General features: G+C 61.4%; 51 protein-coding genes (2 of these 51 cut by a window edge). 16 read left to right on the top strand and 35 right to left on the bottom strand.

Features of this window, described 5'->3' with window-relative positions; all coding sequences use genetic code 11:
• Positions 1-390 carry the beginning of a DUF2167 domain-containing protein gene (locus HBR93_RS14145; protein WP_169960520.1) on the bottom strand. It extends 513 nt beyond the left edge of the window, so only the first 390 of its 903 coding nucleotides appear in the window; it begins with the start codon at positions 388-390; its stop codon lies beyond the left edge, outside the window.
• Between the two features lie 190 nt (positions 391-580).
• Positions 581-895, bottom strand: coding sequence for a helix-turn-helix transcriptional regulator (locus HBR93_RS14140; RefSeq protein WP_029298195.1), 315 nt, complete (start codon positions 893-895; stop codon positions 581-583).
• A 458-nt stretch (positions 896-1,353) separates the two neighbouring features.
• On the opposite strand from HBR93_RS14140, the gene HBR93_RS14135 reads away from it, so the two are divergent.
• Complete coding sequence (locus HBR93_RS14135; RefSeq protein ID WP_169960519.1) at positions 1,354-2,919, top strand: PAS domain-containing methyl-accepting chemotaxis protein; 1,566 nt, start codon at positions 1,354-1,356, stop codon at positions 2,917-2,919.
• Positions 2,920-2,937: 18 nt separating this feature from the next.
• Complete coding sequence (locus HBR93_RS14130; RefSeq protein WP_169960518.1) at positions 2,938-4,629, top strand: EAL domain-containing protein; 1,692 nt, start codon at positions 2,938-2,940, stop codon at positions 4,627-4,629.
• On the opposite strand, the gene HBR93_RS14125 is transcribed toward HBR93_RS14130, so the two are convergent.
• Positions 4,608-5,375 (bottom strand): transporter substrate-binding domain-containing protein, encoded by a 768-nt coding sequence (locus HBR93_RS14125; RefSeq protein WP_169960517.1) that lies wholly within the window; start codon positions 5,373-5,375, stop codon positions 4,608-4,610. The two genes, HBR93_RS14130 and HBR93_RS14125, sit on opposite strands and share 22 nt — an antisense overlap.
• A 134-nt stretch (positions 5,376-5,509) precedes the next feature.
• On the opposite strand from HBR93_RS14125, the gene dnaX reads away from it, so the two are divergent.
• From dnaX to HBR93_RS14100, 5 genes are all read left to right on the top strand, one after another.
• Positions 5,510-7,561, top strand: a complete 2,052-nt coding sequence (gene dnaX / locus HBR93_RS14120; protein ID WP_169960516.1) for a DNA polymerase III subunit gamma/tau — start codon at positions 5,510-5,512, stop codon at positions 7,559-7,561.
• A 66-nt stretch (positions 7,562-7,627) separates the two neighbouring features.
• A complete protein-coding gene (locus tag HBR93_RS14115) occupies positions 7,628-7,966 on the top strand; it encodes a YbaB/EbfC family nucleoid-associated protein (RefSeq protein ID WP_057439500.1) in 339 nt (112 codons plus the stop codon).
• Positions 7,967-8,107: 141 nt separating this feature from the next.
• Positions 8,108-9,133: an NADP-dependent oxidoreductase gene (locus tag HBR93_RS14110; protein WP_057439499.1), complete on the top strand. Its 1,026-nt coding sequence runs from the start codon at positions 8,108-8,110 to the stop codon at positions 9,131-9,133.
• A 58-nt stretch (positions 9,134-9,191) separates the two neighbouring features.
• Entirely contained in the window at positions 9,192-9,794 is a 603-nt protein-coding gene (gene recR / locus HBR93_RS14105) for a recombination mediator RecR (RefSeq protein ID WP_057439498.1), read from the top strand.
• A 188-nt stretch (positions 9,795-9,982) separates the two neighbouring features.
• Entirely contained in the window at positions 9,983-11,131 is a 1,149-nt protein-coding gene (locus HBR93_RS14100) for an acyl-CoA dehydrogenase family protein (RefSeq protein ID WP_169960515.1), read from the top strand.
• Between the two features lie 82 nt (positions 11,132-11,213).
• Here the strand turns inward: HBR93_RS14100 and HBR93_RS14095 are convergent, their stop codons facing one another.
• Complete coding sequence (locus tag HBR93_RS14095) at positions 11,214-11,762, bottom strand: adenine phosphoribosyltransferase (RefSeq protein ID WP_057439496.1); 549 nt, start codon at positions 11,760-11,762, stop codon at positions 11,214-11,216.
• Positions 11,763-11,852: 90 nt separating this feature from the next.
• Entirely contained in the window at positions 11,853-12,587 is a 735-nt protein-coding gene (gene fnr / locus HBR93_RS14090; protein ID WP_032863348.1) for a fumarate/nitrate reduction transcriptional regulator Fnr, read from the bottom strand.
• Between the two features lie 154 nt (positions 12,588-12,741).
• On the opposite strand from fnr, the gene HBR93_RS14085 reads away from it, so the two are divergent.
• Complete coding sequence (locus HBR93_RS14085; protein WP_057439494.1) at positions 12,742-13,212, top strand: hypothetical protein; 471 nt, start codon at positions 12,742-12,744, stop codon at positions 13,210-13,212.
• Positions 13,213-13,218: 6 nt separating this feature from the next.
• Here the strand turns inward: HBR93_RS14085 and hemN are convergent, their stop codons facing one another.
• The 16 genes from hemN to ccoN (HBR93_RS14005) form a co-directional block, all read right to left on the bottom strand.
• Entirely contained in the window at positions 13,219-14,601 is a 1,383-nt protein-coding gene (hemN, locus tag HBR93_RS14080; protein WP_057439493.1) for an oxygen-independent coproporphyrinogen III oxidase, read from the bottom strand.
• Positions 14,602-14,703: 102 nt separating this feature from the next.
• On the bottom strand, positions 14,704-15,387 hold the full coding sequence (locus tag HBR93_RS14075; RefSeq protein WP_057439492.1) for a sulfite exporter TauE/SafE family protein: 684 nt from the start codon (positions 15,385-15,387) through the stop codon (positions 14,704-14,706).
• A complete protein-coding gene (ccoS, locus tag HBR93_RS14070; RefSeq protein ID WP_057960320.1) occupies positions 15,380-15,607 on the bottom strand; it encodes a cbb3-type cytochrome oxidase assembly protein CcoS in 228 nt (75 codons plus the stop codon). Before ccoS ends, HBR93_RS14075 begins: the two co-directional genes overlap by 8 nt.
• A gap of 22 nt (positions 15,608-15,629) precedes the next feature.
• Positions 15,630-18,080, bottom strand: a complete 2,451-nt coding sequence (locus tag HBR93_RS14065; RefSeq protein ID WP_169960514.1) for a heavy metal translocating P-type ATPase — start codon at positions 18,078-18,080, stop codon at positions 15,630-15,632.
• A 96-nt stretch (positions 18,081-18,176) separates the two neighbouring features.
• Entirely contained in the window at positions 18,177-18,716 is a 540-nt protein-coding gene (locus HBR93_RS14060; protein WP_057960318.1) for a FixH family protein, read from the bottom strand.
• 14 nt (positions 18,717-18,730) lie between these two features.
• Complete coding sequence (ccoG, locus tag HBR93_RS14055) at positions 18,731-20,146, bottom strand: cytochrome c oxidase accessory protein CcoG (RefSeq protein ID WP_169960513.1); 1,416 nt, start codon at positions 20,144-20,146, stop codon at positions 18,731-18,733.
• A gap of 207 nt (positions 20,147-20,353) precedes the next feature.
• Entirely contained in the window at positions 20,354-20,764 is a 411-nt protein-coding gene (locus HBR93_RS14050; protein ID WP_057439489.1) for a type II toxin-antitoxin system VapC family toxin, read from the bottom strand.
• Positions 20,764-21,018, bottom strand: a complete 255-nt coding sequence (locus tag HBR93_RS14045; RefSeq protein ID WP_029300038.1) for a type II toxin-antitoxin system Phd/YefM family antitoxin — start codon at positions 21,016-21,018, stop codon at positions 20,764-20,766. The genes HBR93_RS14050 and HBR93_RS14045 overlap by 1 nt, the downstream gene beginning before the upstream one ends.
• Positions 21,019-21,160: 142 nt before the next feature.
• A complete protein-coding gene (gene ccoP, locus HBR93_RS14040) occupies positions 21,161-22,135 on the bottom strand; it encodes a cytochrome-c oxidase, cbb3-type subunit III (protein ID WP_057439488.1) in 975 nt (324 codons plus the stop codon).
• A complete protein-coding gene (locus tag HBR93_RS14035; RefSeq protein WP_003175465.1) occupies positions 22,132-22,317 on the bottom strand; it encodes a CcoQ/FixQ family Cbb3-type cytochrome c oxidase assembly chaperone in 186 nt (61 codons plus the stop codon). Before HBR93_RS14035 ends, ccoP (HBR93_RS14040) begins: the two co-directional genes overlap by 4 nt.
• 5 nt (positions 22,318-22,322) lie before the next feature.
• Entirely contained in the window at positions 22,323-22,931 is a 609-nt protein-coding gene (gene ccoO, locus HBR93_RS14030) for a cytochrome-c oxidase, cbb3-type subunit II (RefSeq protein WP_057439487.1), read from the bottom strand.
• The gene (gene ccoN, locus HBR93_RS14025) at positions 22,931-24,373 is read right to left on the bottom strand and encodes a cytochrome-c oxidase, cbb3-type subunit I (protein ID WP_057439486.1); all 1,443 of its coding nucleotides are present in this window, start codon (positions 24,371-24,373) and stop codon (positions 22,931-22,933) included. Before ccoN (HBR93_RS14025) ends, ccoO (HBR93_RS14030) begins: the two co-directional genes overlap by 1 nt.
• Before the next feature lie 523 nt (positions 24,374-24,896).
• The gene (gene ccoP / locus HBR93_RS14020; RefSeq protein ID WP_057439485.1) at positions 24,897-25,820 is read right to left on the bottom strand and encodes a cytochrome-c oxidase, cbb3-type subunit III; all 924 of its coding nucleotides are present in this window, start codon (positions 25,818-25,820) and stop codon (positions 24,897-24,899) included.
• A complete protein-coding gene (locus HBR93_RS14015) occupies positions 25,817-26,035 on the bottom strand; it encodes a cbb3-type cytochrome c oxidase subunit 3 (RefSeq protein WP_057439484.1) in 219 nt (72 codons plus the stop codon). The genes ccoP (HBR93_RS14020) and HBR93_RS14015 overlap by 4 nt, the downstream gene beginning before the upstream one ends.
• Positions 26,036-26,038: 3 nt before the next feature.
• Positions 26,039-26,647, bottom strand: a complete 609-nt coding sequence (gene ccoO / locus HBR93_RS14010; RefSeq protein ID WP_029300055.1) for a cytochrome-c oxidase, cbb3-type subunit II — start codon at positions 26,645-26,647, stop codon at positions 26,039-26,041.
• Positions 26,648-26,657: 10 nt separating this feature from the next.
• Complete coding sequence (gene ccoN, locus HBR93_RS14005; RefSeq protein WP_169960512.1) at positions 26,658-28,082, bottom strand: cytochrome-c oxidase, cbb3-type subunit I; 1,425 nt, start codon at positions 28,080-28,082, stop codon at positions 26,658-26,660.
• 79 nt (positions 28,083-28,161) lie between these two features.
• Here ccoN (HBR93_RS14005) and HBR93_RS14000 point away from each other — a divergent pair, with 79 nt between their 5' ends.
• The gene (locus HBR93_RS14000) at positions 28,162-28,854 is read left to right on the top strand and encodes an alpha/beta family hydrolase (protein ID WP_057439483.1); all 693 of its coding nucleotides are present in this window, start codon (positions 28,162-28,164) and stop codon (positions 28,852-28,854) included.
• A 103-nt stretch (positions 28,855-28,957) separates the two neighbouring features.
• Here HBR93_RS14000 and HBR93_RS13995 read toward each other — a convergent pair whose 3' ends face one another.
• The 9 genes from HBR93_RS13995 to acnA all read right to left on the bottom strand — a co-directional run bounded on the left by HBR93_RS13995 (position 28,958) and on the right by acnA (position 43,747).
• On the bottom strand, positions 28,958-30,523 hold the full coding sequence (locus HBR93_RS13995; RefSeq protein WP_057960312.1) for a PAS domain-containing methyl-accepting chemotaxis protein: 1,566 nt from the start codon (positions 30,521-30,523) through the stop codon (positions 28,958-28,960).
• An 84-nt stretch (positions 30,524-30,607) separates the two neighbouring features.
• Positions 30,608-31,780, bottom strand: coding sequence for a glycosyltransferase family 4 protein (locus HBR93_RS13990; protein WP_169960511.1), 1,173 nt, complete (start codon positions 31,778-31,780; stop codon positions 30,608-30,610).
• Positions 31,777-32,985, bottom strand: coding sequence for a glycosyltransferase family 4 protein (locus tag HBR93_RS13985; RefSeq protein WP_346266849.1), 1,209 nt, complete (start codon positions 32,983-32,985; stop codon positions 31,777-31,779). Before HBR93_RS13985 ends, HBR93_RS13990 begins: the two co-directional genes overlap by 4 nt.
• Positions 32,986-33,016: 31 nt before the next feature.
• Entirely contained in the window at positions 33,017-33,829 is an 813-nt protein-coding gene (locus HBR93_RS13980) for a hypothetical protein (protein ID WP_169960510.1), read from the bottom strand.
• Entirely contained in the window at positions 33,753-37,424 is a 3,672-nt protein-coding gene (locus tag HBR93_RS13975) for a glycosyltransferase (protein WP_169960509.1), read from the bottom strand. The genes HBR93_RS13980 and HBR93_RS13975 overlap by 77 nt, the downstream gene beginning before the upstream one ends.
• 22 nt (positions 37,425-37,446) lie before the next feature.
• On the bottom strand, positions 37,447-38,709 hold the full coding sequence (gene wecC / locus HBR93_RS13970; RefSeq protein ID WP_057438511.1) for a UDP-N-acetyl-D-mannosamine dehydrogenase: 1,263 nt from the start codon (positions 38,707-38,709) through the stop codon (positions 37,447-37,449).
• Positions 38,706-39,845, bottom strand: a complete 1,140-nt coding sequence (wecB, locus tag HBR93_RS13965) for a UDP-N-acetylglucosamine 2-epimerase (non-hydrolyzing) (RefSeq protein WP_169960508.1) — start codon at positions 39,843-39,845, stop codon at positions 38,706-38,708. Before wecB ends, wecC begins: the two co-directional genes overlap by 4 nt.
• Before the next feature lie 219 nt (positions 39,846-40,064).
• Positions 40,065-40,856 (bottom strand): CPBP family intramembrane glutamic endopeptidase, encoded by a 792-nt coding sequence (locus HBR93_RS13960; protein ID WP_169960507.1) that lies wholly within the window; start codon positions 40,854-40,856, stop codon positions 40,065-40,067.
• A gap of 149 nt (positions 40,857-41,005) precedes the next feature.
• The gene (gene acnA / locus HBR93_RS13955; RefSeq protein WP_057960305.1) at positions 41,006-43,747 is read right to left on the bottom strand and encodes an aconitate hydratase AcnA; all 2,742 of its coding nucleotides are present in this window, start codon (positions 43,745-43,747) and stop codon (positions 41,006-41,008) included.
• A gap of 190 nt (positions 43,748-43,937) precedes the next feature.
• Here acnA and rlmM point away from each other — a divergent pair, with 190 nt between their 5' ends.
• Together rlmM and tusA are read left to right on the top strand one after the other, a co-directional pair.
• A complete protein-coding gene (gene rlmM, locus HBR93_RS13950) occupies positions 43,938-45,011 on the top strand; it encodes a 23S rRNA (cytidine(2498)-2'-O)-methyltransferase RlmM (protein WP_029300064.1) in 1,074 nt (357 codons plus the stop codon).
• Positions 45,012-45,034: 23 nt separating this feature from the next.
• Complete coding sequence (gene tusA, locus HBR93_RS13945) at positions 45,035-45,286, top strand: sulfurtransferase TusA (RefSeq protein WP_057438513.1); 252 nt, start codon at positions 45,035-45,037, stop codon at positions 45,284-45,286.
• Here the strand turns inward: tusA and HBR93_RS13940 are convergent.
• Complete coding sequence (locus HBR93_RS13940) at positions 45,283-46,668, bottom strand: MATE family efflux transporter (RefSeq protein ID WP_057438638.1); 1,386 nt, start codon at positions 46,666-46,668, stop codon at positions 45,283-45,285. The two genes, tusA and HBR93_RS13940, sit on opposite strands and share 4 nt — an antisense overlap.
• Before the next feature lie 142 nt (positions 46,669-46,810).
• Here HBR93_RS13940 and pdxB point away from each other — a divergent pair, with 142 nt between their 5' ends.
• The gene (pdxB, locus tag HBR93_RS13935) at positions 46,811-47,953 is read left to right on the top strand and encodes a 4-phosphoerythronate dehydrogenase PdxB (protein WP_057438514.1); all 1,143 of its coding nucleotides are present in this window, start codon (positions 46,811-46,813) and stop codon (positions 47,951-47,953) included.
• A gap of 63 nt (positions 47,954-48,016) precedes the next feature.
• Here the strand turns inward: pdxB and HBR93_RS13930 are convergent, their stop codons facing one another.
• Positions 48,017-48,190 (bottom strand): PA1571 family protein, encoded by a 174-nt coding sequence (locus HBR93_RS13930; protein ID WP_032863322.1) that lies wholly within the window; start codon positions 48,188-48,190, stop codon positions 48,017-48,019.
• Positions 48,191-48,435: 245 nt separating this feature from the next.
• Between HBR93_RS13930 and HBR93_RS13925 the strand changes: the two genes are divergently transcribed.
• Entirely contained in the window at positions 48,436-50,211 is a 1,776-nt protein-coding gene (locus HBR93_RS13925) for an ABC transporter transmembrane domain-containing protein (protein ID WP_164844806.1), read from the top strand.
• A gap of 63 nt (positions 50,212-50,274) precedes the next feature.
• Here the strand turns inward: HBR93_RS13925 and HBR93_RS13920 are convergent, their stop codons facing one another.
• Entirely contained in the window at positions 50,275-52,203 is a 1,929-nt protein-coding gene (locus HBR93_RS13920) for a transglycosylase SLT domain-containing protein (protein WP_169960506.1), read from the bottom strand.
• Positions 52,204-52,415: 212 nt separating this feature from the next.
• Here HBR93_RS13920 and HBR93_RS13915 point away from each other — a divergent pair, with 212 nt between their 5' ends.
• Entirely contained in the window at positions 52,416-54,332 is a 1,917-nt protein-coding gene (locus HBR93_RS13915) for an ATP-binding cassette domain-containing protein (RefSeq protein ID WP_057960300.1), read from the top strand.
• Between the two features lie 178 nt (positions 54,333-54,510).
• Here HBR93_RS13915 and HBR93_RS13910 read toward each other — a convergent pair whose 3' ends face one another.
• Entirely contained in the window at positions 54,511-54,948 is a 438-nt protein-coding gene (locus HBR93_RS13910) for a universal stress protein (protein WP_057438517.1), read from the bottom strand.
• 95 nt (positions 54,949-55,043) lie between these two features.
• Between HBR93_RS13910 and HBR93_RS13905 the strand changes: the two genes are divergently transcribed.
• Positions 55,044-55,481, top strand: a complete 438-nt coding sequence (locus HBR93_RS13905; RefSeq protein ID WP_057438518.1) for a hypothetical protein — start codon at positions 55,044-55,046, stop codon at positions 55,479-55,481.
• 105 nt (positions 55,482-55,586) lie between these two features.
• On the opposite strand, the gene HBR93_RS13900 is transcribed toward HBR93_RS13905, so the two are convergent.
• Positions 55,587-55,928: a hypothetical protein gene (locus HBR93_RS13900; RefSeq protein WP_157717225.1), complete on the bottom strand. Its 342-nt coding sequence runs from the start codon at positions 55,926-55,928 to the stop codon at positions 55,587-55,589.
• Between the two features lie 17 nt (positions 55,929-55,945).
• On the opposite strand from HBR93_RS13900, the gene fadB reads away from it, so the two are divergent.
• Positions 55,946-56,853: the beginning of a fatty acid oxidation complex subunit alpha FadB gene (gene fadB, locus HBR93_RS13895; RefSeq protein ID WP_057438519.1), read on the top strand. Its footprint extends 1,240 nt past the window's final position; 908 of the gene's 2,148 nt are visible here — the first part of the coding sequence; it begins with the start codon at positions 55,946-55,948; its stop codon lies beyond the right edge, outside the window.

Raw genomic sequence — 56,853 nt, 5'->3', positions numbered from 1 at the left:
GTAGTCGATTTTTGCCGCATCTTCGTCGGAAATATGCCCGTCGTCCTTGTAGCTGACAATCACGCCCCAGCCGCGTGCCGACAGTGGGCTGACGGCCTTGGGCACGATCATGCCCAGGGTGTTGAAGCCCGGCGGGTTGCCCCAGCCGTCGGTGAGCAGACGTTCGGTGTCGTTGGGGTCCAGGTAATAGAACTCGTCGTTGAGCTTGAGCGTAGCGATGCCGCCGGGCAGGGTGACGGTGCCGGTTTGCTGCTTGAGGGAGGCGAGGAAGTGCTCGGCGGTTTCGGCGGGCGCGCTGGCTTCGACAGGCGCCGGGGCTGCGGTGGCATAGACCGGTGCGGCAGGCAGGCTCAAGGCGGCTGCCGCCACCAGCAGGCGGAGGTAGTTCATGGTAGTCCCTTACATTTTGAAATAACTTCGCGAGAGGATACCGAATCTGCCTGGGCCGCGCGAGTATGCTGGCAAAAGGCGTGGCCCAGCGCCTGCCAGGAGAGGGGCTGTCCGGTCGGATCATGTCAGTAGGCAAAGAGCAAAGAACAGGCGACGTCAGTGGCCTGCTCTTTTTTATGTCGTACGAGCTCTAAGGCTTGGACAAGGCCTGGTCTACCGCCGCTATCAGCTTTCCCAGATCCTTCGGGGTGGCTTTATGAATGACACCGAACAGATAAGCGCGCTGTTCTTCCTCATCGCCCAGATCGGCAAAAAAGACTTTCAGCTTCACTCCCAAGGCCTCCGCAAACAAGAACAGAGCGTCAACGCTGGGTGTATAGGTGCCGGTTTCGAAGCGGCTAATGGTTTTAGGGTCAAAACCGGTTTTCTCACCTAGTTCAGCCTGAGTAAGCCCCGCTACCTTTCGGTAGCGTCTGATGGCTGGACCCAAACTTGAAATTTGCATCGCTCAATTCCCATTTAGAATCAAGAACTTAACGATAAATATTGGCATTAGACAACGGCACGCACCATCACCTTTTCTTGCAAAATGTGATGTAATTCGTAGAATCGGCGTTTAGGACAAGTATTTGGCGGTGTCGTTTCACAGGGCACCTTTATGAAACAGGAAATCATTGCTTTCTCCTCACTTTCATAAAGGTAGTTGCAAAACAGTTGCTTGGCCGCAGCGCCAGGCTCGCTCTTGCGCGCCCACGCAACCCCCGTCTTTCACACCAGACGCTCGAATTAAAGCCTAGTTGATCTTCGCTAAACCGAAGGTCAGGTGCTGGGCAAAACCTGGTTTGGCCGCCCAATGGCGCCAGCCAGCCGATTGACGGTTTACCCGTCTGGAAATACCCCTCCATCTGCAGGATCTATCCGATCCTGAGCAGGTGGATCGAATGCTGTCCATGGAGCTTTAAAGTGCGCGTCAATTTGCCGGTCACCACAGTTGAACAGACTTTCGGGGAGCAGCAACGGCTCATTTCCGCAACTGACATCAATAGCCACATTACTTACTGCAATGCCGAGTTTGCCGCCATGAGCGGCTTCACCCAGGCTGAACTGATAGGCAGTACCCACAATCTGGTGCGCCACCCGGACATGCCGCCCGCGGTCTTTGAGCTGATGTGGCGCTACCTCAAGGCCGGCCAGAGCTGGATGGGCGTGGTCAAGAACCGCTGCAAAAACGGCAACTTCTATTGGGTCAGCGCCTATGTGACGCCGATCCTCGAAGACGGTCGCCTGGTAGGTTATGAGTCGGTGCGGGTCAAGCCGACGCGCGAGCAGGTGCGGCGTGCCGAAGCGCTCTACGCACGTTTGCGTGCCGGGCGTTCGGCGGTTTCGCCGTTGCAGCGCCTGGGCCAGGTCGGCAATGCCCTGGCCGTTCCCGCCCTGGCGGCAGTGCTCGCTGGCGGGGCGATGCAATGGTTGCCGGGCGGGTGGGCGCAGGCCTCTGTCGCGCTGCTGTTTCTCGGCCTCGGCGCCTGGGCGCACCTGCGTCTGGGGCGGCAGCTCAAGCAGATTGTCGAGCACACGCCCAATACCTTTTCCGACCCTATCAGCGCCATGACCTACAGCGATGCGCTGGGCCCGGCTGCGCAACTGGAAATGATCCTGATCAGCGAAGAGGCGCGCTTGAAAACCGCGCTCACGCGTCTGAGCGACCTGGCCACCCAGATGGCCGAGGCTGCTGCTCATTCCAGCATGTTATCGGGCACCACCGAGTCGGCGCTGCTGGAGCAACGCGCGGAAACCGATATGACCGCCGCCGCCATGACCGAAATGGCCGCGTCCATCGCCGAAGTGGCAACCCATGTCCAGCAGACCGCCAGCGAAGCCCGCACCGCCAATGACCTGGCTGAGCAGGGCAGCCATGTTGTCGGCACCACACGCGAGGCGATTCAACTGCTGGCCAGCACTGTCACCCAGATCAACCAGGCGGTGGGCCATCTGGCCGACCAGACCCAGGAAATCCGTGTGGCCGCGAGCATGATCCAGGCCATCGCCGACCAGACCAACCTGCTGGCCCTGAATGCTGCTATCGAAGCGGCGCGGGCCGGCGAGCAAGGTCGTGGCTTTGCTGTGGTGGCCGATGAAGTGCGGGCGCTGGCGGGCAAGACCCGACAGTCGACCGAGCAGATCCAGGGCATTATCCAGAGTTTGCGCGCCGGGGCCGATCAGGCGGTGGACATTGCCAGCACCGGTATTCAAGAGGCCGAGCAAGGCGTGCAGCAGGTACTGCAAGCGCAACAGGCACTGCTGGGCATTCGCCAGGCGGTGGAACGCATTACCGGCATGAGTCAGCAAATGGCTGCAGCCTCACAGGAACAATCCCACGTCGCAGAGGATGTTTCACAACAGATCAATAACGTCGCGGCCACGGTACAAAAGACAGCGGGCAACGCCAACGCTGCAGTCACCCGGGGCCGGGAACTTGAAAGCATCTCTTCCGGGTTGCGTGCCCTGGTCGAGCGGTTTAACCGCTAGCCACCTAGAGCCACATTCATGGATGAGAAATACCGCAGGGCCGTGGATGCCGCCGCCATTTTCTCCGAGACAGACCTCACCGGCCGCATCACCTACGTCAACGACCAATTCTGCGGCATGTCCGGCTACAGCCGCGACGAGTTGCTGGGGCGTAACCACCGGATCCTCAGCTCCGGATTGCACCCTGCCGGGTTTTTCCAGGGCATGTGGCGCACCATCACCGAAGGCCGGGTCTGGCGCGGGGAAATCTGTAACCGCGCCAAGGATGGCTCGTTGTATTGGGTCGATAGCACCATGGTGCCGCTGGTCGATCAGCGTACCGGGAAGGTGCAGAAGTACGTGTCGATTCGTTTTGACGTCAGCGAAAAGCGTCAGTTGCTGCAGACCCTGCAATGGCGGGTCGGTCACGATGTGCTGACCGGGCTGCCCAATCGCGCTTACCTCTCCGAATTGCTCGTGCAGTCCCTGGAGTTTTCCCGCAACGAGCAAATCCCCCTGGCGGTGTGCATGCTCGACCTGGATGGCTTCAAGGCCGTCAACGACGGCTATGGGCATGCCAGTGGCGACTTGTTGCTGGTGGAGGTTGCGCGTCGCCTGCGTGAGATCATTCGTGGCGAAGATGTGGTCGCCAGGCTGGCCGGTGACGAGTTTGTACTGATCCTGCGCTACGTGCGCGATGCCGATGAGCTTAACGGCGCGCTGCGGCGGATCCTCACGGCCATCTCCGAGCCGTATTCGATCCAGGGCGCGCAGATCAACGTGTTTGCCAGTATCGGTGTGACCTTGTTCCCCCTGGACGATGAGGACGCCGATACGTTGCTGCGCCATGCCGACCAGGCCATGTATGTGGCCAAGCAAAGTGGCCGCAACCGCTACCAGCTATTTGACGTGTCCCTGGAGCAGGAGGTCAAGGCCACCCACCAGACGGTCCAGCAGATTCGCCAGGCCCTGGCGGCGGGGGAGTTGTGCCTGCACTTCCACCCCAAGATCAACCTGCGCCAAGGCCAGGTGGTGGGGTTTGAAGCGTTGCTGCGCTGGCAGCATCCGATGCGCGGGTTGGTGGCGCCCAAGGATTTCCTGTCGTTGATCGAGCAGACCGACCTGATCGTGGATGTCGGCGAGTGGGTGATGGATCAGGTGCTGGCGCAGATGCGCCAGTGGCAGGAGGCTGGGCACTGCTGGCCGGTCAGCGTGAACATCGCGGCCCGGCATTTCCAGCGTGCGGATTTTGTCGAGCGCCTGCAGCAACTGCTGGCCCAGCATCCCGATGTCGCGCCACACATGCTTGATCTGGAAATTGCCGAATCGGTGGCCATCGACCATATCCAGCGGGTCACCGAGCACCTGGCGGCGTGTCAGGCGCTGGGGGTGCGGTTTTCCCTGGATGATTTCGGCACCGGCTATTCCTCCCTCAGCTACCTCAAGCGCCTGCCGACCCAGACCATCAAGATCGACAAGTCGTTTGTGCGTGACATCCTGCACGACAAGGACGACCTGGCCTTGACCCAGGCGGTGATCGGCCTGGCCCGGGCATTTGGCCGCGAAGTCATCGCCGAGGGCCTGGAAACCCTTGAACATGGCCAGTTGCTGCTGCGCATGGGCTGCGAAGTGGCCCAGGGTTATTACTTCGCCCAGCCCATGCCGGCTGACGAGGTGCCGGCCTGGGCCGCCGGGTTTGACCTGCTCAACTACGGTGCGGGCGACGATTGAGGCGGGCGCTCGCGGTCGCCGGTGTAGAGCCTGATGATGTCGTCAATCTCCCCCGACATCTTCATGCGCAGCAATGTGCGCAAAATTTGCTGCACGGGCAGGGCTGGGTCGTTACGCACGTAGCAGCCCAGGCTCTGCTCATCGATCACGGCCACTACGTGCAGCCTGCGGCCCACGGGTAGCCGCTGATTGAAGCGCTCCAGGGCCCATTCGTTGGTGACGGCATACTTGAAGCGTCCCGCCACCAGCTTGTGCAGCACTTGCTCTTCGCTGCGGGCGTCGTCGCGCTGCAGTTGGCCGTTGGCGAACAGCGGCTCGAGGGTCGGGTAGCTGTAGTTGAGCACGGTGCCGATATTCTGCGCAGCCAGCTTCGCCACATTCACCGACAGCGGCGGGACGTGGGCGCTGACCAGCACATTACGCTGCACCAGCAAGGGGATGCTCCAGACATAATCGCCGGACAGGTTACCCAGCCACGCCTGTGCGACGTAGCAGCGCACATCAACCTCGCCATGCTCCATGGCTGGGGCGATGCGGGCTCGGGCCAGTACCTGGAACTGCGCCGGATGGCCAACCTGGGTGGCCAGGCTCAACATCAGGTCATACAAAATGCCCTGGGTCGGCTGGCCGGCCTCGATCTGCACCAGGGGCATGGCCCAGCTGTCGGAAATGGCGAAGCGCAACGGGGCGGGTGCCGCCAGGCTCAGTGTGGTGATCATCCATAAAGCGCCCAGGACTACGCGCATAAACTCTCCGAGATCAGCCCTTGGGAGGGGAGGTCACTACCAGCTTAGTCAGATTAGGCGAGCGTGCCGGATGCAATTTCGCCCCTGCTCCGCTAGCATTACCGGCTTCCGCTTCCCAGTTGCGACGGTTTTCGATGAGTTATCAGGTTCTTGCACGTAAATGGCGTCCGCGCTCGTTCCGCGAAATGGTCGGCCAGACCCATGTGCTCAAGGCTCTGATCAATGCCTTGGACAGCCAGCGGCTGCACCACGCCTACCTGTTCACCGGCACTCGCGGGGTGGGCAAGACCACCATTGCGCGGATCATTGCCAAGTGCCTGAACTGTGAGACAGGCATCACCTCCACACCTTGCGGCACCTGCTCGGTGTGCCGGGAGATCGACGAGGGGCGCTTTGTCGACCTGATCGAGATCGACGCCGCGAGCCGCACCAAGGTCGAGGACACCCGCGAACTGCTCGACAACGTGCAGTACGCCCCCAGCCGTGGCCGCTTCAAGGTCTACCTGATCGACGAAGTGCACATGCTTTCCAGCCACTCCTTCAACGCCCTGTTGAAGACCCTGGAGGAGCCGCCGCCCTACGTTAAATTCATCCTGGCCACCACCGACCCGCAGAAACTTCCTGCAACGATTTTGTCGCGGTGCCTGCAGTTCTCCCTGAAGAACATGACCCCCGAGCGGGTGGTCGAGCATTTGACCCACGTGCTGGGTGTGGAGAACGTGCCGTTCGAAGACGACGCACTGTGGCTGCTGGGCCGCGCCGCCGATGGTTCGATGCGCGACGCCATGAGCCTGACCGACCAGGCCATTGCCTTCGGTGAAGGCAAAGTGATGGCCGCCGATGTGCGCGCCATGCTCGGCACCCTCGATCACGGGCAAGTGTTTGACGTGCTGCATGCGTTGATCGAAGGCGATGCCAAGGCGCTGCTCGAAGCCGTGCGCCATTTGTCGGAGCAAGGCCCGGACTGGAATGGCGTGCTCTCGGAAATTCTCAACGTGCTGCACCGCGTCGCTATCGCCCAGGCGCTGCCTGAAGGGGTCGATAACGGCCACGGCGACCGCGACCGCGTGTTGGCCCTGGCCCAGGCGTTGCCGGCCGAAGATGTGCAGTTCTACTACCAGATGGGCCTGATCGGGCGCCGAGACCTGCCCTTGGCCCCGGACCCGCGTGGCGGCTTTGAAATGGTCATGCTGCGCATGCTGGCGTTCCGCCCGGCGGACACCGCCGATGCGCCGAGACAGCCGCTAAAGCCAGTAGGGATCAGCCAGGCCACAGTTGATTCCGCCAAACCAGTGGCTGGCGCGGCGGTCGTCGCGCCAGTGATCGCGCCGGAACCTGTGGCAGTCACTGCCGCCCCGGTCGCGGTTGAGCCGGTGGCGCCTGTAGCGGTGCCGGAGCCGGTTGCCGAGCCTGAGCCCGCGCCTGTGGTCGATCTGCCCTGGAACGACCCGGTAGAGGCCGTGGCCGAGCAGGAGCCTGCAGTCGAGGCCGTGCTGGAAACCACCAGCGAGCAGCCCGAGCTCACGCCCATGCCCACGCCGACCCCCGACAGCGTAGTGCCGGACGCGCCGGAATGGGTCGCCGCCCCCGTGCCCGAGCCGACCATCGCCGAAGTGGACGCCGCTACCCCCGGCATCGACCTGGATGACGAACCGCCGCTGGACGAAGATTACATCGAGCCGGACATGGATTCGGCCTACAGCTACCTGGACGACCTGGCCAGCGAACACACCGCCGAGCCCGCGCCGGAGCCCGAGGCAGAACCTGCCGCGATGCCGGCCACCGGCCTCGCCCTGCAATGGCTGGAGCTGTTCCCGAAATTGCCGATCTCCGGCATGACCGGGAGCATCGCCGCCAACTGCACGCTGATTGCCGTCGATGGCGATCACTGGCTGTTGCACCTGGACCCGGCCCACAGTGCCCTGTTCAACGCGACCCAGCAGCGCCGCCTCAACGACGCCCTGAATCAGTTCCACGAACGCACCCTGACGGTGACCATCGAGCTGATCAAGCCCGAGCAGGAAACCCCGGCCCAGGCCGCCACCCGTCGCCGGCTCAACCGCCAGCGCGAGGCCGAGGAGTCGATCCAGGCCGATCCGCTGATCCAGCAGATGATGGAGCAGTTTGGCGCGGTGGTGCGACACGATACTATTGAACCTGTCGAAGCCCAGGCTGCAGCGGGCTGATAATTGCAGGCGCCGTGCCTTGAGGCTCGGCGCCGTATTGATCCACGTACTTTTGAGGTGATTCCCATGATGAAAGGTGGCATGGCCGGCCTGATGAAGCAGGCGCAGCAGATGCAGGAAAAAATGGCCAAGATGCAGGAAGAACTGGCCAACGCCGAAGTCACCGGTAAAGCCGGTGGCGATATGGTCAGCGTGGTGATGACCGGTCGTCACGACATCAAGCGTGTGAGCATCGACCCAAGCGTATTGCCGGGCATTGGCGAAGACGACCTGGAAATGCTCGAAGCCTTGTTCGCTGCGGCCGTCAACGACGCCGTGCGCAAGATCGAAGCCAACAGCCAGGACAAAATGTCCGGCGTGACCGCGGGCATGCAACTGCCGCCGGGCATGAAGCTGCCGTTCTGATCGACTCGCGCGACTGCAAAAATGCCAGGCATCGTGCCTGGCATTTTTGTTTGTGTCGGGCACAATCGAACGTCAGCCTTGCAATAGCTGTCTGCACTCTATACCGCTGAATTCAATCACCGATATAAAGGAGCCCCGCTGATGACCGAAGCCATGACCCTTAACCAGCGCATCGTCCTGGTATCCCGCCCGCAGGGTGCGCCCGTGCCGGAAAACTTCCGCCTGGAGCGCGTAGCGCTGCCAGACCTGGCAGATGGCCAGGTTCTGCTCAAGACCCTGTTCCTGTCCCTTGACCCCTATATGCGTGGGCGCATGAGTGACGCGCCGTCCTACGCCGCGCCGGTAGAAATCGGCGAGGTGATGACCGGCGGTGCTGTGAGCCGCATCGAACAGTCGCGCAACCCCAAGTTCGAGGTGGGCGACCTGGTAGTCGGCGCCACCGGCTGGCAAAGCCATAGCATCAGCGACGGACGCAACCTGATGCCGGTGCCCAAGGGCCTGCCGAGCCCGTCCATGGCCCTGGGTGTGCTGGGCATGCCCGGCATGACGGCCTACATGGGCCTGATGGATATCGGCCAACCCAAGGCCGGGGAAACCCTGGTGGTGGCGGCGGCCTCCGGTGCGGTGGGCTCGGTGGTCGGCCAGGTGGCCAAGCTCAAGGGCCTGCGGGTGGTCGGCGTGGCCGGCGGTGCGGACAAGTGCCGTTATGTGGTGGAGGAGCTGGGGTTTGACGCGTGCATCGACCACAAGAGCGCGGACTTTGCCGAAGAGCTGGCCCAGGCCTGCGACAAAGGGGTGGATATCTATTATGAAAACGTCGGCGGCAAGGTCTTCGACGCTGTGCTGCCCTTGCTCAATCCCAAGGCACGGATCCCCCTGTGTGGCCTGATTGCCGGCTACAACGCCCATGAGGCGCCCACCGGCCCTGATCGCCTGCCAGCGCTGCAACGCACCCTGTTGACCAAGCGCGTGCGTATCCAGGGGTTTATCGTGTTCGACGACTATGGCGACCGCCACCCGGAATTTATCAGCGCCATGGCGCCCTGGGTGCGGGACGGCAAGGTCAAGTTCCGCGAAGACGTGGTCGATGGTCTGGAGCAGGCTCCCGAGGCCTTTATCGGCCTGTTGGAAGGGCGCAACTTCGGCAAGTTGGTCGTGCGTATTTGACGCTTATCCGAGGCGCGGGTATAAACCGCGTCTCGTTGTTTTGTCGGACCTTTGCCCCATGAGCTTCAGCCCTCTGATTCGTCAACTGATCGACGCCCTGCGCACCTTGCCGGGCGTGGGCCAGAAAACCGCCCAGCGCATGGCGCTGCAACTGCTGGAGCGTGACCGCAGCGGTGGCTCGCGACTGGCCCAGGCCTTGAGCCAGGCCATGGACGGTGTGGGCCATTGCCGCCAGTGCCGCACCCTCACCGAAGAAGAACTGTGCCCGCAATGCGCCGACCCCCGTCGCGACGACACGCTGCTGTGCGTGGTCGAAGGGCCGATGGACGTCTACGCGGTGGAGCAGACCGGCTATCGCGGGCGCTACTTCGTGCTCAAGGGCCACCTGTCGCCGCTCGACGGCCTGGGGCCGGAGGCCATTGGTATCCCGCAGTTGGTGGCGCGCATTGAAGGGCAGGGTACCTTTACCGAGGTGATTCTGGCCACCAACCCGACGGTGGAAGGGGAAGCCACGGCGCATTACATCGCCCAACTGTTGACCAACAAAGGCTTGATCACCTCGCGCATCGCCCATGGCGTGCCGTTGGGTGGCGAGCTGGAACTGGTGGACGGCGGCACCCTGGCGCACTCGTTTGCCGGGCGTAAACCTATCGCGCTCTAAGCCCAATATCCTCTGGCACGCCGGCTTGTGTGGGAGCTGGCTTGCCTGCGATGGCATCGCCTCGGTCCTCCTGATACACCGCAGTGCCTGCATCGCAGGCAAGCCCGCTCCTACATGGGTTCTGCGTTCGGCTTGATAACCAAGCAAGCGCTTGGTAAGTTCGCTCCATCTCTGCATGGAGCTTGCCGATGTCTGCCTACCAGGAATATTTCGACCCCAGTCACCAATTGGTCCGCGACAGCGTGCGCCGTTTTGTCGAGCGCGAGATTCTGCCGGGCATCGAGCAATGGGAGGAGGCCGAACACTTCCCCCGCGAGCTGTACCTCAAGGCCGGCGCGGCGGGGATTCTCGGCATTGGCTACCCTGAAGCCCTGGGCGGCAGCCATGAGGGCGACCTGTTCGCCAAGGTCGCCGCCAGCGAAGAGCTGATGCGTTGTGGCTCCGGTGGTGTAGTGGCGGGGCTGGGCTCGCTGGATATCGGCCTGCCGCCCGTCGTCAAATGGGCGCGCCCCGTAGTGCGCGAGCGCGTGGCCCCGCAGGTGCTGTCCGGTGAGAAGATCATGGCCCTGGCCGTCACCGAGCCCGGTGGCGGCTCCGACGTGGCCAGCCTGCAAACCCGTGCGGTGCGCGATGGCGATTGTTATCGGGTCAGTGGCAGCAAGACTTTTATCACCAGTGGCGCACGCGCCGACTACTACACCGTCGCCGTGCGTACCGGCGGGCCTGGCTTTGCCGGCATCAGCCTGTTATTGATCGAGAAGGACACGCCTGGCTTCACCGTCGGCCAGCCGCTGAAGAAGATGGGCTGGTGGGCGTCGGACACTGCCGAGCTGTTCTTCGATGATTGCCAGGTGCCGGTGGGTAATCTGATCGGCGGCGAAAACATGGGCTTTGCCTGCATCATGGGCAACTTCCAGAGCGAGCGCCTGGCCCTGGCATTAATGGCCAATATGACCGCGCAGATGGCCCTCGAAGAGAGCCTGAAGTGGGCTGCGCAGCGGCAGGCCTTTGGCAAGCCGATTGGCAAGTTCCAGGTGCTCAAGCACCGCCTGGCGGAGATGGCCACGGCGGTCGAGGTTTCCCGCGAGTTCACTTACCGCCAGGCGGCGAAGATGGCGGCGGGCAAGAGCGTGATCAAGGAGATCTCCATGGCCAAGAACCTGGCCACCGACACCGCCGACCGCGTGACGTATGACGCGGTGCAGATCCTGGGTGGCCTGGGCTATATGCGCGGCAGCCTGGTGGAGCGGCTATACCGCGACAATCGGATTTTGTCGATTGGCGGCGGGACCCGGGAGGTGATGAATGAAATCATCAGTAAGCAGATGGGCTTGTGATTGAGGGGGCTCCCACCTTTGAATGGGTTCACAAATCAAAATGTGGGCTTGCCCGCGATGAAGCCCACAAGACCCGCGCAAATTACCGCTCAGTCAACCCAAACTGCGTCAAACAGAACGTAGGGATCCCCATATCCTCCAGACGCTGCGAGCCGCCCAACTCCGGCAGGTCAATAATCGCCGCCGCCTCAAAAATCCGCGCGCCCATGCGCCGCGTCAGGTTCGCTGCAGCAATCAAGGTGCCACCGGTGGCGATCAAATCATCGAACATCAACACCGAGTCGCCTTCACACAGGCTGTCGGCGTGCACTTCGAGGAAGGCTTCGCCATATTCGGTCTGATAGCCCTCGGACAGCACGTCCGCTGGCAGCTTGCCTTGCTTGCGGAACAGGATCAGCGGCTTGTTCAGTTGGTAGGCAATCACCGATCCGATCAAAAAGCCCCGGGCGTCCATCGCGCCGATATGGCTGAACTCGGCTTCGACGTAGCGGTGGATAAAGGTGTCGGCCACCAGGCGCATGGCCTTGGGCGACTGGAACAGCGGCGTGATATCACGAAAGATCACCCCAGGCTTGGGGAAGTCGATGACGGGGCGAATCAGGGATTTGATGTCGAAGGCGTCGAAAGTCATCGTTGGGAGTCCTGGGCGCAAAGACCCAGCAGTATACCTGCGGCCTCGCCGGTTGGCTTGGCCACAAGTGTCGCGCCCCTCGTGCGCCGATCAGCCGTCGAGGGAGCCGCCGGCCAGTGCGCAGAGCTGGATCGGGTCGAGGATGTGCACTTCCTTGCCCTCGGCGGCAATCAGTTCGTTCTGCTGGAAGCGCGTGAACACCCGGGACACGGTTTCTACCGCCAGGCCCAGGTAATTGCCGATTTCGTTGCGCGACATGCTCAGGCGGAACTGATTGGCCGAGAAACCACGGGCGCGGAAGCGCGCCGACAGGTTGACCAGGAAGGTGGCAATCCGTTCGTCGGCGGTTTTCTTCGACAGCAACAGCATCATTTGCTGGTCGTCACGGATTTCCCGGCTCATCACGCGCATCAACTGGCGGCGCAACTGCGGCAATTGCAGGGCCAGTTCATCCAGGCGTTCGAAGGGAATCTCGCACACCGACGTGGTTTCCAGGGCCTGGGCCGACACCGGGTGGATCTCGGTGTCCATGCCCGACAGGCCAACCAGCTCGCTGGGCAGGTGGAAGCCGGTGATCTGCTCTTCGCCGCTATCGCTCAGGCTGAACGTCTTCAAGGCGCCCGAGCGTACTGCATAGACGGAATCGAACTTGTCACCCTGGCGAAACAGAAACTCGCCTTTCTTCAGTGGGCGACCACGTTTAACGATTTCGTCCAGCGCATCCATGTCTTCCAGATTCAGCGAAAGTGGCAAGCAGAGGGGAGCCAGGCTGCAATCCTTGCAGTGAGCCTGGCTATGAGCGCGCAGTTTAACTGGCTCGGACATTTCTTAAATCCTTGTGGGAAAACACACATAAGACGTAAGGGTACCGCACTGAGGGACTATCAAGCCAGCCTGTACAAAAAACCGGCAGAGGTATAAAGGTTTTTACCCGGTGGCCGATGAACTGCTAACGACAATGAGCTTGGAGGCTCACGATATGCTTTCCATCGACGGCAATCTTCCGTCCCGCACCACTGTGCCGACGCTGCTTGAATCGAAAAAAACCAGCACCGTGGGCGCCGGTACCGAATCAACGGCGCTGGGTGAAACCCAGCCTGCCGAAGGCGTGAGCGTGACCTTTTCCGGTGCGTCGCTGAAGGCTGCCAGCGCCGAGAAGACGGCCAACGATGATATCGAAGAAAGCGGGCTGGACGAGAACGTGCAGAAACTGCTGAAAATGATTCGCCAGTTGAAGCAGCAGATCGCGGAAAAGATGGCAGAGATGTCGGCGATCATGTCCGACAAGCGCCTCAGCCCGGAGCAGGTCCTGGCGAAACTGAGCGGCGTGCAATCGGCGCTGGGCGGCTTGCAAGCCTCGCTGACCGGCGCCTATGCGTCGTTGAGCGAAGCGATGAAGAACCTGAGCGCCGAAGACGCGGTGAAGGCCGCCTCGTTGATGGCCAAGTAACCCGGCTCAGATCACCCGTGAAAAGCGCTGCCTATTCTGTTGCTCCAGATAGGCATCGAACACCATGCACACCGAGCGCACCAACAGGCGCCCGGCTGGCAGCACCCGGATTCCCTTGGCGTCGAGTTCGATCAGGCCGTCACTGGCCATTACTTCGAGTTGCGGCCAGAGCTCGGCGAAATAACCGCGAAAATCCACGGTGAAGGCCTGCTCGATGCTGTCGAAGTCCAGGCTGAAGTGACAGATCAGCTGTTGGATCACCGCCCCTCGTAAACGATCGTCCGCCTTGCACAGCAGGCCGCGACTGGTGGCCAGTTGCGCGCCGGCCAGGGCATTCTGGTAATGACTCAGGTCGCTGCTGTTCTGGCAGTACAAGTCACCAATCTGACTGATGGCCGAAACGCCGAGCCCGATCAAATCGCAGTGACCGTGGGTGGTGTAGCCCTGGAAATTGCGTTGCAGGGTGCCCTCTTCCTGGGCGATGGCCAGTTCGTCGTCGGGCAGGGCGAAGTGGTCCATGCCGATGTAGGTGTAGCCAGCGGCTGTCAGCTGCTCGATGGTTTCCTGCAGCATCTGCAACTTGACGGCGGGGGCCGGCAGGTCTTCGCTGTTGATCCGCCGCTGGGGCAGGAAGCGTTCCGGCAGGTGGGCATAGTTGAATACGGACAGGCGGTCGGGTTGCAGGCTGATGACTTCGGCCACCGTGTGGGCGAAGTGCTCGGGGGTCTGCTTGGGCAGGCCGTAGATCAGGTCAATGTTGATTGAGCGAAACTGCAGGGTGCGCGCGGCATCAATCACCGCGCGGGTCTCTTCCAGGCTTTGCAGGCGATTGACCGCCCGTTGCACCTCGGGGTCCAGGTCCTGCACGCCGATGCTCACACGGTTAAAGCCCAGTTCACGCAACAGGCCCATGGTGGCCCAGTCGGCTTCCCGTGGGTCGATCTCAATGCCGTAGTCGCCGGAATCGTCATCCAGCAGGTTGAAGTGTTGGCGCAGTTGCGCCATCAGTTGGCGCAATTCGTCGTGGCTGAGAAAGGTCGGGGTGCCGCCGCCAAAATGCAGCTGTTGCACCTGTTGGTGGGGGTCCAGGTGGCAGGCCACCAGTTGAATCTCTTGCTCCAGGCGCTGCAGGTAGGCCTGGGCGCGACCGCGGTCCTTGGTGATGACTTTGTTGCAGGCGCAGTAGTAGCAGATGTTCGCGCAGAACGGCACGTGCACATACAGCGACAGCGGGCGCACGGCCTTGCGGCTGTCGCGCAGGGCGTGCAGCAGGTCAAAGGTGCCGACCTGGCTGGTGAATTGTACGGCGGTGGGGTAGGAGGTGTAGCGCGGTCCTGCCAGGTCGTAGCGATGAATCAGATCAGTGTCCCAACGAATGGCGTCGAGCATGCGGGCGTTCCCCGGATTGGCTAGTGGGCCGAGTCTAGGGGCATGGCTGGGCGGTCATCTTGATTTGTATCAACGGGGAGCGGCGCTATGCCACATGGCCTTTTAGTGGCCCATCAGCCAGTGCTGATGGGGCCCGGGTAGGGTCCAGATACCGAACACAATCACCAGCAGGCCGCCGGCCATGCGCACACTGCGCTTGCGTAACAGCGCGGTGACGCGCTCCGCCGCCAGCCCGGTGGCGAGCAGTACCGGCCAGGTGCCGAGGCCAAAAGCGAGCATCAGCAACCCGCTGTCCACGGCGTTGCCCTGGCTGGCCGCCCACAACAAGGTGCTGTAGACCAGGCCGCACGGCAACCAGCCCCACAGCGCGCCCAGCAGCAGGGCGCGGGGCAGGCTGGACACCGGTAGCAAACGGTTGGCAAACGGCTGGATATGCCGCCACAGGCCGCGCCCGAGGCTTTCGATACGGGTCAGGCCGCTCCACCAGCCGGCCAGGTACAAGCCCATGCTGATCAGTAGCAGGCCGGCCAGGATGCGCATGAACATCGCCGCCGGGCTGTTGGCCACGGCCCAGCCGGCCAGGCCGATCAATACGCCGGCGGCGGCATAGCTGAGGATGCGTCCCAGGTTGTACGCCAGCAGCAGGCGAAACCGCCGGCTGCGCTGTTCCGGGGGGATGGCCAGGGTCAATGCGCCCATCAGGCCACCGCACATCCCCAGGCAATGGCCGCCGCCCAGCAGACCGAGGATCAGCGCGGAAACCAGCAGCGGCGCGAGGTCAAGCATGGGGCGGCGCCGGCTCGTCAGGCTTGGCCGGTGGCTGCGGGTGGCTGCTGGCCTCGTCGACAGCGGCCAGGTGCTTGGGATCCTGGTCGTCGAACAGCACGCTGTGGGCCGGCCCGTCGAGGTCGTCATACTGGCCGCTGTCCACCGCCCAGAAGAAGATGTAGATGGCGATGGCGACGATCAGCAGCGCCGCGGGAATCATTACGTAAAGAGCTGGCATCGCTACTCCATGCCCGCGCGGCTCAAGCCGGCAGCGGGCGGGGCTGTGGGGTGGTGCTCGCGGCACTGGCGCGTGGCAGGCGCGTCAGGCGCAGGGCGTTGAGCACCACGGTCAACGAACTGAGGGACATGCCGATCGCGGCCCAGATCGGCGTGATCCAACCGAGGGCGGCGAACGGCAACATCAGGCCATTGTACAGCCCGGCCCACAGCAGGTTTTCAATGATTACCCGGCGCGTACGCCGCGCCAGGCTGAACGCTTGCACCAGGGCATCCAGGCGGTTGGACAGCAGCACCGCATCGGCGCTGGTTTTTGCCAGGTCAGTGGCCGAGCCCATGGCCACGCTGATATCCGCCGCGGCCAATACCGGCACGTCATTCACGCCGTCACCAAGCATCAACACTTTGCGGCCTTCCTTGTGCAACTGTTGCAGCACTTGCAGCTTGTCATCCGGGCGCAGGCCGCCACGGGCTTCATCAATCCCCAATTCGGCGGCAACGCTGGCGACCATCGGCGAGCTGTCGCCCGATAGCAGCAAGGTGCGCCAGCCCCGCGCCTTGCACGCGGCCAGCAGTGCTGGCGCATCGCTGCGCAGGCGATCATCCAGGACAAACCAGGCCAGGGCGCCGCCGGTATCGCCCAGCAGCAGCCATTGGCCAGCGTCTTGCGGCGAATCGGGAATCGCGCAGCCGCTTAATTCACAGACGAAACCGGGCTGGCCGATCCGCAGCAGGCGTTCACCGACCCGACCTTCGAGCCCCAGGCCGGGGGTGCTGAGCACTTCATCAGCCGCCAGCGGGGCGCGGCCGAAGGCCCGGGCAATCGGGTGTTCGGAGCGGTTTTCGAGGGCGGCGGCCAGGGCCAGGGCCAAGTCGCTGCTCATGCTGCCCAGTGGCCGGATGGCGCGCAGAGCCAGGCGGCCCTCGGTGAGGGTGCCGGTCTTGTCGAAAATCACTGTGTCGATCTGGTTCAAGCCTTCCAGCACATGGCCTCGGGTCAGCAACAGGCCGAGTTTGTGCAGGGTGCCGGTGGCGGCAGTCAAGGCGGTGGGGGTTGCCAGGGACAAGGCGCATGGGCAAGTCGCCACCAGCATTGCCAGGACAATCCAGAACGCCCGCGAGGGGTCCAGTTCCCACCACAGCAGGCCAATCACGGCGGCGGCGATCAGCGAGCAAAGCAGGAACCATTGCGCGGCGCGGTCGGCGATCTCAGCCAGGCGTGGCTTTTCGGCCTGGGCCCGCTCCAGCAGGCGCACGATGGCCGACAAGCGGGTGTCATGGCCCAGGGCGCGCACTTCCACGGTCAGCGCGCCTTCGACGTTGAGAGTGCCGGCGGTGACGCTATCGCCGGCTTGTCGCGGTTGTGGCAGGTATTCGCCGGTGAGCAGGGATTCATCAATGCTCGACTGGCCATCCAGGATCACCCCGTCAGCCGGCAGGATCGCACCCGGATGCACCAGCACCCGGTCGCCCAGGGCCAATTCGGTGAGCAGGATGCGTTCGCTCTGGCCATCGCTTTTGAGGCGCAGGCACGAGGCCGGCAGCAGGTTGACCAGTTGGGCAGTGGCGGCGGCGGTGCGTTCTCGGGCGCGACGCTCCAGGTAGCGCCCGGCCAGCAGGAACAGGGCGAACATGCCTACGGCATCGAAATACAACTCGCCCACCCCCGTGATGGCGGTCCAGATGCCCGCCAGGTAAGCGCCGCCAATGGCCAATGATACCGAGACATCCATGGTCAGGTGGCGGGTGCGCAGGTCGCGCATGGCGCCCTTGAAAAACGGCGCGCAGCTGTAGAACACAATGGGGGTGGTCAGAAACAGCGCGACCCAGCGCAGGATCACGTGCAGCTCGGGGCTCAGGTCGATATTGAATTCCGGCCAGGTGGCCATGGTGGCCATCATCGCCTGGAACCACAGCAAGCCGGCGACCCCGAGTTGGCGCAGGGCCAGGCGGTTTTCGCTGGCCAGTTGTTCGGCGGCGCGGTCGGCCTGATACGGGTGAGCGGCGTAGCCAATCTGGCGCAGTTCGCTGAGCACTTGGCTCAACGGCAATTGCGCGTCGGCCCAGCGCACATGCAGGCGATGGTTGGACAGGTTCAGCCGCGCCTCGGCCACGGCCGGCAGGCTGCGCAGGTGTTTTTCGATCAGCCAGCCACAGGCGGCGCAACTGATGCCTTCCATCAACAGGGTGGCTTCGGCCAGGTCGCCGTCGTGGCGCACGAAGGGCTTTTGCACATCGGCGCGGTCGTACAGCGCCAATTCGTCGACCAGTTGCACCGGCAAGGCTTCGGGGTTGGCCGAGGCTTCACTGCGGTGCTGGTAGTAGCTTTCCAGGCCGCCCGCGACAATTGCCTCGGCCACCGCCTGGCAACCCGGGCAGCAGAGCTCGCGGGGCTCGCCGAGGATCACCGCGGTGAAGCGGCTGCCGGGCGGGACGGGGAGGGCGCAGTGGTAGCAGGGGGTTGGGGTGGTCATGGCTTTGGATCTGTGTGGGCAGGGAGGGCCTCATCGCGGGCAAGCCCGCTCCATCTGTAGGAGCAGGCTTGTCCGCGATGCGCGAAGCGCAGGCTTTCAGTTCTTCAGGTCTTCAGCACCCTGCAACGGCTCGTCACCCAACTTCAAGTCGGTGCCATGGCTGACTTCTTCCTCTTCAAACATACGCCAGGTACGGTCGCCTTCGACCCCCAGCAGCTCGACGAAGCGGCGGCCTTCGACCTTGTCGGTCACCTGGCCGATATAACGCCCCGGCTCGCTCTGGCTGCGGGTGAGCACGACCTTGCGGTCTTTCTCCGGCTGGGTCGGCGAAATCAGGTTCAGTTCCAGAGTGGTCGGCCCGCTGTTGCCCGTGAGAAACAGCTCCACTTCCCCGGTCAGTTCATCCAGGTGCAGGGTGGCGCGCATTTGCAGGGTCTGGGCCAGCAATTCGCGGTCCAGGGAGCGGTTGATGCCTTTGCCGGCCTCGTAGTAGTTGTCGTTGACCAGGTTGTCCGGGTTGTTCACCGCGATGGTCACCATGGACAAGGTCAACGTCACCGAGCAGGCCAGGATGGCAATGATGATCCAGGGCCAGAGGTGCTTGTACCAGGGGCTTGCGGCAGTTGCTACGGGCATTGTTCTGCTCTCTTTTAACGAATTTGTGGGCCGATGAATCGGCTCTTGGCTTCAACGTGGACGCTGTCATCGTCAGCATCCTTGAGGATGAATTTCACCTCGTTGGTGCTCGATGGCATTTGTTCCGGCGCGCTCGACAGCTCCACCGGCATGGTGAAGATTTCCCCGGCGGCGACCTTGATTTCGCGCTTGCCTTGTAGCTTGAGGTCCGGCAGGCCGCTGGCGTCCAGCACGTAGGTGTGATCGCGCTGGTCCTTGTTCATGATTTTCAGGCTGTAGACGTTCTCGATCCGCCCTTCGGCGTTTTCGCGGTACAGCACGCGGTCCTTGCTGACGTCGAAACCCACCAGCGAACGCATGAAGAACGCCGTGGCCAGCAGGGTGATCATCGCCAGCAGCACCAGCGCATAGCCGATCAGGCGCGGACGCAACTTGTGGGTCTTTTGCCCCGACAGGTTATGTTCGGTGGTGTAGCTGATCAACCCACGAGGGTAGTCCATCTTGTCCATGATCGTGTCGCAAGCATCGATACAGGCCGCGCAGCCAATGCACTCAATCTGCAGGCCGTCACGGATGTCGATCCCGGTGGGGCAGACCTGTACGCACATGGTGCAGTCGATGCAATCCCCCAGGCCCTGGGCCTTGTAGTCCACGCCTTTCTTGCGTGGGCCACGTACTTCGCCGCGACGCGGGTCATAGGAAACGATCAGGGTGTCTTTGTCGAACATCACGCTCTGGAAGCGCGCATACGGACACATGTAGATGCACACTTGCTCACGCAGCCAGCCGGCGTTGCCGTAAGTGGCGAGGGTGAAGAAGCCAACCCAGAAGTACGACCAGCCATCGGCCTGGCCGGTGAAGAACTCGAAGACCAGTTCGCGAATCGGCGAGAAGTAGCCGACAAAGGTCATGCCGGTGACAAAACCGATCAGCAGCCACAGCGTGTGCTTGCTGAGTTTACGCAGGAGCTTGTTGGCGCTCATCGGCGCCTTGTCCAGCTTGATCCGCTGGTTGCGGTCGCCTTCGGTGACCTTTTCGCACCACATGTAGATCCAGGTCCACACGCTTTGCGGGCAGGTGTAGCCGCACCAGATACGCCCGGCGTACACGGTGATAAAGAACAGGCCGAATGCGGAGATGATCAGGATGCCCGACAGCAGGATGAAGTCCTGGGGCCAGAATGTCGCACCGAAAATGAAGAATTTGCGCTCTGGCAGGTTCCACCAGACGGCCTGGTGTCCGCCCCAGTTCAGCCATACCGTACCGAAGTACAGCAGGAACAGGCCAGCACCGCCGAGCATCCGCAGATTGCGGAACATCCCGGTGAAGGCTCGAGTGTAGATTTTCTCCCGCGAGGCGTAGAGATCGACAGTGTTGCTGGTTTTTTTGGCAGGCGGGGTAACGTCGTGTACCGGAATCTGATCGCTCATCATTGCATCCCACGGCAGTGGAGATTTGCCTCGGCCAGTACGTGCCAACCGGGGTCAAAATAGGGGTCTAGCAGTGGCGCAATGATACGCCTGTAGTACGGGTGAACGGGTGCGACCTTTGGTCGCGTTGGGGGAAATCAATTGATGGTGTACGTGACTTGAATCAATTGACAGGATGAGTATGGACGGTTTTTCAGGGCCCGAAGGTCATTGGTCCCACGGGTTGATCAGTTTCACGCCGCTGCTTTGGAAGTCGGCGACATTGCGGGTGACCACGGTCAGGCCATGAACCAGAGCGGTTGCGGCGATCAGCGCATCACCTTCGTTAGCGCGATCTGGCACATGCAGGCTGGCGCAGCGCAAGGCCACGGCAGCGTCAATTGGCAGGATCCTGGCATCGAAGGCCGGCATGACATGGCGTTTGAGCCAGGTGCGCAAGACCTTGCCCTGCGCGGGGTCACGGCGTTCCATTCGCAGCACCCCAGTCTCCAGTTCCTTCAAGGTAATCGCCGAAATATACAGGCGTGGCGCAGCGACGGTTTTGGCCCACGCCACCACATTTTTGTCGGCTTGGGGTTTGCGTAACTCGGAAATGACATTGGTATCGAGCAGATACATCAAGAGAGGTCCACGGGTCGATGGATAATTACGGCACGTTCGGTTTCAAACTCGATATCCGCCGCTTCGGGCATCACCAACAGGTCAACAATATCGGCGTTGATGCCTGTCAATTTTTGGTAGTCCTCAATACTTAGCAGCACATGAGCAGGCTTGCCTCGGTCGGTAATAAAAACCGGTCCTTGGCGCGCGGCTTTTTTGGCACCGCTTGTGTCTTGGTTGAATTCGCGGCTGGAGATTGTCGTGATAGTCATGGGGCGCCTCCCAGCGGGATGGGGGAATGTAGTTACGTTACTACGGCGCAGTTGCAAGCTACAAGCAGTCGATGCGCTTCACTGGAAACAAAAAAGCCCCGTCAGCATGCGCTATACGGGGCTTTCTCTTGCGGCTTGCAGCTTACTTCTGTTCTTGCTGCTCTTTGTGCGACAGGCTGTAAACATATGCCGCCAGCAAGTGCACCTTGTCGTTACCTTGCAGTTGCTCCTGCGCAGGCATCTGGCCCTGGCGGCCGTAACGGATGGTCTGCTGCAGTTGGGCGAAGCTGGAACCGTAGATGAACGCGCCCGGGTGGGTCAGGTCAGGTGCGCCCATCGCTGGCGTACCTTTACCGGCCGGGCCGTGGCAGGCCACGCAGTTGGCGGCGAAGAGTTTCTCGCCGTTGGCCACGTCGGCCTTGGCGCCTTCCGGCAGCTTGCGGCCATCGAGGTTGGTCAGCACAAAGCCGGCCACGTCTGCCACGCCTTGTTCGCCGATGACTTCAGACCAGCCCGGCATCACCGCATGGCGACCGGCCATGATGGTGGCCTTGATGGTCTCCGGCTCGCCGCCCCAGCGCCAGTCGGCGTCGGTCAGGTTGGGAAAGCCGTAGGCGCCCTTGGCGTCGGAGCCGTGGCAGACCGAGCAGTTGGAGGCGAACAGGCGGCCACCCATCTTCAGGGCTTGCGGGTCCTTGGCTACTTCCTCAATGGGCATGGCTGCAAATTTGGCGAAGATCGGCCCAAACTTGGCGTCCGAGCGTGCCATTTCCTTTTCCCACTCGTGCACGCCGGTCCAGCCGCTCTGGCCGTTGGCGAATGGGGTTTGCTTGTCGTTATCCAGGTAGGCATAGCCCGGCAGCAGGCCTTTCCAGTTGCCCAGGCCCGGGTATAGCACCAGGTAACCCAGGGCAAACACGATGGTGCCGACGAACAGCATGAACCACCACTTTGGCAGAGGGTTGTCGTATTCCTCGATGCCATCGAACGAGTGGCCAACTGTCTCGTCCGTTTGCTCGGCGCGCTGGCCCTTGCGGGTCGACAGCAGCAGCCAGGTCAGGGCAAAAATGGTACCCAGACTGAGGACTGTGACGTACAGACTCCAGAACGTAGTCATTCTTTGTTACTCCTAGAAGCTTGCTCGACGTGCTTGATGGCTTCGGGATCATCCGCAAAAGGCAGCAAGGTCGCGTCTTCAAACTCTGACTTGCGCTTGGGGCTGAATACCCACAACGCCAGGCCGATAAAGGCCACCATCACGACAACGGTGCCCAGGCCTCGAATCATCCCGATATCCATTCAGATCACCGTTTGCTTTTGATGATGGTGCCCAGGCCTTGCAGGTAGGCTACCAGCGCGTCCATTTCGGTCTTGCCCTTGACGGCTGCCTCGGCACCGGCGATGTCTTCGTCGGTGTAAGGCACGCCGAGGGTGCGCAAGACTTCCATTTTCTTGGCGGTGTCTTTGCCGTCGAGCTTGTTTTCCACGAGGAACGGGTACGCCGGCATTTTCGACTCGGGCACTACGTTGCGCGGGTTGTACAAGTGCGCACGCTGCCAGTCATCGGAGTAACGACCGCCAACACGGGCCAGGTCCGGACCGGTACGCTTGGAACCCCACAGGAACGGGTGGTCCCACACGCTTTCACCGGCGACCGAGTAGTGGCCGTAGCGTTCGGTTTCGGCACGGAACGGGCGGATCATCTGCGAGTGGCAGCCGACGCAGCCGTTGGCGATGTAGATATCGCGGCCTTCCAGTTCAAGGGCGGTACGCGGCTTCATGCCTTCGACCGGCTTGTTGGTCACGTCCTGGAAAAACAGCGGAACGATCTGGGTCAGGCCGCCGATACTCACGGCGATGACCATGAAGAAGGCCAGCAGGCCGATATTCTTCTCGACTACTTCGTGCTTCATCAGTGAGCTCCCACGACGGCGATCTTGGTGGCGGCTTCAGCCTCTACAGGGTTGGAAGCACGCACGGTGCGCCATACGTTGTAGGCCATGAACAGCATGCCGCTGGCAAAGAACGCACCACCGAGGGCGCGGACGATGAAACCAGGATGGCTGGCTTGCAGCGCTTCGACGAAGGAATAGGTGAGGGTGCCGTCGTCGTTGATCGCACGCCACATCAGGCCCTGGGTGATGCCGTTGACCCACATCGAGGCGATGTAGAGCACGGTGCCGATAGTGGCCAGCCAGAAGTGGGTGTTGATCAGGCTGGTGCTGTGCATCTGCGCCCGGCCATACAGCTTGGGAATCATGTGGTACAGCGCGCCGATGGAAATCATCGCTACCCAGCCGAGAGCGCCGGCGTGTACGTGGCCGATGGTCCAGTCGGTGTAGTGGGACAGCGAGTTGACGGTCTTGATGGCCATCATCGGGCCTTCGAAGGTCGACATGCCGTAGAACGCCAGCGACACCACCAGAAAGCGCAGGATCGGGTCGGTGCGCAGCTTATGCCAGGCGCCCGACAGGGTCATCATGCCGTTGATCATGCCGCCCCAGCTCGGAGCCAGCAGGATGATCGACATGGCCATGCCCAGGGACTGTGCCCAATCTGGCAGTGCGGTGTAGTGCAGGTGGTGCGGACCGGCCCAGATATACAGGGTGATCAGTGCCCAGAAGTGCACGATGGACAGGCGATAGGAGTAGATCGGACGCTCGGCCTGTTTCGGCACGAAGTAGTACATCATCCCCAGAAAGCCCGTGGTCAGGAAGAACCCTACGGCGTTGTGGCCGTACCACCACTGGATCATCGCATCGGTCGCACCGGCGTAGGCCGAGTAGGACTTGAAGAAACTCACCGGCAACGAGGCGTGGTTGACGATGTGCAGCATCGCCGTCACGACGATGAATGCGCCGTAGAACCAGTTGCCAACGTAGATGTGCTTGGTCTTGCGCTTGACGATGGTGCCAAAGAACACGATGCCATAGGTCACCCAGACGATCGCCAGAAGGATGGCAAGGGGCCATTCCAATTCCGCGTATTCCTTGGTGGTGGTGAAGCCCATTGGCAGGGTGATGATGGCGCCCACGATAACCGCTTGCCAGCCCCAGAAGGTGAAGGCGGCGAGACCGTCGGAAATCAGTCGCGTCTGGCAGGTTCGCTGCACGACATAGTAGGAAGTGGCAAACAGTGCACATCCGCCGAAGGCGAAGATCACCAGGTTGGTGTGCAGCGGGCGTAGGCGTCCAAACGTCGTCCATGGCAGGTCGAAGTTCAACTCCGGCCAGACCAGTTGCGAGGCGATGAAGACACCGAGCCCCATGCCAAGGATCCCCCAGACCACCGTCATGATGGCGAACTGGCGAACTACCTTATAGTTATAAGCAGTCGGACTGATTGCTGTGCTCATTCTAAGGTTCCACGGTTTAGGTGTTTTATTAGGATAAAAATCGGTCGCAAGTATGGAGAAAGCGGGGTGCCATTGCAACGTAACGCTGACCTGCGTCAATGCTTTACAAACCAGATTCTGCGCCCTTTCCATGTTTGGCGTAAGGACAAAATCAAAAATGAAAAGCTGACGGGTTGGACAGGAATTTTGCAGGGGTGCAGGCACTTGCGCGCAGGTCTGAGCAAACAAGCTGGCGCAGTGACGAATGGTCAATGGCGTGACAGCCGGTAACTGTCAGCCTTTGCGCCTGTCACCTTGCTTGAATGTCAGACTCATCGCGTGCAAGTCGGTCTGCGACCGCTCAACACCGGTCTACTGTCGGAACAAGCGTAGACCCGAATGGCGGGAGGGGAAAGGTGTGCTTTAGAAGGGTGCGACAATGGGGCGCAGGGGGCAGCGGTGAGTGGCAAGTCTGGAGCGGGAGAGGGGGAGGGCTGCAAGAGCCGAGTTGAGAACTCTTCTCTTGCAGCTTGTAGCGTGAAGCTTACTTCTGCTCTTTCTGCGACAGGCTGTAGACGTAGGCCGCCAGCAGGTGGACCTTGTCGTTGCCTTGCAGTGCTTCCTGCGCCGGCATCTGGCCTTGGCGACCGTGACGGATGGTCTGTTGCAACTGCGCCAGGCTGGTGCCGTAGATGAAGCCGGCAGGTTGCGTCAGGTTCGGCGCGCCCATGGCTTCTACGCCGTGGCCCTCTGGGCCGTGGCAGGCCACGCAAGTGGTGCTGAACGCTTGCTGGCCGGCGGCCAGGTCAACCTTGCTGTCAGCCGGCAGCGGCAACTTGGCCAGGTCGTGGCGTACATAGGCAGCGACGTTTTTCACACCGTCTTCGCCCAGCACTTCACCCCAGGCCGGCATTGCAGCGTGGCGACCGTTCATGATGGTCAGCTTGATTGCATCCGCCGAACCACCCCAGCGCCAGTTGTCGTCCGCCAGGTTCGGGAAGCCGTAGGCGCCCTTGGCATCGGAACCGTGGCACACCGCGCAGTTGGAGGCAAACAGGCGACCGCCCATTTTCAGCGCTTGTGGGTCTTTGGCGACCTCTTCCACGGGCATGGCTGCGAATTTGGCGAAGATCGGCCCGAACTTGGCGTCGGCCTTGGCCATTTCCTTGTCCCATTCCTTGGTCTGGGTCCAGCCGTCTTCATAGCCCGGCAAGACGCCTTTCCAGTTGCCCAGGCCCGGATAGAGGATCAGGTAGCCGACGGCAAATACCAGGGTGCCGGCGAACAACAGGAACCACCATTGGGGCAGAGGGTTGTCGTACTCCTCAATCCCGTCGAAGGCGTGGCCCATGGTCTGGTCGACGCTGCCCTTGGTCTCGCCCTTGCGGGTGCCGAACAACAGCCAGGTCAGGCCGATCAGGCTGCCGAGGGTCAGTACACAGATCCATGTACTCCAAAAGGTAGTCATGGCCGAATGCTCCTTGTTACAGGCTCTTCTTGAGCGTCGGATGGGGTGCCGGTGGCGTCAGGCTTAGGCTCATCGGCAAATGGCAGCAGGCAGGCCTCGGCGAACTCCGGGTTGCGCTTGGAGTTGAACACCCACAGCGACAGGCCGATGAAGGCAATTGCCACCACCAGCGTGCCGAGGCCGCGGATCATTCCGGTATCCAGTTCAAAACCCATGGTTCACCTCTTGCTCTTGATTGCAGTGCCGAGCACTTGCAGGTAGGAGACCAGAGCGTCCATTTCGGTCTTGCCCTTGAGGCTGTCCACGGCGGCGGTGATGTCCGCGTCGGTGTACGGCACGCCGAGGGTGCGCATGACCTTGAGCTTGGTTTCGGTGTGGCTGCTGTCGACCTGGGCGGTGACCAGCCATGGATAGGCCGGCATCTTCGACTCAGGTACGACGTTGCGCGGGTTGTACAAGTGCGCGCGGTGCCAGTCGTCGGAGTAGCGTGCACCTACCCGGGCCAGGTCCGGACCGGTACGCTTGGAGCCCCACAGGAACGGGTGGTCCCACACGCTTTCGCCGGCGACCGAGTAGTGGCCGTAGCGTTCGGTCTCGGCGCGGAACGGCCGGATCATTTGCGAGTGGCACTGTACGCAGCCTTCGCGGATGTAGATGTCACGGCCTTCCAGTTGCAGCGCGGTATAGGGCTTCATGCCTTCGACCGGCTTGTTGGTGACGTCCTGGAAGAACAGCGGGACGATCTGCGTCAGGCCACCGATACTCACGGCAAGCACCATCAGCAGCATCAGCAGGCCGACGTTCTTTTCAATCGTTTCGTGTTTCATCATCGACTCCTCAGGCCATCTGCGCCGCAGCGGCTACTTCGGCAGGTTGTGCCGAACGCACGGTGCGCCAAGTGTTGTAAGCCATCAGGAACATGCCGCTGAGGAAGATCGCACCACCCACCAACCGCACGATGAAGCCTGGGTGGCTGGCCACCAGGGTTTCGACGAAGGAGTAGGTCAAGGTGCCGTCTTCGTTGACTGCACGCCACATCAGGCCCTGGGCAATGCCGTTGACCCACATCGAGGCGATGTAGAGCACGGTGCCGATGGTGGCCAGCCAGAAGTGCGCGTTGATCAGGCCGAGGCTGTACATCTGCTCGCGACCGAAGACTTTCGGGATCATGTGGTACAGCGCGCCGATGGAAATCATCGCCACCCAACCCAGAGCGCCGGCGTGTACGTGGCCGATGGTCCAGTCGGTGTAGTGGGACAGGGCGTTGACCGTCTTGATCGCCATCATCGGACCTTCAAAGGTCGACATGCCGTAGAACGCCAGCGATACAACGAGGAAGCGCAGGATCGGGTCGCTGCGCAGCTTATGCCAGGCGCCCGAGAGGGTCATCATGCCGTTGATCATGCCGCCCCAGCTTGGCGCCAGCAGAACCAGCGACATCACCATGCCCAGGGACTGTGCCCAGTCCGGCAGCGCGGTGTAGTGCAAGTGGTGCGGACCGGCCCAGATGTACAGGGTGATCAGTGCCCAGAAGTGCACGATGGACAAGCGATAGGAGTAAACCGGACGCTCGGCCTGTTTCGGCACGAAGTAGTACATCATCCCCAGGAAGCCTGCGGTGAGGAAGAAACCTACGGCGTTATGGCCGTACCACCACTGCACCATGGCATCCGTCGCACCGCCGTACAGCGAGTAGGACTTGGTCAGGCTGACCGGGATTTCCAGGTTGTTGACGATATGCAGGATCGCTACGGTGATGATGAACGCACCGAAGAACCAGTTACCGACGTAGATGTGCTTGGTGTTGCGCTTGGCCACGGTGCCGAAGAACACGATGGCATAGGCGACCCAGACAACGGTGATCAGGATGTCGATCGGCCATTCCAGCTCGGCGTATTCCTTGGAACTGGTATAGCCCAGTGGCAAGCTGATTGCCGCCAGCAGGATCACCAATTGCCAGCCCCAGAAGCAGAACGCGGCGACTTTCGGCGCGAACAGCTGGGTCTGGCAGGTGCGTTGCACCGCGTAGAAGGAGCTGGCAAACAGCGCGCAGCCACCAAACGCGAAAATCACCGCGTTGGTGTGCAGTGGGCGCAATCGACCGAAACTGGTCCAAGGCAGGTTGAAGTTGAGTTCGGGCCATACCAACTGGGCGGCGAGAAAAACCCCGAGCCCCATGCCGACGATGCCCCACACCACCGTCATAATGGCGAATTGGCGGACCACCTTGTAGTTATAGGCGGTACTTAAAGTAGTGTTCATGGTTCCCCATCCACGGTTCAACCCAAGCAGATGCAGCACTTGGGCTGGAGTTATAGGCAGACTAAAAAGCGAGGCAAGCATGGGCAAAGAGCACAAGGCCAGTATTGACGGGGATCAATGGGCGCAGTGTGTGGGTGAATACGGTTGGTTGTGGAATGCAGCCACGCGCGAGGGCGCTGGCCCATCACCCACGCTGATCCTGGCCCACGGTGCTGGCGCGCCGATGGACTCCGGCTTTATGGACGACATGGCTGCACGCCTTGCCGGGCATGGCGTGAACGTATTGCGCTTCGAGTTTCCCTACATGGCCCAGCGCCGCGTGGACGGGGGCAGGCGCCCACCGAATCCGGCTCCAAAGCTGCTGGAATGCTGGCGCGAGGTATATGCCCAGGTGCGACGTCATGTCGCTGGGCCTTTGGCTATTGGCGGCAAGTCCATGGGCGGGCGGATGGCCAGTTTATTGGCCGATGAATTGGCGGCTGATGCACTGGTGTGTCTGGGGTATCCGTTCTACGCGGTGGGCAAGCCAGAGAAGCCACGGGTCGAGCATCTGGCCGGGCTGAAGACCCCGACCTTGATTGTGCAGGGCGAACGCGATGCGCTGGGCAATCGGGCGGCGGTGGAGGGGTATGTGCTGTCGCCGAGCATCGAGGTGATGTGGCTGGTGGCGGGGGATCATGATTTGAAGCCGTTGAAGGCTTCGGGGTTTAGTCATGCGCAGCATTTGGAGGCTGCGGCGGGGAAGGTGGCAGGGTTTCTCGGCGCCTGTTAGGGCCTCATCGCGAGCAAGCTCGCTCCCACATTTTGAATGGATTCACAAATCAAAGTGTGGGAGCGAGCTTGCTCGCGATAGGGCTAGATCAGGCAGTCAATCCCTAGCGGTTAAACCGCTCCACCAACGAATACTGCGTATTCGCCGTATGCGTCAGCTCTTCACTCAACTGCGCCGAGTTCAACGCCTGCTCCGACGTCTGGTCCGCCAACAGCGCAATGGTGCTGATATTGCGGCTGATCTCTTCGGCCACCGAGCTTTGCTCCTCGGTCGCGGCGGCGATCTGGGTGGTCATGTCGGTAATATGGGCCACCGCCTCACTGATCCCCACCAGCGCCGCATCAGCCTCCATCACCCGTGCCACGCCTTCTTCAGCCTGGCGATGCCCGGCATCCATGGTCTGCACGGCGGTGCTGGCGGTCTGTTGCAGCTTGGCGATCAGGGCATGGATCTGCCCGGTGGATTCGCTGGTGCGTTGCGCCAGCTGCCGCACTTCATCGGCCACCACCGCAAACCCACGGCCCATCTCACCGGCACGCGCCGCTTCGATGGCGGCGTTGAGGGCCAGCAGGTTGGTCTGGTCGGCAATGCCTTTGATCACATCTACAACACCGCCAATCTCATCGCTGTCCTTGGCCAGTTGGGTCACGGTTGTCCCGGTCTCTCCAACCACCACCGACAGGCGCTGGATGGCCTCGCGGGTTTCCCCGGCAATGTCCCGGCCGCGGCTGGTCAGGCGATTGGCTTCCTGGGTCGCATCGGCCGTGCGCTGTACATGGCTGGCGACTTCCTGGGTGGTAGCGGCCATTTGATTGACGGCGGTGGCCACCTGCTCGGTCTCGACGCGCTGGCGTTCCAGGCCGGTTGAGCTGTTGTGGGCCAGGGTGTTGGACTGGCGCGCCTGGTCGTTGAGGTGCTCGGCGGTGTCCTGCAAACGGGTCAGGCAGGTCTTCAGGCGGGCTTCCTGGCTGAGGATCGACATCTCCAGTCGCGCCTGCGCGCCACGGCTGTCGGTGTACATCTGCGCAATCAGCGGGTCGGAGGTGGTCTGTTCGGCCAGGCGCAGCAGGCGCTTGAGGCCGCGCTGCTGCCAGCTCAGGCCGAGCAGGCCCAGGGGCACCGACAAGGCGGCGGCCAGGGCAAAACCCCAGTGGGAGTCGAACCAGACGCCGATCAGGAAGCTCAATTGGCTGACCAGGATAAACGGCAGCCAGTCCTGCAGTACCGGCAACCATTTATCGCTGCGCGGGATGGCCGACTTGCCCTGGTTGATTCGTTGGTACAGCGCTTCGGCACGGCGGATCTGCTCGGCGGTCGGCTTGACCCGCACCGATTCGTAGCCGATCACCTGTTCGCCGTCGAACACCGGGGTCACGTAGGCGTTGACCCAGTAGTGATCGCCGGTCTTGCAGCGGTTCTTAACGATGCCCATCCATGGCAAGCCTTGTTTGAGCGTCGTCCACATATGCGCGAACACGGCCGCCGGCACATCCGGGTGGCGAACCAGGTTGTGCGGGGCGCGCATCAGTTCATCCCGGGAAAACCCACTGATCTCGACAAACGCATCGTTGCAGTAAGTGATCACGCCTTTGGCATCGGTCGTGGAGATCAACCGTTGTTGAGCGGGGAAGGTACGTTCGCGCTGGGTAACGGGTTGGTTATTACGCATGATTGATCAATCCGCAAGGCTTTGACAGGTTGTCGGCCCCGGCGGGCTTTTATTTAACTTATTTTTGCAATAATCAGCGGGTTTCTATCGGGTGCCCAGGATGTCCATCGCCATGCGCTGGTGGATGGTGGTCCGTGCGTAATCGCGAACGAATGCCGAGCGGTCGGTGGGCTCGAGCTTGAGTCGAGCCAGTGCGGCGATGGCGGACTCCACATCTGCCGGGGCAAACACCGAAGCGTTGGCGATATGGGTAGTGGCGAAGTGTTTTGAGTAGCCTTCCAGGCCTGCCAGGATCGGCTTGCCGGTGGCGGCGTATTCGAACAACTTGGAAGGAATGACCTTGAGGAACGCCTTGAATGTATTGAGGTGCAAAAAAAGCACATCAGCCTGGTCATAGTGAGTGATGAGTTGGGCGCGGGGTGTCGGTGCAATCAGTTCGACATTCGTGATCTGCCGGCTTTGCAGTTCATCCCGCAACTTTTGTAGCGTGCCGCCATGGCCGATCACGTAGAAGCGCGCCCTGTCAGCCAAGCGTTCAGCCAACTGCGGGATGATTTTTTCCAGGCCCTGGCCTGCGCCGATATTGCCGGCATAGACAATTTTCAGGCGATCGGCAGGTGCCCAGGGGGTGTCCTGTGGGAGTGCTGGCTGGCAGAAGAGGGCGTCAATGCCATTGGTGAAGGTGGAAAACGTCTTATGCGGGTAGCGCTCGACGAAGTAACTGAGAAACCCCGGTGACACCAGGTTGATCCGCGATGCCTGGTTTATCGTAAGCCGTTCGACCACGTAAAACAGCCGGGCCAGGCACTTGCCTATAACGCCGGGGAATAGATCGGGCAATACATCGACGAAAATATCGCGGATATCCAGATAGAGTGGCGTCTTGCGTGCGCTGGCGATAGACGCCGCCAGGGCGGCGGTCATCAGCCGCGAGGAGGAGGCGAGGATCAAGTCGTACTCTTTGCCCTTTATCGCTTTGCGCACCCCATGGGCATAGGCAACAAACCCCCAGGCCTGATCGCGGAAGTTCCTGGGGTGCTTGGGCAGGGCTATGCGCGTAATACAAAGCCCTGGCCGCTGTTGGGCATCGCTGTCTACCGTGCAAGAGGTGGCATAGCGGTTGGGATGAGTGGTGAGCAAGTCGATCTGCACCTCGTCGCCCGGGTGCGCCAGCAGGGCCTCAACCATCGCTTCGACCCGAAATGCCGCCAGGTCAGGCGGGTAATAGAAGCTCAGTAGCAGAATTCGTATGGTCATGGATGGCCCTGGTCCTTGCCTGCCAACCGGTGGTACAGCCCCACCAGTTCGGCTTCTTGCTGTTCCCAGTTCAAATATCTGGCGGCAATCAGGGTATTGCCGGCATACCTGCGGCGTAACGCGGGATCACCCAGCAGGCGGGTGAGGGCTGTTTGCAGTTGCACGTCGTCACCCGCCGGTACCAGCAGCCCGATGTCATGGGCTCTGACAATCCGGCGAATTTCCGGGAAGTCCGTGGCGATCACCGGCAGCCCGGCGATCACGTACTCGAACAATTTGTTGGAGTCGGTGGTGAAGTGGTTCAGGCAGGTGTTTTCGATGGGTTGCACACCAATGTCGGCCGACGCGGTGTAGCTGGGCAAATCCGCCAGGGGCACCACCGGGATAAAATGCACCCGTTCGGCCAGGCCCAGTTCATTGCATAACGTCATTAACGGCACGCAGAGCTTGCCGCCGCCGATCAGCACGAAATAGGCATCCGGTACCCTTGCCGCTACCCGCAACAGCCGTTCCAGCCCGCGTCCCTGCTGCAATCCTCCCTGATAAACGATGATCGGCCAGGGCTGCAACAGCCCCAGTTCGTTGCGGATCCGTTGCGTCGGCGGGTTGTTGCTGAACCGGGGGCGATTCTGCAGCACCTGCGGGCGGGCAATCGCGTATGCCCGGGCAAAGAACTTCGCCCGCGTCTCGGTGGTGGTGATGTTGCCGTCAGTCCTGGGCATCAGCGTGCGCTCGATCAGCGCTACCCACTTGCGGTAGCGCCCGTAACCTTCGCGGCTGGTGCTGAGCTCATGGGCGTCGTACACCAGCTTGGCGCCACTGAGCCGGGCGGCGAGCCAGGCGCTGGGCAGGGTATTGACGTCATGGGCATGGATCACCGTGGCGCGGTGCCCGGCAATGCGCGCTATCAGGCCGATATGGGTCCACAGCCGGGCAACCACGCGCAGGATGGTCATTGGGGTGCCAGCAGCCGACGCGCTCGGTGATTGTTGCGCTTTGACACGGCGCCATCGCCATAACGGACGTCGTGCGACCCGAACTACCCGGGTGCCATCCATGAGGGTTTCCTTACTACGGGTCACGCCGGGAGTATGCAGCGCGAATACCGTGACTAGATAGCCAGCCGACTGAAGGGTCTGGGCTTGTTTTAATACCCGGGCGTCATTGCGGAATTCGTTCCATACGAGCATGGCAATACGAGTCACGGGAACCCTCTCCTGTTCGGCTAGTTGAGAATCAATGGGCGAAGAACAGGGCATTGATTTTCTGCTGATGGTTTTTCAGATAAATAGCGTCCTCAATCATCGACTTGAGCCGGGCGAGACTTTGCCGGACCAGAATCAACGAGATAAGGGCGATATAGATGGGGGTAGGGGTCATGTACAGAAAGTCCATGACCATAAAGGCAAATGTTCCCAGGAAACCCAGGGAGGACAGGGCATTGAGCAGCGCATGATGGTGGCGCTGCACAATTGAACGGATGCGGTCTTTGCGGTTGTATAAAACGATGATCAGTGTCGTGACGACCGCAATGTAAGTAAGGGCAATGGTCAGTAACGCGGGGTAGATGTAAAGGAGTGCGCTGAGGGTAATTGTCACGAAGCTGGCCGCTGACAAACCTCGGGTGAACCTGGAAAACGCCAGTACCGCCAACGGTCGCTGATGACTCAAGCTGTGGGACTTTTGGTTGTGCTTCATCAGTTGGTAGGCGCCTGTTCTGGAATAGCGCGACGCAATCAGCTCGGACAGTAAGTACAAGCCATAAAACAGAGCGGTCAATAAACTAAGGCCGATAATCAGCCAGGGCTTGCTGAATGACTTGAGGGCCGGGGGTAAATACTCGGGTATCGACTCGGAGCCCAACAGGATGAGTATTTTGATCGGCAACAGGAAGGTCACGATCAATAGGCCTTGCGCGCAGAAGTGGGCGGTATGGGCGGTGAAGGTGGCGGTCGGAGTGACTCGCATGAATTTACGAGCCAATGACATGCACCAGCCCAGAGTCGATAGCAGGGTGATCTGTAATGTCGACGCTTTCTCGATGGTCATTTGAGTCTCGTATGAGGTTGAGTTCAGCCTGTGATATCTGCAGCGTGTCACTTTGCATAACCACCCGTTGTCTGGCGCGCAGGGACTTTTCCTGGAACGTGCGGGGGTTCAGGAACAGGGTTTCAATGGCGTCGCTCAGCTCGATGAAGCTCTCTGGGGCCGCGAGAAAACCACATTCATCATCGACAAACTCCGGTATTGCGCCGACTCGATTAGTAATCGGCACTAAGCCCGAGGCCATTGCCTCGTCGCGAGAAACACCCTGGGTGTCCATGCGACTGGGGCACAGGAACACCCCATAGTCTTTATGTAGTTCGGCGATTTCGGATTGTTTCAAGTAACCCTTGTCAATCCGCACATTCGCGTATTGGCGCAGGGGGGCCAATGTTTCCTCAAATAAAGGCCCGTCCCCGATCAGGCGAAATTGCAGTTCACTGAACCAGGGTTTTTGCGCCAGCAACTGGATGGCCTTGACACTCAGGTCATTGGCATAAGTGCGCGATACATAGGGGCGGATCGAGAGGATTTTCTTGCGTTGTTCAGGCGGTTTTTCCTGATAGGAAAACAACTGGGTATTAATCGGGTTGTGAATGATCCGGTACTGGTTTTTGGGTAAGCGAAAACCCAGGTCTTCCATGACTTCCTCGGCAAAGTGATGGGAGACGAACACCAGTTGCAAATGGGCCGGCATGGGGTTCAACAGGTTGCGCCAGAAACCCAAGCGCCGCTCGCTTTCAAGTGTGCCCAGTTGCTGTTGTTCTGCGCTGAGGTAGTTGTGCGCCCGCCGCCACCATGGCTGGATTTCGGAGCCATGGACCCAGACAATTGTGGGGAGGGCGTGCTTGCGCAACACCTCCCACATCTGCGGATCCAGGAAGTGCACCAGCACCGATTGGTATGACCCCGACCCGAGCATGTTTGCCAGGGCTGCCTGGGAGCCGGTGATGACATCGACGTTTTCAAACTCTTGGTAACTGACCGGCTCATTTGGCCGCAGGCGGAACACATCCACCGCTAGCCCTTGCGCTTGATACGCGCTCACACGGGTATGCAAAAAGCCGTTCCGGTACAGGTCGTCATAGGCCGGGTAATGGTTGCTCAGCAGCAAGTGCCCGGCTTTGCCGAGTAGGGTCGATGGCTGCGTATCGCGATGGCCCAGGACCAGCGCCTTGATTGTTGTGCTGCCACTTGCGTAAGCGCGGATCCCCAGGCGCACGCAGGCCGTTTCGGGGGGGACATCACAGCTCAGGTTGCAATTAGCCGTGTGCAGCTGATGGCTGATGCGTTGTTTCTGCGCATCTAGAAACAGGATGACCAACTGAATATTCAGGCCTGGGGTGGCATCGAGGAACAGCTTCAGGGGAGCGCTGCTAGCCAGTTGGTCCACGGGCAGTTCCTGCCGGGCATAGTGGTATTCATGCCGACCGTCCGCGAGGGTTGAACAGATGTGCCAGGTACCTGCGTCGACCTCGGCTTGCAGCAACCTACTGCCTAGTGGGGCAAACAGCTTTGCCAAGGCTTCGCCGCTGATGTACGGCGTGCTGACACTCACTTGCAGCGGGGGGATGGTTTCTGCGTGACGTTGCAGTGTGTCGAGGGTGATACCGCTAGCCACCTCAACATCATCCACCACGGCGCTGACGTGCTGTGGGTTGGCGCCAGCCGCATTTTTACAGTAGTTGAAGGCATCGGTTGCCAGGGCCAGAGGGTTTCGGTACTCGAGGGAGGGCAGGGCGTGGAGCCAGGCGCAGGCAGTTTGCCCGGCCAGCGACGAGGGTTTGATCAGTGCGCAACGGGCGGCGATGGCACTGCTGCAACGGTAGTCTTGCCCTGCGTTCTGTAGATGGATGCCATGCTCGTCGGCTGCGTAGTGTGCCACCTTGCCGATCACGCTGGTCTGGCTGTAGCGCGTGGCCAGGGCCAGGTCGAGTAAGTAGTGGGGGCCGTAATAGTCCTCGGCGAGCATCCCGCCCACCCAGGCTGCGCCGTTGGCCAGTTCAGCCACGGTAATGGCGTTCAATTGCTTGCGGCTGATCAGGCGCAAGCGTGGGTCCGTAGCGGTTGCCCCCGAGTGCACCACTACCGTCATGAGGATATTGCTGTAGCGCTGGCGCTGCAGGTGCCGGGTCAGTGCCAGCAGCTCGGCGTTGTTGACCGCGTTGGCGATGATGCAGATCGTGGGCAAGGGATCGTCTTGAGGCGTGCCGGTGACTTTGGCCATGACATACCGCAAGCGATGAGCGTAGGTGTGTTCCTGCATCACCTTGCGCAAGCCGGCCAGGCGCAGTTTGGCGCTGTATTGCGGGTTGTCCGCCAGTGTCTTGAGCTGGTTGAGCATGTGCGAACTGTTGTCGGTGGCGATAACCAGATCCCCCAACAGCATGCGCAGGCCGCGGGAGAAATTGCTGACAGTCAGGGTGTTGGAGCCCAGCAGCTCGAAGACGCGTCGCGCAAACATCGACTGGGATTGCTTGACCGAGTTGAGATTGATCCCGTAGCGATAGCCTTTGTAGGCCAGGGCCATTTGATCGGCTCTCAAGGTCCCCACGATGTAAGGTTGATACTCCACAGGGAACTGATAGTTGGAGTCTTGTTTACCGAGGTTGCGGTCGTAGATCTCCAAGGGGCGCAAACGTGACAGTTCACTGATGAGGTTGACGAGGTCGCGGATCCGATCGGGATAACGGACGTAGTAGGAACCGGCAAAGCAGAACCCGTCCTTGCGTTCATACAGCTCAATCGGGTTGTGCACCGCCGGCTGGCAGGCAAAGGGCAGCAGGTAGACGCGGTCGTGTCCCAGTGCGCCTTTATAGCGGTGAATGCAGTCGATATCGGTGGTGAATACAAAGTCGAATTGCTTGGCCGTATTCAGGAAGGTGTCGTAGTGCACGGGGTCTTCCTTGTTCCAGAACACTGTAGGCACGTGGTGTTCCCTGCACCACTGCACGACGCCCCGCAGCTCTTCGCAATTGTGCCCCACCTTGTTGCGCCACACGTCATCCTGGCCGCGCCATGCCGACTCGATAAACAGCAGTTCGGGTTGGAACGCTTCGAGTTCCGCCAGGTAGCGGGTCGGGGTCAGTTGCAGCAACTGGCATTCATGGCGGTAGGCATCGTAGGTAAATGCGTCCATCACGCAGGCCATTCTTAATTGTTTGGCATTCTCCTGGGCGCCTGGCAGCAGATGGCGGTGGACATGCTCGGCCTCTGCCAGCGGGCGGGGCGCGGGGGTCGCGATAACCGGCGCGGTGGCAGGCAGCGACTGCCGTACATGCTCAACCTTTGTGGGGGTGCAAATCGGGCGGTTCCTACGGGCTTGCCGGTACAGCCTGAACAAGATCGCCGGCAGGCGCAGCAATGCGCCCAGCGAGCGGGTGCCGGTCTTCAACTGGTAGCCCAATTGATAGGTGAGGCTGGCGCGAGTCTTGATCAGCCGCTGTTCTGCCAGGTGGCGCTTGGCATTGGCACTGTTCAGGCTGTCGTCAAGCGTGGCGATCTGCTCAAGAGCGCGGGTGAGGGCCGCCTGCAATTGTTCGCTGTTCGCGCGTTGCTCCTCAAGGTTCTGGCGCAGTTGCTTGTGTAAGGCGCGTTCCATCGCATTCATCCTTGATTCGTTCTCAAGCCGCCAGCACGCCGGCAGCATCAATCACCAGAAGGCCATCGCGCAGGGCGGGCATCGACATGAATTCGCGATGCCTGACCAGCACGACATGAATCTGCGCCCGCTCGAGGGCGTCGGTGGTATCGGTCAGCGCGTGCATCGCCATGTCGGCGGGCAGCCCCTCGATGTTCGGTTCTACCAGCAGCAGTTTTACCCCCAGCTCCTTGCCCAGTTGCCGGGCGATACCCAGGGCGGGGCTTTCACGCAGGTCGTCGATATCGGCCTTGAACGCCAGGCCATAGCAGGCGATCCGTACGCTGCCTGCCTGCAGGTCGGTACGCTTGAGCAGCAGCGTGGCCAACGCCAGCTTGACCTGTTGGATCACCCACTGCGGCTTATACTCATTGACCTCGCGGGCCGTACGGATCAGGCGCGCCAGTTCCGGGGTCTGGCTGACGATGAACCACGGATCGACGGCAATGCAGTGCCCGCCCACACCCGGACCTGGCTGGAGGATGTTCACCCGCGGGTGATGGTTGGCCAGGCGAATCAGCTCCCAAGGGTTGATCCTCAACTGTGCGCAGATCATTGACAGCTCATTGGCGAAGGCAATATTGACGTCGCGAAAGCTGTTTTCCGTGAGCTTGCACATTTCTGCCGTACGCGCGTCGGTCACAAGGCACTGGCCTTCGACGAACGTCTGGTACAACTGGGCAGCAGCGGCCGAACAGGCCGGCGTCAGGCCGCCGATGATCCGATCATTGCTCACCAGTTCGCGTAGTACATGGCCCGGCAACACACGCTCCGGGCAGTGGGCGATGCGGATATCGCTGGCTTCGCCGTGGGTTGCCGGGAAGGTCAGGTCGGGGCGCGCCCGGGCAAGCCACTGGGCCATGCGCTCGGTGGTGCCCACCGGGGAAGTGGACTCGAGGATGACCAGGTCGCGTTTTTTCAGCGCCGGGGCCAGGGCTTCGACCGCTGCCCGGATATAGCTCAGGTCGGGCTCATGGTTGTCCTTGAATGGCGTGGGGACGGCGATCAGGAACGCCTGCGCAGGTTCCACCTTGGTGGTTGCCCGCAGGTAGCCTTGGGTGATCACCGCGTGAACCAGCAGCTCCAGCCCGGGCTCGACAATATGCACGGCCCCGCGATTGATGATGTCCACGGTGCGCGGGTTGATATCCACGCCGACCACCTGTTTTTTGCGCGAGGCAAAAATGGCTGCGGTTGGCAGGCCGATGTAGCCCAGGCCGATGACGCAAATCTTCTCGACACTCATGCGGCGGCCTCGTTTTTTTGTGGAAGGTCCAGTAGCGCTGCCCGAATACGCAGGCAAGCGTTACCGTCGCCATAAGGGTTATGGGCGATGCTCATTTGCCGATACTCGGCTTCGTTCTCCAGCAATTGGTTGAGGTGATGGGTGATGCAACCGATGTCGGTGCCTACCAGCCTGACGGTGCCTGCCGCGACCGCTTCGGGGCGCTCTGTGGTCTCGCGCATCACCAGCACCGGCTTGCCCAGGGCGGGTGCTTCTTCCTGGATGCCGCCCGAATCGGTCAGGATCAGGTGGGCGCGGGTCATCAGGTACACGAAGGGCAAGTAATCCTGGGGGGCGATCAGGTACACGTTGTCGATCCCCGCCAGCAGACGTTTCACCGGCTGCTGTACGTTGGGGTTCAGGTGCACGGGGTAAACAAAGGCCACGTCCGGAAAGCACCGGGCGCTGTGAGCCAGGGCCTGGCAGATACGCTCCAGACCTTCGCCAAAGTTCTCGCGGCGATGACCCGTCACCAGCACCATGCGTTGCCCCAGGGGCAGGAAGGCAAACTGCCGATCAAGCCTGGCGCGGATCGGCACCAGTTTCTCCACCGTACTGAGCAGCGCATCAATCACGGTGTTGCCCGTGACATGGATGCTGTCCGGGGCTACGCCTTCATTGAGCAGGTTTTGCCGGGATGTTTGCGTGGGCGCAAAGTGGATCGTCGCCAGGCTGCCGGTCAGGCGCCGATTGCCTTCTTCCGGCCAGGGCGAATACAGGTCGTTGGTGCGCAGCCCGGCTTCAATGTGGGCAATCGGGATCTGCCGGTAATAGGCCGCCAGGCTGGCGGCGAAGGTGGTGGCGGTGTCGCCGTGAACCAGGATCACATCCGGTTTGAAGTCATCCAGCACCGCCTGCAGTCCCTGGATGATGGCCGTGGTCACATCCGTCAGGTTTTGGCCTGCCTTCATGATGTTCAGGTCGTAATCAGGCACCAGCTCAAACAGCTCAAGCACTTGGTCCAGCATCTCGCGATGCTGCGCGGTGACACAGATTCTTGCGTCGAAATCGGCATCAGCTGCCAGTTGGATCGCCAGCGGCGCCATTTTTATGGCCTCCGGACGAGTGCCGAAGATGGACAGGGTCTTGAGAGGCATGGGCGTGGGTTCTTATTGGGTACCTGACACACAGGCGTGGGTTCCCTCATCGCAGTCCCGGCAATTGAAAGCTCTGCTGGTTGGGTGAGTACGAAAGCTCCTAGGCATTCTGCCGAACGGGGGTAGGTGCGACCACTGACCGTACGGCTAGGTTTTATCGAACCCCGAACACACAAAAGCCGCCCGAAGGCGGCTTTGTGTTCAGTGCAGAGTGGCGGCTCAGCCCGCCAGCATCGGGTAGGTAAACAGCCCGAAATGCAGCAGGTTCAAGCCAAAGTGTGTGGCAATCGCTGCGCCCAGGCCGCCGAAGCGGTAGGCCAGGCCGTACCCCGCGCCGGCGATACTGGCCAGCAGCACCCATTGCCAACCCGCGCCCACATGCACCAGGCCAAACAGCAGCGAGGCCAGCAGCAAGGCGAGGTTTTCGCCATAAGGCAGTTGCTTGAAGCGCCGGCTCAGGCCGCCCTGGATATAGCCGCGAAACAGTGCTTCCTCAACCAGGGTCACCAGTAACAGGTTGTTCAACACCCAGAGCCAGGCCTGGTCCGGCCATTTGGGCGCCCAACTGATAATGCCCAGAAGCATCGCCCCGCCGAGGGCGGCGATGGTGGTCAGGGTCAAGGCCAGGGCCGTGGCATAGATCGACAGGCGCAACGGGCGGCGAGCGACGATCCACGGGCAGACCAGCAGCAGCCAGAAACCAATCAACGGTTTGTCCTGGTTCAGGTACATCGAGAAGGGCACGGCATCGGCGCTGAAGCGCTGCGGGTCGATGCCGCGACCGTTGTAGAAACCGGGCAGCCAGTGCATCGCCAGGCCCAGGGCCAGCACGATAAACAAGCCATGGCCAAGGTAGCGCGCCCATGGGACGTGTTGTTGGCGCACGGCGTAACCTGCCACCAGCAATAGGCCGATGGACACCAGGGCCAGTAAACCCAGTTGCCCGTAGGCCAGGGCCAGTGCATAGCCGATGGATAGAAGTGCCAGGTATAGCCAGGGTAAAGCGGGCATTGAAAATCCTTGTGACGTTAAAAATGACGCAATTGCTTTTGCAGGAACCGGCAAGCCGGTTCTTGCAACGGGTGCGTATTATAGCGGCGGTACCTGGAGGCAAAAATGAAAACACCGCCCGAAGGCGGTGTTTTGTATGGCTTGACGCGTTATGAAGCGATCAGCTGACGCAATACATAGTGCAGAATCCCGCCCGCCTTGAAGTATTCAACTTCATTGAGGGTGTCGATCCGGCACAGCACCTCGACCTTCTCGCTACGGCCATCTTCGCGGGTAATCACCAGCGTCAGGTTCATGCGTGGCTCGATCTCGGCATGGGTCAGGCCGAGGATGTCGATCTTCTCCTTGCCGGTCAGCTGCAGGGCCTTGCGGTTCTGGTCCAGCTTGAACTGCAACGGCAGCACGCCCATGCCCACCAGGTTGGAGCGGTGGATGCGCTCGAAGCTCTCGGCGATCACCGCCTTGACCCCCAGCAAGTTGGTGCCCTTGGCGGCCCAGTCGCGGCTGGAGCCGGTGCCGTATTCCTGGCCGGCGATCACCACCAATGGCGTGCCGGATGCCTGGTATTTCATGGCCGCATCGTAGATCGGCATCTTCTCGCCGGTAGGAATGTAGAGGGTGTTGCCCCCTTCTTCGCCGCCGAGCATTTCGTTGCGGATGCGGATGTTGGCGAAGGTGCCGCGCATCATCACTTCATGGTTGCCGCGGCGCGAGCCGTAGGAGTTGAAGTCCCGCGGTTCCACACCCTGTTCGCGCAGGTAGCGTCCGGCAGGGCTGTCGGCCTTGATATTGCCGGCAGGGGAGATGTGGTCGGTGGTCACCGAGTCGCCAAGCAGGGCCAGGATATTGGCGCCCTGCACATCCTTGATCACCGGCAGCGGCCCGGCGATGTCATCGAAGAACGGCGGGTGCTGGATATAGGTGGAGTCTTCCTGCCACACATAAGTCGCGGCCTGCGGCACTTCAATGGCTTGCCACTGTGCGTCACCGGCAAACACCTCGGCGTATTCCTTGTGGAACATGCTGGTGCTGACCTGGGCCACCGCGTCGGCGATCTCCTGGCTGCTGGGCCAGATATCGCGCAGGTAGACCGGCTGGCCATCCTTGCCGGTGCCCAGGGGCTCGCTGCTGATATCAATGCGCACGGTCCCGGCCAGGGCATAGGCCACCACCAGCGGTGGCGAGGCCAGCCAGTTGGTTTTCACCAGCGGGTGCACGCGGCCTTCGAAGTTTCGGTTGCCGGACAGCACCGACGCTACCGTCAGGTCGGCTTGCTGAATGGCTTTCTCGATAGGCTCAGGCAGCGGCCCGGAGTTGCCGATGCAGGTAGTGCAGCCATAGCCCACCAGGTCGAAGCCCAGTTGGTCCAGGTAGGGGGTCAGGCCGGCGGCGTTGTAGTAGTCGGTGACCACCTTGGAGCCGGGCGCCAGCGAGCTCTTTACCCAGGGCTTGCGGCTCAGGCCCTTTTCCACGGCTTTTTTCGCGACCAGGCCGGCGGCCATCATCACGCTCGGGTTGGAGGTGTTGGTGCACGAAGTAATGGCCGCAATCACCACCGCGCCGTTTTTCAGGCGATAGGTCTGGCCTTCGAAGTCGTAGTCGGCTTCACCCACCAGGTCGGCATTGCCCACCGCAACACCGCCACCGCCTTCACTTTCCAGGCGACCTTCTTCCTTGCTGGCAGGCTTGAACTGCAAGTCGAGGAAGTCGCTGAAGGCCTGGCTCACATCCGGCAGCGAGACTCGGTCCTGTGGGCGTTTCGGCCCGGCCAGGCTGGCCTCGACAGTGCCCATGTCGAGGGCCAGGCTGTCGGTGAACACTGGTTCTTCACCGGCGTTGCGCCACAGGCCCTGGGCCTTGGTATAGGCCTCGACCAGCTTGACGGTGGCGGCAGGCCGGCCCGACAGGCGCAGGTAGTCCAGGGTCACATCATCCACTGGGAAAAAGCCGCAGGTGGCGCCGTATTCCGGGGCCATGTTGGCGATGGTGGCGCGGTCGGCCAGGGGCAGGTCGGCGAGGCCGTCGCCATAGAACTCGACGAACTTGCCCACTACGCCTTTTTTACGCAGCATCTGCGTGACCGTCAGCACCAGGTCGGTGGCGGTGATGCCTTCTTTCAATTTGCCGGTGAGCTTGAAGCCGATCACTTCCGGGATCAGCATAGACACCGGCTGGCCGAGCATCGCCGCTTCTGCCTCGATACCGCCCACGCCCCAGCCCAGCACGCCGAGGCCGTTGATCATGGTGGTGTGGGAGTCGGTGCCCACCAGGGTGTCGGGGAAGGCGTAGGTGCGGCCATCTTCGTCCTTGGTCCACACGGTGCGGCCCAGGTACTCCAGGTTGACCTGGTGACAGATGCCGGTACCCGGCGGCACGACGCTGAAATTATCAAAGGCGCTCTGGCCCCAGCGCAGGAACGCATAACGTTCGCCGTTGCGCTGCATTTCGATATCGACGTTTTGCTCGAAGGCGTCGGCATTGCCGAACTTGTCGACCATCACCGAGTGGTCAATCACCAGGTCCACCGGCGACAGCGGGTTGATGCGCTGCGGATCGCCACCGGCCTTGGCCACGGCGGCGCGCATGGCGGCCAGGTCGACCACGGCGGGTACGCCGGTAAAGTCCTGCATCAATACCCGGGCCGGGCGGTACTGGATTTCGCGATCGGAGCGGCGCTCCTTGAGCCAGGCGGCAAGGGCCTTGAGGTCGGCACCGGTGACGGTTTTGTCGTCCTCCCAGCGCAGCAGGTTTTCCAGCAGCACCTTGAGGGACATCGGCAACTTGTCCAGGTCTCCCAGGCTCTTGGCGGCTTCGGGCAGGCTGAAGTAGTGGTAGGTCTTGCTGTCGATTTGCAGGGTCTTAAGGGTTCTCAGGCTATCAACGGATGACATTACATGACTCCTTATGGTCCGCACGGCTACGGACCTGACGGGACGAACAGAGCTTATAAGCTAGCCCGGTTTTCAGTAGCAGGCTAATTACTGGACTCTATGGGCAAGTCCAAGGTTCCGAACTCAGCTATCATGCGCGCGTTTTCATGACAGGCATTGCGATAGAGCAAGCCAGTTGCCAGGAGATTCAATGAACACCCTTTTTATGCACTGCCGCCCGGGTTTTGAAGGCGAAGTCTGTTCCGAGATCGCGGAACACGCCGCGCGCCTGAACGTTTCCGGCTATGCCAAGGCCAAGACCGGCAGCGCCTGCGCCGAATTTGTCTGCACCGAAGAAGACGGCGCCCAGCGCCTGATGCGCGGCCAGCGCTTTGCCGAGCTGATCTTCCCAAGGCAGTGGGCGCGTGGGGTGTTCATCGACTTGCCGGAAACCGACCGCATCAGCGTGATCCTCGCGCACCTGCGGGATTTTCCGGTGTGCGGCAGCCTGTGGCTGGAGATGGTCGATACCAACGACGGCAAGGAACTGTCGAACTTCTGCAAGAAATTCGAAGTGCATCTGCGCAAGGCCCTGCTGGCCGCCGGCAAACTGGTCGAAGACCCGAGCAAGCCGCGCCTGCTGCTGACCTTCAAGAGCGGTCGCGAAGTGTTTATGGGCCTGGCCGAGTCAAACAACTCGGCGATGTGGCCGATGGGCATCCCGCGCCTGAAATTCCCCCGTGACGCGCCCAGCCGCTCGACCTTGAAGCTGGAAGAGGCCTGGCACCACTTTATCCCCCGCGACCAGTGGGACGAGCGCCTGCACGGCGACATGACCGGGGTAGACCTCGGCGCAGCGCCAGGCGGCTGGACCTGGCAGTTGGTCAATCGCGGCATGCTGGTGACGGCGATTGATAACGGCCCCATGGCCGAAAGTCTGATGGACACCGGCCTGGTGCAACACTTGATGGCGGATGGTTTTACCTTCACCCCCAAGCAGCCGGTGGACTGGATGGTCTGCGATATCGTCGAGAAACCGGCGCGTAACGCGGCACTGCTGGAAACCTGGATTGGCGAGGGGCATTGCCGCGAAGCGGTGGTCAACCTCAAGTTGCCGATGAAACAGCGCTACGCCGAAGTAAAACGCCTGCTGGAGCGCATCGAAGAAGGCTTCAAGGCGCGGGGCATCCGGGTAGAAATCGGTTGCAAGCAGCTGTACCACGACCGTGAGGAAGTGACCTGCCACCTGCGCCGCCTGGACGTAAAGAAACCCAAGGCCCGCTAAAGACGACCTTGTAGGAGTGAGTGATGAGCGACATTTTTGACCCTGCCGTCGACGGCACCCTCGACGCCACCGGCCTCAACTGCCCGGAGCCGGTAATGATGCTGCACCAGCACATCCGTGACCTGGCGCCCGGCGGCCTGCTCAAGGTGATCGCGACCGATCCCTCGACCCGCCGCGATATCCCCAAGTTCTGCGTGTTCCTGGACCATGAACTGGTGGAGCAGCGCGAAGAGGCGGGGACTTACCTGTACTGGATCCGCAAGAAGCTCGCTTAAACCGCCGTGCGGATGCGCTTGCGCGCACTGCGTGCCAGGCGCACCACCAGCATCGCCGCCGCGCAACTGAGGCCGACGATCAGGCCCTGCCACAAGCCGCTCGGGCCGCTGGGCTGGCCCAGCCAGTCGGTCAGCCCCAGCAAGTAACCCACCGGCAGGCCCAAGCCCCAATAGGCGAACAGGGTCAGGACCATGGTCACCCGGGTGTCCTGGTAGCCACGCAACGCGCCGGCGGCCGTCACCTGGATCGCATCCGAGAACTGGAACAGCGCCGCAAACACAATCAGCATCGCCGCCACCTGGACCACCTGCGGGTCGGCGGTGTAGATCGTGGCGATCTGCTCGCGAAACAACAGCATCAGGCTGCATGATAGGCAGGCATAGGCCAGTGCGGTGCCCATCCCCACGCCAGCGGCGAAGCGCGCTTCACGGGGTTCGCCACGGCCCAGGGCCTGGCCGACCCGCACGGTCACGGCCATGCTCAGGGAGTAGGGGATCATGAACACCAGGGAACTGAAGTTCAGGGCGATCTGATGCCCGGCGACCACGGTTGCGCCCAGGCTGCCGATCAGCAGGGCGATCACTGCAAAGATGCTCGACTCGGCAAATACGGCGATGCCAATCGGCAGGCCGATGCTCAGGATACGCTTGATCACCGACCATTTCGGCCAGTCGAAGCGTTTGAACAGCTCGCTGGCGTGATAGGCCGGGGCCCAGCGGGTCCACCCGACGAAGCCCAGCATCATTGCCCACATCACAATCCCGGTGGCCCAGCCGCAGCCCACGCCGCCCATGGCCGGCACACCGAAATGGCCATAGATGAACACGTAGTTCAGCGGAATATTCAACGCCAGCCCGCCCAGGCCAAGGAGCATGCTTGGGCGCGTGCGGCCCAGGCCGTCACTGAAGCAGCGCAGCACGTAGTACAGCGCCACCGCCGGCATGCCCGCCGCGATGCCGTGCAGGTAGCCCATGCAGGGGGCGATCAGCTCGGGATCGACGTTCATCGCATGCAGGATCGGTTCGGCACTGATCAGCAGCAATGACGCGGTGCCTCCCACCACCAGCGCCAACCACAACGCCTGGCGCACCAGCGGGCCGATCTCGGCGTGGCTGCCGGCGCCAAAGCGCTGCGCGACTTTTGGGGTGGTGGCCAGCAAGGTGCCGGTCATCAACAGATACACCGGAATCCAGATGGAGTTGCCCAGGGCCACTGCCGCCAGGTCTCGCGCACTGACGCGCCCGGCCATCACCGCATCGACAAAACCCATGGCGGTGGTTGCCAGTTGCCCGATCATGATCGGCAGGGCCAGCGCCAGCAGGCTGTGGACTTCCCGGCGAACGCGGGCAGGGCGGGAGAGGGTTGTGGTGGCAGTGTTCACGTACAGATGTCCGATAAGGGAGAACTCAGGACGGCGCATTCTACGCCTTGACGGATGGGTCAGGAAAATACCTGTGTAGCGGATTTGTAAACGCGCCGCAGGCTGGTGCCTGTACACTGCGGGTCCGCCAAAGGAGCCTGCCATGCTGATTGTTGCCGACGAAAATATCCCGCTGCTCGATGCGTTCTTCGAAGGGTTTGGCGAGATCCGCCGCGTGCCCGGTCGGGCCATTGACCGCGCCGCCATTGAACAGGCCGATGTGCTGCTGGTGCGCTCGGTGACCAACGTCAACCGCGCGCTGCTGGAAGGCACGCCGGTACGGTTCGTCGGCACCTGCACCATCGGCACCGATCACCTGGACCTCGATTACTTTCAGCGGGCCGGTATCCAATGGTCCAGCGCGCCGGGTTGCAACGCCCGGGGGGTGGTGGATTATGTGCTGGGGAGCCTGTTGACCCTGGCTGAAATCGAGGGCGCAGACCTGAACCAGCGGACGTATGGCATCGTCGGTGCCGGTGAAGTGGGCGGGCGCCTGGTCAAGGTGCTCAAGGGCCTGGGTTGGAAAGTGCTGGTCTGCGATCCGCCACGCCAGGTCGCCGAAGACGGTGATTACGTCAGCCTGGAACAGATCATCGAGCAATGTGATGTGATCAGCCTGCACACCCCGCTGAAAAAATCCGGCAGTGGCTCGACCTGGCACCTGCTGGATCGCCAGCGCCTGGAGCAGTTGCAGCCGGGTACCTGGCTGATCAACGCCAGCCGCGGCCCGGTGGTGGATAACGCGGCGCTGCGCGAGGTGTTGCTGGACCGCGAAGACCTGCAGGCGGTGCTGGATGTGTGGGAAGGCGAGCCCGAAGTGGATGTCGAGCTGGCCGAGTTGTGCGTGCTGGCGACCCCGCATATCGCCGGCTACAGCCTGGACGGCAAGCAGCGCGGCACGGCGCAGATCTACCAGGCGCTGTGCGCGCACCTTGGGCAGCCGGCGAGCATTCAGTTGAGTGACTTGCTGCCTGAGCCTTGGCTGGCGGAGGTTAACCTCAATGCCAGCACCGACCCGGCCTGGGCCCTGGCGACGCTGTGCCGCAGCGTCTACGACCCGCGGCGCGATGATGCAGATTTCCGCCGCAGCCTCGTGGGCACTGTGGAGGAGCAGCGCAAGGCGTTCGACCTGCTGCGCAAGCACTACCCGGACCGCCGCGAGATTGACGGCTTGAAGGTGCGGATCAGCGGTGAGTCGGCAGCCTTGCAGACCCTCGTCACCAGCTTGGGCGCAAGCCTTTGCTGATCGACATAGCGCAGGCATAAAAAACCCGGCCACCTGGGCCGGGTCTGAAAGAGCTGGGGCGTATCAGCCTTGCTGGGCAGGCTTGACCAGTTTCTGCTCCAGTTCGGCGCAGGCGCCCTGGATCATCTCTTCGGTAATCTGCACTTCACGGCCTTGTGCATCGATGTACGAGCAAGGCAACTGCTGTGGCTGGCGGATTACTTCAACTTTGTCAGTGCTGCTGGTTTGCAAGGACATGGCCTGTCTCCTCATCAGGTTGTGTACCTACTCTAATTCCCCCGCGTGACCGAGCTGTTACAACTCCATGGCCCGTCGACGGATCGAATGCCCACTCCAGCAGAAATCACGCTGGATTTCCAGCCGGAGTTTAGACCGATAGCCTCTAGGGCCTAGTCTTGCCGGGCATAATTAACCTGACTCATTGTGATTTGCCCAAGTTCAATCCGATTGCAGTGTAGGCTTGGGGTTGTCTTCCTCAGGTGATGCTTTCCATGCTTTCAGCCCGTCAACGCCGCGCCATTCGCCTGGCCACCCGCTTTATTGCCCCCTATCGCTGGCAGGCCGTCGGCGCCTTGCTCGCGCTGATCGTCACCGCAGGCATTACCTTGTCCATGGGCCAGGGCATTCGCCTGTTGGTGGACCAGGGCTTTATGACCCAATCGCCGCACCTGCTCAACCAGTCCATCGGCCTGTTCATGATCCTCGTGCTGGGCCTGGCGGTGGGCACGTTTGCGCGCTTTTACCTGGTGTCGTGGATCGGCGAGCGGGTGGTGGCGGACATTCGTCGGCTGGTGTTCAACCACCTGATCTACCTGCATCCGGGGTTCTACGAGCACAACCGCAGCTCGGAAATCCAGTCGCGCTTGACCGCCGACACCACATTGCTGCAATCGGTGATCGGCTCATCCTTGTCGCTGTTCCTGCGCAACGCGTTGATGGTGATCGGCGGGATTGTGTTGCTGTTTATCACCAACCCCAAGCTCACCAGCATTGTGGTGGTGGCGCTGCCGCTGGTGCTGGCGCCGATCCTGATCTTCGGTCGCCGCGTGCGCAGTTTGTCGCGCCAGAGCCAGGACCGGATTGCCGACGTCGGCAGCTACGTGTCCGAGACCCTGGGCCAGATCAAGACCGTGCAGGCCTACAACCATCAGGTGCAGGATGAGCAGCGCTTCGCGCGGACGGTGGAGGAGGCGTTCACCACGGCGCGCAAACGCATCGTCCAGCGTGCCTGGCTGATCACCCTGGTGATTGTGCTAGTGCTGGGTGCCGTCGGCGTGATGCTGTGGGTGGGCGGCATGGATGTGATTGCCGGGCGCATCTCCGGCGGTGAGCTGGCGGCCTTTGTGTTCTACAGCCTGATCGTCGGCAGCGCCTTTGGCACCTTGAGCGAAGTGATCGGCGAGTTGCAACGGGCAGCCGGGGCGGCGGAGCGGATTGCCGAGCTGTTGCAGTCGAGCAATGACATCCAGGCGCCGGCGACTGGCGCGATCAAGTTGCCGCAACGGGTCAGTGGCCGTCTGGAGCTGCAAGACCTGTATTTCTCCTACCCCTCGCGTCCCGACCGCTATGCCATCGAAGGCCTGAACCTGAGCGTCAAGGCCGGCGAAACCCTGGCTCTGGTCGGCCCGTCCGGGGCGGGTAAGTCCACCCTGTTCGACTTGCTGTTGCGTTTCTATGACCCGCAGCAGGGGCAGGTGCTGCTCGAAGGCCAGCCGCTGACCGATCTCGACCCGCTGGACCTGCGCCGCTGCTTTGCCTTGGTGTCCCAGAGCCCGGCGCTGTTTTTTGGCAGCGTCGAAGACAACATCCGCTACGGCAACCCGCAGGCCAGTTTTGCCCAGGTCGAAGAAGCGGCGCGCATTGCCCATGCCCACGATTTCATCCTGCAAATGCCTGACGGATACCAGACCCATCTGGGGGATGGCGGCTTGGGCCTTTCCGGCGGTCAGCGCCAACGTCTGGCCATTGCCCGGGCCTTGCTGGTGGATGCGCCCATTCTGTTGCTGGACGAGGCCACCAGCGCCCTGGACGCGCAGAGCGAGCATCTTATCCAGCAGGCGTTGCCGCAACTGATGCAGGGGCGTACCACCCTGGTGATCGCCCACCGCCTGGCCACGGTAAAAAACGCCGACCGGATTGCGGTGATGGATCAAGGGAAATTGGTCGCAGTGGGCACCCATCAGCAGCTGATTGCCAGCAACCCGCTGTATGCGCGGCTGGCGGCCCTGCAATTCAGCGATGGCCACGACGAACCCTAAAAAAATGCCCGCGTCTCACAACGCGGGCACTTGCAGCTTCAAGCGGGCAGCATCTACCGGCTGTTACTGGTCATCAAAATAACGTTCGTGCCAGTCCACCAGCGGCTGTGGCGAGTTGAGCTTCTGCCCGTAGATCACCGAATAAGACAGCACGTTCTGCACATACTGGCGGGTTTCGTCGAACGGGATGCTCTCCACCCACACGTCGAAACTCAGGTGGTCGGCGCCGCGCAGCCATTGGCGTACGCGGCCAGGGCCGGCGTTGTAGGCCGCGGAGGCGAGCACGCGGTTGCCGTTGAACTGGCTGTGCACCTGGCTCAGGTAGGCGGCGCCGAGTTGGATATTCTTGTCCGGATCCAGCACCTGCTGCGGTGACGCCAGCGGGATGCTGAACTTGCGCGCGGTTTCCTTGGCGGTGGCGGGCATCAGTTGCATCAGGCCGCTGGCGCCGACGCCGGAGCGGGCGTCATCCATAAACGCGCTTTCCTGACGGGTAATGGCAAACACCCAGCTCGAATGCAGGCCACGGACCTTGGCTTCACGCACCAGAGTGTCGCGGTGGGCCATGGGGAAACGGATATCCAGGTCGTCCCAGTACTTGGCCTGGCTGATGGTGCGGATCGCCGGGAAGTACCACTTCATGTCGTAGGCAAGCTTGGCTTGGGCAACCATTTCGTCACGGTTGAAGTGGCGGCTGACGTGATACCACTCGCGGCGGCCGTCGACGATCTGGCCACGGGCATAAAATTCCAGGGCGCGGCGTACACCCGGGGTATTGCGCACCTTGTTGACCAGCACCTGGCTCATGACCAGCGGCTGATTATTGAGTTGATACGGGGCCTGGGAGCGATCCGCGGCAAGGAAACCATAAAAATCCCGCTCCTTTGCCAGGCCCTTGTACAGCACCAGTGCATGGGGGTTCTTCGGCTCGGCCAGTTCCAGGGCGCGGGCCTGCCAGTAGCGCCAGCGGTTGGTGGTGGCCAGGTCCTGGGGCAGCTTGCGGGTCAACTGGTAGGCATCTTCCCAGCGGGCCAGGCGCAGCAGCAGGCGCAGGCGCCATTCGGAGACGGTGTTGTCACGCAACTCCGGGTCGTATTTGGTCATCACATCCAGGGCGCGCGGGTCGTAGCGGCGCGCCAGGGTCAGGCCGATTTCCCGGGCGATGGAGACTTTTTCGTCACGGGAGAAATGCATGCTGCTGGCATACCCATCCAGCAGGGCCATGGCTTGTTCCGGATCCTGGCGCGCCAGGCGGCGCAAGCCCAGGCCAACGGCGTCGGACATGGCCTCGGTGGCCGGCAGGAAGCGTGATGGGTCGCTGAGCATGGCGGGCTTTTGCGCCACATCCACCATCAAGCGGCCCTGGGCGCCGAGGGTGGGCAAGGTTTTCACCAGGCTGTTGGCCAGCGCATAGTTACGGGCTTCGGCGGCCAGCTTGGTGCGGTCCCAGATTTTCTGTTCGGTCAATTGCCCGGCGGCGGCCCATTGGCCAAAGGTGGCATCGCAGGCGGCGGGTTGGGATTTACCGGTCATCCACAGGGCTTCGGCGGTCTTGTAGCCTTCGGCCTTGAGGTTGTGGCTCAACTGGTATTGGCCGTGGAGGCAGTCCAGTTCGGTGAAATTGAGCTTGGCGTCGTAGTACTTTTCAAAGGTCTGCCAATCGCCACGCTCGGCCAGCCAGCGCAACCAGCGCAGTTTCATCCAGTTGGCCTGGGGCAGGTCGCCATGTTTGGCCAGGAACTGTTCGATTTCCTGGTTGCTCGCGGACTTCAGGCGGGCGGTCAGTTCGTCATAGGCCAGGTAAGGCGTCAGCGGATAGTCGGCCAGGGCCTGGCTGTATTGCATGTACGGCCCGGTGTCACCTTTGGCCAGGGCGCGCTTGGCTTGGTCGTAATATTGGCGTTGGGTGGTCAGGTCCACGGCCTGGGCGGTCTGGACGGCGGTGGAGGAAAGAAGCAGGCAAGATAAAAAGCTGAAAAGGCGACTGCGCATGAGACGTCCGTGCAAAGAAATCAGGACTAGTGCCGGCGCCGCCGACACTGATTACCCCTAGCTTAGCCTTTTGCCTACAGCCGGTGAAAGCTTTGCTGGCTGCTTCGCTGAAGTTCTCAAGAAATGTCCTACAGAACGTGTCGGGCACGAAAATGCCGGCCGCTTCACCCCCCAATTCAGGTAGAATGCGCGCCCGGTTTTTGGAGAAGCGTATGACCCTGCTCAAATTCAGCGATGTGTCCCTTGCTTTCGGCGCTATGCCGTTGTTGGACAAGGTGTCCTGGCAGATCGCCCGTGGTGAGCGGGTGTGCATCATCGGCCGCAACGGCACCGGCAAGTCCAGCATGATGAAGCTGGTAAAAGGCGACCAGAAGCCCGATGACGGCTCCGTGTGGCGCGCCCCGGGCCTGAAGATCGGCGAATTGCCGCAAGAATTGCCGGTGGCCGACGAACGGACCGTGTTCGACGTGGTTGCTGAAGGCCTCGACGGTGTGGGCGCATTGCTTGCCGAATACCATCACCTGGCGCAGAACTGCGTCACCGATGCCGACCTGGACAAACTGATGCACGTCCAGCAAGACCTCGAAGCCCGTGATGGCTGGCGCTTGCAGCAATTGGTCGACAGCACCCTGAGCCGCCTGCAACTGCCGGCCGACAAGACCCTCGCCGAATTGTCCGGCGGCTGGCGTCGCCGTGTGCTGCTGGCCCAGGCTCTGGTTTCCGAGCCGGACCTGCTGCTGCTCGACGAACCAACCAACCACCTGGACATCGGCGCGATTGCCTGGCTTGAAGAAGCCCTCAAAGACTTCCAGGGCGCCGTGCTGTTCATCACGCACGACCGTTCTTTCCTGCAGAACCTCGCCACGCGCATCCTCGAGCTGGATCGCGGCGGCCTGATCGACTGGAACGGCGACTACGCCAGCTTCCTGGTGCACAAAGAAGCCACCCTGGCCGCTGAAGAAACCGCCAACGCGCTGTTCGACAAGAAGCTGGCCCAGGAAGAAGTGTGGATCCGCCAGGGCATCAAGGCCCGCCGCACCCGTAACGAAGGCCGTGTACGGGCCCTGAAAGCCTTGCGTGTGGAGCGCAGCGAACGTCGCGAGCGCACTGGCAAGGCCAATATCCAGCTCGATACCGCCGACAAGTCGGGCAAGCAGGTGATGGTCCTGGAGAACGTCAGCTTCCATCACCCGGATGGCCCGTTCCTGATCAAAGACTTCTCCATGGTCCTGCAGCGCGGCGACCGCATCGGCCTGCTGGGTGCCAACGGTACCGGCAAGACCACCCTGCTCAAGCTGATGCTCAGCGGTCTGCAACCGACCAGCGGCACCGTGGAAGAGGGGACGCGCATCGACGTGGCCTACTTCGACCAGTTGCGCCACCAGTTGGACCTGGAAAAGACCGTGATCGACAACGTCGCCGAAGGCCGCGACTTTATCGACATCGACGGCCAGAGCCGCCACGTGTTGAGCTACCTGGGCGACTTCCTGTTCAGCCCGCAACGTGCGCGCACGCCGGTCAAGGCGTTGTCTGGCGGCGAGCGTGCGCGCCTGCTGCTGGCCAAGTTGTTCAGCAAACCGGCCAACCTGCTGGTGCTCGACGAACCGACCAACGACCTCGACGTGGAAACGCTGGAGTTGCTGGAAGAGGTCCTGCTGACCTTCAACGGCACCGTACTGATGGTCAGCCACGACCGGGCATTCCTCGACAACGTGGTCACCAGCACCCTGGTCTTCGAAGGTGAAGGCAAGGTGCGCGAATACGTCGGTGGTTACCAGGACTGGCTGCGCCAGGGCGGCTCGCCGCGCCTGCTGGGCGTGACCGAGAGCAAGTCTGGCAAGGCCGACTTGAACTCTGCTGTGGTTGCACCGGCTGCTGTTGCGCCGGTTCAGGAAGCCGCGCCGGCTGCCAAGAAGAAGCTCAGCTACAAGCTGCAGCGTGAGCTCGAAGCCCTGCCGGGTGAGATCGAAGCCAAGGAAAAGCAGATTGCTGCAGTGGAGGCCGACATGGCTGACGCGGGCTTCTACCTGCGTCCGGCGGCAGAAACGGCCAAGGTCATCGAGTCCCTGGAGAAGCTGAACCAGGAGCTGGAAGTCTTGGTTGAGCGTTGGGCCGAGCTGGATGCCTGATTGATTCAGCGGCAATAAAAAACCGGTGCTCTTACGAGTACCGGTTTTTTTATACGAAATGCACTTCAACAGGTAGGAGCTGGCTTGCCGGCGATAGCGGTCTGCCAGCCACCAGCTGTATCAGCTGACAGGCTGCTATCGCAGGTAAGCCAGCTCCTACATTTGATGTGCAGTGCTCTTACGAGCTTTTTACCAGCTTCACTGCCAGTACGTCGCACGGTGCGCCGTGCAATACGTCGTTGGCGGTCGAGCCCAGCAGCAACGCCAAGCCGTGGCGACCATGGCTGCCGACCACGATCAGGTCGCAGTTCTGTTCCTTGGCCAGATGATGGATTTCCTGGCGTGGCTGGCCGTAAGTCAGGTGGCTTTGGTCTTTTTTCAGTGCGGGATACTTGGCAATCAGTCGGTCCAGGCGCTCCTTGGCCTGGTCGAATTGCTGCTGTTGCAGTTGCGAAAGGTCCATCGGTACGTCGCCGCCAAAGGCCATGGCCATGGGTTCGACGATATGCACCAGGGACAGCTTCACGGTATCACCGGCAATGGCCACGGCGCGCTTGATCACCGGATCGCACTCTTCGGTCAGATCCACGGCGACCAGAATATGTTGGTAAGTCATGAGGCGTTCCTCCAGGGGACTGCAATAAGTTCAGTATGGCTGCTTTCAAGCGGATGGGGTCAAATCCGCTCATCTAGAAATTCGGGAGTACACATATGACGGTCTGGATAGTGGTGTCAATCCTTCTAGTGGTCTTGAGCCCTCTGGCATGGCTGCGGCCCTCGCGCCACCAGAGCGGGCGCATGGCCCTGCGCATGGAGGCGCGACGCATCGGCCTGGCGATGCAACTGTCGCCCCAGGAATGGCCGCACTGGCTCAAGCAGGAGCCGCCCAGCCCCTGTGCGCAGTACTGTCGGCCACGGCGCGGCAGCAAACCCGCGCTGTGGGTTTACTGGCAGCAGGAGCCAGGTGTGTGGGTCAACCAATGGCAGGAAATCTGCGTGGACGAGAAGTTGTTGCCGCATTTTGCAACGCTGCCGGCCAATGTCTTCAAAGTGGAGGCGGACAAGCAGATGATCGCCCTGTACTGGGGCGAGAAGGGCGAGTCCAGCGACTTGCAGGCCATCAGTGCGTTACTCAAGGCCCTGGCCTGAGGCAATAAAAAGCCCGACATCATCATCGGGCTGGAGTTGGCCAGGCAGGCCGGTCATTCTGCGTTTCATCGCGCCGCGCATTCGCGCCGGCGTTCCCACATGCGGCTAGCCTAGCCGGATATCCGCCGCTGTACAGGCCTTTGCTGGCTCTTTTGGATTATTGATCAGGTGAATACCTGCGCATTGATTCGCCTTGGCGGTTATGAAATGACTGAAAAGTCGCGTTTTTACGGCGCTTTCGGGCGATTGACAATTGTCGGAATTTGGCTGAAGGTGGCGTACCCAAATCAAACGGGCGTATGAATTGAGTGTTTGTCTGTCAGGCATCTCATACATAATCCCGACTATCGCATTGGCGGGTGTGCCTGGCGCGTTGGCGTGAGCATTGACGAAATGATCAATGCCCGACCAGGGGCCAGCGTCCGATGTGTACTGTTCAGCTTCCATATCGTGGAGATCAGTTGATGATTTACGAAGGTAAAGCCATCACGGTTAAGGCTCTTGAAAGTGGCATCGTCGAATTGAAATTCGACCTCAAGGGTGAGTCCGTCAACAAGTTCAACCGTCTAACCCTGAACGAACTGCGTCAGGCCGTAGACACCATCAAGGCTGATGCATCGATCAAAGGTGTGATCGTCTCCAGCGGCAAGGACGTGTTTATCGTCGGCGCTGACATCACCGAATTCGTCGACAACTTCAAGCTGCCCGATGCCGAGCTTGTGGCTGGCAACCTCGAAGCCAACAAGATTTTCAGCGATTTCGAAGACCTCAACGTGCCGACCGTTGCCGCGATCAATGGCATCGCTCTGGGCGGCGGTCTGGAAATGTGCCTGGCTGCGGACTTCCGCGTCATGGCTTCCAGCGCGAAAATCGGCCTGCCGGAAGTCAAGCTGGGTATCTACCCGGGCTTCGGCGGTACCGTGCGCCTGCCGCGTATCATCGGTGCCGACAACGCCATCGAGTGGATCGCCGCCGGCAAGGAAAACCGTGCTGAAGACGCGCTGAAAGTCGGCGCCGTTGATGCTGTGGTTGCTCCGGAAAAACTCGCAGAAGCTGCACTGAACCTGATCAAGGGCGCCATCAGCGGCGAATTTGACTACAAGGCCAAGCGTCAGCCTAAGCTGGAAAAACTCAAGCTCAACGCCATCGAACAAATGATGTCGTTCGAAACCGCCAAGGGTTTCGTGGCCGGTCAAGCGGGCCCTAACTACCCGGCGCCGGTCGAAGCGATCAAGACCATCCAGAAAGCCGCGAACTTCGGTCGCGACAAGGCCCTGGAAATCGAAGCTGCCGGCTTCGTCAAGCTGGCCAAGACTTCTGCTGCGCAGAGCTTGATCGGCCTGTTCCTGAACGATCAGGAACTGAAGAAAAA

The organism is Pseudomonas sp. WS 5411, assembly GCF_012985595.1.
In the GTDB taxonomy this organism is placed as follows: domain Bacteria; phylum Pseudomonadota; class Gammaproteobacteria; order Pseudomonadales; family Pseudomonadaceae; genus Aquipseudomonas; species Aquipseudomonas shahriarae.
The sequence above is the reverse complement of the archived record's forward strand: the minus strand, read 5'-3'. Positions and strand labels throughout refer to the sequence as shown.

Bases quoted from the DNA above. Each gene is read 5' to 3' on its own strand.
- HBR93_RS13915 (WP_057960300.1), top strand. From the start codon at position 52,416: ATGACCCTGCTCAAATTCAGCGATGTGTCCCTTGCTTTCGGCGCTATG.
- HBR93_RS14125 (WP_169960517.1), bottom strand. From the start codon at position 5,375: ATGCGCGTAGTCCTGGGCGCTTTATGGATGATCACCACACTGAGCCTG.
- HBR93_RS14060 (WP_057960318.1), bottom strand. From the start codon at position 18,716: ATGCCCGTAGCAACTGCCGCAAGCCCCTGGTACAAGCACCTCTGGCCC.
- dnaX (WP_169960516.1), top strand. From the start codon at position 5,510: ATGAGTTATCAGGTTCTTGCACGTAAATGGCGTCCGCGCTCGTTCCGC.
- fnr (WP_032863348.1), bottom strand. From the start codon at position 12,587: ATGTCCGAGCCAGTTAAACTGCGCGCTCATAGCCAGGCTCACTGCAAG.
- hemN (WP_057439493.1), bottom strand. From the start codon at position 14,601: ATGCTCGACGCCATTCGTTGGGACACTGATCTGATTCATCGCTACGAC.
- ccoN (WP_057439486.1), bottom strand. From the start codon at position 24,373: ATGAGCACAGCAATCAGTCCGACTGCTTATAACTATAAGGTAGTTCGC.
- wecB (WP_169960508.1), bottom strand. From the start codon at position 39,845: ATGCCTCTCAAGACCCTGTCCATCTTCGGCACTCGTCCGGAGGCCATA.
- HBR93_RS13980 (WP_169960510.1), bottom strand. From the start codon at position 33,829: ATGACCATCGAGAAAGCGTCGACATTACAGATCACCCTGCTATCGACT.
- HBR93_RS13990 (WP_169960511.1), bottom strand. From the start codon at position 31,780: ATGACCATACGAATTCTGCTACTGAGCTTCTATTACCCGCCTGACCTG.
- HBR93_RS13960 (WP_169960507.1), bottom strand. From the start codon at position 40,856: ATGCCCGCTTTACCCTGGCTATACCTGGCACTTCTATCCATCGGCTAT.
- HBR93_RS13920 (WP_169960506.1), bottom strand. From the start codon at position 52,203: ATGCGCAGTCGCCTTTTCAGCTTTTTATCTTGCCTGCTTCTTTCCTCC.
- rlmM (WP_029300064.1), top strand. From the start codon at position 43,938: ATGAACACCCTTTTTATGCACTGCCGCCCGGGTTTTGAAGGCGAAGTC.
- ccoO (WP_057439487.1), bottom strand. From the start codon at position 22,931: ATGAAGCACGAAGTAGTCGAGAAGAATATCGGCCTGCTGGCCTTCTTC.
- ccoP (WP_057439488.1), bottom strand. From the start codon at position 22,135: ATGACTACGTTCTGGAGTCTGTACGTCACAGTCCTCAGTCTGGGTACC.
- HBR93_RS13905 (WP_057438518.1), top strand. From the start codon at position 55,044: ATGACGGTCTGGATAGTGGTGTCAATCCTTCTAGTGGTCTTGAGCCCT.
- ccoN (WP_169960512.1), bottom strand. From the start codon at position 28,082: ATGAACACTACTTTAAGTACCGCCTATAACTACAAGGTGGTCCGCCAA.
- HBR93_RS14100 (WP_169960515.1), top strand. From the start codon at position 9,983: ATGTCTGCCTACCAGGAATATTTCGACCCCAGTCACCAATTGGTCCGC.
- HBR93_RS14000 (WP_057439483.1), top strand. From the start codon at position 28,162: ATGGGCAAAGAGCACAAGGCCAGTATTGACGGGGATCAATGGGCGCAG.
- HBR93_RS14065 (WP_169960514.1), bottom strand. From the start codon at position 18,080: ATGACCACCCCAACCCCCTGCTACCACTGCGCCCTCCCCGTCCCGCCC.
- HBR93_RS13925 (WP_164844806.1), top strand. From the start codon at position 48,436: ATGCTTTCCATGCTTTCAGCCCGTCAACGCCGCGCCATTCGCCTGGCC.
- HBR93_RS13910 (WP_057438517.1), bottom strand. From the start codon at position 54,948: ATGACTTACCAACATATTCTGGTCGCCGTGGATCTGACCGAAGAGTGC.
- ccoS (WP_057960320.1), bottom strand. From the start codon at position 15,607: ATGCCAGCTCTTTACGTAATGATTCCCGCGGCGCTGCTGATCGTCGCC.
- ccoO (WP_029300055.1), bottom strand. From the start codon at position 26,647: ATGAAACACGAAACGATTGAAAAGAACGTCGGCCTGCTGATGCTGCTG.
- HBR93_RS14015 (WP_057439484.1), bottom strand. From the start codon at position 26,035: ATGGGTTTTGAACTGGATACCGGAATGATCCGCGGCCTCGGCACGCTG.
- HBR93_RS14085 (WP_057439494.1), top strand. From the start codon at position 12,742: ATGCTTTCCATCGACGGCAATCTTCCGTCCCGCACCACTGTGCCGACG.
- HBR93_RS14050 (WP_057439489.1), bottom strand. From the start codon at position 20,764: ATGTATCTGCTCGATACCAATGTCATTTCCGAGTTACGCAAACCCCAA.
- ccoP (WP_057439485.1), bottom strand. From the start codon at position 25,820: ATGACTACCTTTTGGAGTACATGGATCTGTGTACTGACCCTCGGCAGC.
- HBR93_RS14075 (WP_057439492.1), bottom strand. From the start codon at position 15,387: ATGCTTGACCTCGCGCCGCTGCTGGTTTCCGCGCTGATCCTCGGTCTG.
- HBR93_RS14115 (WP_057439500.1), top strand. From the start codon at position 7,628: ATGATGAAAGGTGGCATGGCCGGCCTGATGAAGCAGGCGCAGCAGATG.
- tusA (WP_057438513.1), top strand. From the start codon at position 45,035: ATGAGCGACATTTTTGACCCTGCCGTCGACGGCACCCTCGACGCCACC.
- recR (WP_057439498.1), top strand. From the start codon at position 9,192: ATGAGCTTCAGCCCTCTGATTCGTCAACTGATCGACGCCCTGCGCACC.
- HBR93_RS13975 (WP_169960509.1), bottom strand. From the start codon at position 37,424: ATGGAACGCGCCTTACACAAGCAACTGCGCCAGAACCTTGAGGAGCAA.
- pdxB (WP_057438514.1), top strand. From the start codon at position 46,811: ATGCTGATTGTTGCCGACGAAAATATCCCGCTGCTCGATGCGTTCTTC.
- HBR93_RS14045 (WP_029300038.1), bottom strand. From the start codon at position 21,018: ATGACTATCACGACAATCTCCAGCCGCGAATTCAACCAAGACACAAGC.
- HBR93_RS14130 (WP_169960518.1), top strand. From the start codon at position 2,938: ATGGATGAGAAATACCGCAGGGCCGTGGATGCCGCCGCCATTTTCTCC.
- HBR93_RS13995 (WP_057960312.1), bottom strand. From the start codon at position 30,523: ATGCGTAATAACCAACCCGTTACCCAGCGCGAACGTACCTTCCCCGCT.
- HBR93_RS14110 (WP_057439499.1), top strand. From the start codon at position 8,108: ATGACCGAAGCCATGACCCTTAACCAGCGCATCGTCCTGGTATCCCGC.
- HBR93_RS13930 (WP_032863322.1), bottom strand. From the start codon at position 48,190: ATGTCCTTGCAAACCAGCAGCACTGACAAAGTTGAAGTAATCCGCCAG.
- acnA (WP_057960305.1), bottom strand. From the start codon at position 43,747: ATGTCATCCGTTGATAGCCTGAGAACCCTTAAGACCCTGCAAATCGAC.
- HBR93_RS14095 (WP_057439496.1), bottom strand. From the start codon at position 11,762: ATGACTTTCGACGCCTTCGACATCAAATCCCTGATTCGCCCCGTCATC.
- HBR93_RS14035 (WP_003175465.1), bottom strand. From the start codon at position 22,317: ATGGATATCGGGATGATTCGAGGCCTGGGCACCGTTGTCGTGATGGTG.
- HBR93_RS14140 (WP_029298195.1), bottom strand. From the start codon at position 895: ATGCAAATTTCAAGTTTGGGTCCAGCCATCAGACGCTACCGAAAGGTA.
- ccoG (WP_169960513.1), bottom strand. From the start codon at position 20,146: ATGAGCGATCAGATTCCGGTACACGACGTTACCCCGCCTGCCAAAAAA.
- HBR93_RS13900 (WP_157717225.1), bottom strand. From the start codon at position 55,928: ATGGAAGCTGAACAGTACACATCGGACGCTGGCCCCTGGTCGGGCATT.
- wecC (WP_057438511.1), bottom strand. From the start codon at position 38,709: ATGAGTGTCGAGAAGATTTGCGTCATCGGCCTGGGCTACATCGGCCTG.